This window comes from Paenibacillus sp. 8b26, from assembly GCF_050626875.1.
Taxonomy (GTDB): domain Bacteria; phylum Bacillota; class Bacilli; order Paenibacillales; family Paenibacillaceae; genus Paenibacillus.
This window is the reverse complement of sequence record NZ_CP192445.1, coordinates 1-57671: the sequence shown is the minus strand read 5'-3', so window position 1 is coordinate 57671 and position 57671 is coordinate 1. Positions and strand designations below refer to the sequence as shown.

Sequence of the window (57671 nt, the reverse complement as noted above, 5' to 3'; positions counted from 1 at the left end):
ACAATATCGGAGAAATATCATTGGACAACGGGCGCAATACAATGTGAGGTCCCCCCCTCCTGCATTGCGCTCGTCTCACCCAATGTTTATTTTACATTCAAGGCTCCAGACCCCATACGCGTTGGTCGTTCACATACAGAGGCGTTTTGTCCCAATCTGTATAAGACGTTTTGGTCGCATCATAGGAAAAATCATCACTTTCGTTATAATTGCTCCAGTCCGTTTTGTTCAAGCGAACCTGAATATCCCCCGTGTTGGCTCCTGCTGCCAGACTTCCCGCACCAGCTCCAAAGGAGATTTCCAGATAGTAATCTGCACCCGTCACCGCCTTATCCAGCTTCACAACACGTCCCTGAACGTTGCCGCTACCGAGCTGTGCATAGTCACAATGAAATTCCTGCGGCTTGTCGCCATCCACTGTATAATAATACCGGAGCTTGACAGTCTTCAGATCAACAGCCTCTTTCCCCTTGTTTACAACACGGAAAAGCGGACGGATCTGATTATCTCCCGGGTTCGTGTCGCCCACGTGGTATTGGGCAATCACATCTCCCGTAGCCGGAACGGATGCTGCTGTCGGCTTGGCGCTGACCTCGGCAGAATCCGGACTGGTTCCCAAGGAATTGGTCGCACTTGCTACATAATAATAGGTGGTTTCATTCACCACTCCTGTATCCTTGTAAGTGCTATCTGTTACCGTTGCTACCGTGGTATAAGGTCCTCCACTGGTTGTGGAGCGCTTGACGGTATAGTTGTCGGCCCCCGTCGCTTTGCTCCAGCTCAGTGTAACCTGAGCATCCCCGGCACTTGCTTTCACATTTGCCGGAGCTTTGGGAGCTGTCGGCTCGGTTGTTCCACCATTGTTGATGAGACGGTCATATTCGGCATAAGCTGTCGCCATATCGACTTGGGACCAAAAACGGTGATACGTAAATTCCGGAGCGCCTTTGTCCCATTTTTTCGTTTGATTATTCCATGAAGTTGTGTATTTGTCCTTGAGATAAGACCATTGCGGATCTTTGGTGATGTTAGGCCGGATATCGGTGTAGCTGGAATACGTACCATTACCACCCTTGGACGGATCAGATGCGGTAGCGCCTGCGCCAGGAATGGTGTTGCCTTGCCCCGTTTTACCACTCCATCCGTTCGGGATATACACTTCTTTCGTAAAATAACGATAATAATCCTCACGTGTTTCCTTCGTGGTAATGCCTACGCCGTCGTTGTAACCCCATGCAGCATCAAGCAATGCTTTGGACAGATCCTTGGCTTCCTTGCCTAATGCGGTGTAATCTCCTTTTTCGGCCTTCGTTCCGGCAGCAAAGAAAGTAAGCGCTTTAACATAACTGCCCAGCACTCCCGCATCTTGCCCTGGATTCTTCGTTACCACATGCAGATTGGCATTCCCCTTATGATTGGCAAATCCGGTCCAGGTTTCTGGCTTCCCACTCCATTCCAGATTGCCTGGCACCCAGAACTCGCCTTTAGCTGCTGTAGTGGCAACCTTCGGATTTTTACCACCGAGAATGCGCTTGCCTTGAGCGTCCAAATAATATCCCTGTGTATCCGTCACAGGACGTTCGTTGGCAAATACATAGCTCTTGGACCATGCAATCCAGTTTTCCGTCACTTGTTTAGCCATCTTAAACTGCTCGGAAGAAGTATCACCCTTCTTAGCTAAAATGTAGTACAGCTCAGCAACCCGTTCGACAGGCCAAGCCTGCATCCCGAACCAGTTGTTGGACGGTGGATCGTTATATACTGGAGCACCCGTGTAAGCCATGCCATAAAAGGTACTCGTGCCTGCCGGATACGCCTTATAGGCACCATCCCAGCTATTCGTTGCTCCACCTGCAATGGCTCCCTCATCGGATTGCAGCCACGTATAAAATTCCAGTTGGCGCTTCAACGAGGTAGCCCAATCCTGTCCCGCCGTTGGTGAATTTGGTATTAATCCGCCATCCTGATCGGATAACGCGTAAGCCGCAACGACATTTTGGTAGCCCTGATGCGCGTGGCTGGCGCCAATCCGCCAAGCCCAGTTGCCGCTTTGACCCAGTCCGCCACCCCATGACGTATACCATGCCATCAGATAATGGCTTGCATCCTTGCCGGTACCAGCTACCGGGGTTCCATTGGATGCGCTTCCGGTTTTCTGGAAGTATTTATCGTACATGCCGTACCGCAAGAAGTCCCCCATCTTTTTTGCTTTATCCAAATATACCGGGTTGTCATATCCCAGTTCTTTCGCCCAGTACATGGCTTGAACCGCCCGTGCGTCCGCATCGGTGGCATTCGTGTAGCGCCATTGCTGTGCAGGAGCATTATTTTCCTTGGTAAACAGGCTCATAAAGCCTTCATTTGTTTTACCAAATTTTTGATTATCCTGCGATGGATGCGGGACGGCTTCCCAAACCGATTCCTGCTCTCCGCGTTGGAAGGTGTTCACATAGGCCGCTGTATGAGACGGATTCAGCAGATTGCCAAAACCGTACCAATTATCCACGTCCAGCAGCCAATGCATCAGATAGGTCTGATTATTGCCGTAGGTTGCTTTCAACTCTGTATCCAGCGGGTCCTTGCCACCACTATACTGACCACTCAGACGGCTTGGATATTGATCCGGCTGCGGATACTCTGCTGCATAAGTCGCTGGGCTGTTGGGGTTGTAGTTACTCATCGTAGGCTGTTCTTCCTTGCCGTCCCCTTCATTAACAGGAATGATGTATTTCTCCATGTTGTCCCATGCCGATTCCAAATGTCCCCAATCCCCGGTATAATGGCCATACAGCACTTCCAGCCACATCCAGTAGCTATACGCTTCCGAGGTCGTTAAGTGTCCGTAGTCCGGAGCCTCGCTCATCAGGGTTTCAACCGAATGATAAGGAATACCCTCCTTGGAAAAATATCCACTGGCCGGGTCCTTCAGTTGTTTATACAATTGAAGGAAGCGTGTGGATTCCGGTGTTGCGGCTGATGCACGGTCGGGTTCGGCTTGAAATATGCCCAAAGTTAGCGGAAGTACCAAAATGGCTGACATGACCATAGAGACAGATTTCCTGAACACGGATTTTCTGCTGATCACTTTTGCATCCATCCTCTCCAATATCAATTTTGGCTTTACACAAGCTTTTATTCCGAAAAACGACAGCACAAAAAGACAGCACCATCACCTCACTTTCCCGTCAAAAAGGTGGAGGACACGCTGTCCATTAGCTCCAAATGCTTCACATTGGCCCTGGAAAAAATATACCATACCCACCGCCAAATGAGAGTCGAAAAAATCAATATGTTTAGAGTTTGTTAATAAAAATTGACGAAATCGCAGGAAATCGGTACGATTTTACAGGGAGGCGTTTTAATATGAAAATTTTACTAGTACTTGGTTGTATAATGATGTTTTTAGCTGTAGTTCTGGGAGCTTTCGGAGCACATGCTTTGAAAAAAAGACTTTCCGCAGATATGATGAGCATATTCCAGACAGGTATCCAATATCATATTGCTCATGGCTTGGGCTTGATTCTGCTCGGAGTAGTTGCAGGAAATTGGGTCCATTCTTCTCTGATTGTTACCGCAGGCTGGGTAATGCTAGCAGGTATTCTCCTGTTCTCCGGCAGTTTGTATGCCCTTAGCTTGTCCGGTGTGAAGAAGCTCGGAGCGATTACCCCGATTGGCGGGGTGGCTTTTTTAGCAAGTTGGGTACTTGTGATTGTGGCGGTAGTGCAGGATTAAACAAAGCTAAAGAAAAGAGACTTGGAAAAGTAGTCGCTTCCAAATCTCCTGAGAAATTCCCAAATATGAAAGAATAATATTATTTCGTCTGTATTTCTTGCGCCTTTTGAGCCGATAAGCGATGGCTCTCGATGTAGCGTTTGGATTCAGCCATCTGGTGCTCCTGCGCGGCCTCCATAATGATGTGAACCCCCGGCTTGTACTGTTCCAGTAGCTCCATGTATAGACCATAGTTCATGCCACCAAAGCCCGGCGGTACGGTCTCGATCTCACCTGTCGATGACAAACGCCGGTCTTTGGCATGCGCCGCGATAATCCGGGGTCCCAGCAGTTGAAACGCTTCACGGATGACTTCATCCTGTCGTGCCAGATTTTCCGTTTTCAGCAGATTGCCCGGATCTATCACTACGCCGATCTGGGATGACGGTACTTCCTCCAGCAAGGTAGCCAGCTCTACCGCCGTTCCGACCAAATGGTCGTTAGCGGCCTCCAATCCGACGAACACGCCCCATTTTCCCGCCTCGTCCGCTAATTCGCGCACAACTTCTTTTACAACCTTCCAGTCTCGTTCCGTATATGCGCTTCCATCCTCATTACGTCCGACTTCGGCAGCTACCATCGGTGCCCCTAACAGGCTTGCGTATCGGATCAGCTCTTTAAAGCGCTCTACATTTTCACGTAGAAGCTCCTCATCCTTTTCAAAAAAATGCAAATAGCAGCCAAGCACCGATATGGATACTCCATGCTGACGGAATGCCTCCGCGATAGACAGTGCCAATCCCGGACTGAACTTGCCCGGTTTATTAAAGTCCACATCACTGATCGCTCTCCATGGAGCCAGTTGAACATGAGTAAAGCCCGCCGCTCCTACCTTTGCAGCCAACTCGCGATAAGGCAACTTGCCAAATAAATGCGCCAATACGCCTACAGTCACTTCCAATCACCTCTTCTTTTTTAATGTTGCATCCTGTTTGTCACAGCACTTCGTTCCAAGGTTTCATTAATGATTTGCGTAATCCTCTCCACCTCGTCATGAATAAAAAAGTGCCCTCCATCAAAGGTGAAAATACGAAAATTCTGATCCGTATGCTGCCCCCACGCCTCCGCATCCTGCAAGGTCATTGTGTTATCGGTCAGCCCTGTCAAGGCTGTGACCGAACAATTCAAAGGTACGGCTGGGGTCATGTACTCATACGTCTCAACAGCTTTGAAGTCCGCTCTTAGCACCGGGATAAAATAGTCGTACAATTCGCGATTGTCAAAAATGGCCTCCGAAAGCTGACCATACCGCTGCAAATGCGTCCTGAACTGCTCTGCGGGAAGACCATGGGCCCACGGGAAATCTCTCGGGACATGCGGTGCCCGTCCACCAGATACGAACAGATGAGCAGGTTTCCCATAACCGCCAGCCACCAGCTTGTAATACAGCTCGAATGCGATCATCGTTCCCATACTGTGACCATAAATGGCATAAGGATCGCCGGGGGCTATTTCTTGACTGATCTTGAGCAATAAATCCTCGCTCATTTCCTCAATGCTGTCCTTTAACGGTTCACCGGAACGAATACCTCTGCCCGCCAGCTCCAGCGGAACAAGCTTAATCTGCGGCAGCAGCAGCTTTTTCCATTTGAAGCTGACCGATGCCGATCCGCCCGCATATGGAATGAAAAACAATGTGATGGGTGCCATCCTTGCAACCTCCTGCCATGCTGAGTCCTTACTCTTTCATTTTAGCATAAAAAGGTATATTTACCCATTTCAATTATTTTGCAAATTCAAGAAACAAGGTCGGGGAAATCAAGCATCTTTTGCATCAGGCAGGAAACCGATTCTTTTAGGAAGAACAGCTTCATTTTTGAATATAATAATGTGTTTGGCCTTATTTCTTTAAATTCGAGAGGAGTTCTGCGCCATGAAGTACGGTTTCTTCGATGATGCTAACCAAGAATATGTCATCCACACCCCTCAAACCCCATATCCCTGGATCAATTATTTAGGCAACGAACGATTTTTTGGACTGATCTCCAATACAGGCGGCGGCTATGCATTTTACCGGGATGCGCGCTTACGTCGCTTAACACGATACCGATACAACAATATTCCTGTCGATAACGGCGGTCGCTATTTTTATATTCATGATGACAGGGATTACTGGACACCGGGCTGGATGCCGGTTAAACGGGAGCTGGATCTGTATGAGTGCCGACATGGGCTTGGCTATACTTCAATTATGGGTGAACGTAACGGTATCCGGGCGACGCAGTTGGCTTTTGTACCGCTGTCCTTTGATGGAGAAGTACATCAGGTCAGGCTTCAGAACACCTCTGCACAGACTAAAAAGATCAAACTCTTTTCTTTCGTGGAATTTTGTCTGTGGAACGCCTATGACGATATGACCAATTTTCAACGCAACCTGAACACGGGCGAGGTCGAAATACAGGACTCCGTCATCTATCACAAAACGGAATATCGTGAGCGCCGCAACCACTATGCTTTCTTCTCTGTCAATCGTCCAATGGCAGGATTCGATACAGACCGTGAAGCTTTTCTGGGACTATACAACGGGCTGGATCAGCCGCAAACCGTCACCTCCGGGCAAGCCTCTAACTCTATTGCCAGCGGGTGGTCGCCTGTAGGATCGCATTGCATCGAAATCACATTGGAGCCAGGTGAAGAAACGAGTCTTAACTTTGTACTTGGTTATGTGGAAAATCCGGAGGATGAAAAATGGGAATCTCCTGGCGTGATTAACAAAAAGCAGGCTCATGCCATGATTGCTCAATTCGCGGATGAAGCCGATGTTGAACGAGCCTTGAGTGAGCTGCGGGCCTATTGGAACAACCTGCTCTCCAAGTACACCATTCAGAGCCACGACGACAAGCTGAACCGGATGGTGAATATATGGAACCCGTATCAATGTATGGTTACGTTCAATATGTCGCGTTCCGCTTCGTATTTTGAATCTGGCATCGGGCGTGGTATGGGCTTCCGGGATTCGAATCAGGATTTGCTCGGCTTCGTCCACCAGATACCGGAGCGAGCGCGGGAACGGATTATCGATATCGCTTCCACTCAATTTGATAACGGCGGGGCTTATCATCAGTACCAGCCTTTAACCAAAAAAGGAAACCACGAGGTCGGCGGCGGTTTCAACGATGATCCGCTATGGCTAATTGTTGGCACCGCTGCGTATATCAAAGAAACGGGAGACTTTTCCATATTGGACGAACAGGTGCCATTCGATGGGAATGAAGAGCATACCGCTACCCTGTTTGAGCATTTGAAGCGATCCTTTTATCATGTAGTTAACAATCTCGGCCCGCATGGTCTCCCACTGATTGGCCGGGCAGACTGGAACGACTGCTTGAACCTGAATTGCTTTTCTGCTACCCCGGATGAGTCCTATCAGACCACGCAAAATTTGGAGGGTCGCATAGCGGAATCGGTATTCATCGCCGGACTATTCGTATATACAGGGCCAGATTTTATTGAGCTGTGCAAGCGTAGAGGATTAGATGACGAAGCAGCCACGGCCCAGGCCCATGTGGATCAGATACGGACCGCCACGTTGGAGCATGGCTTTGATGGGGATTGGTTTCTGCGAGCCTACGACCACTATGGGAATAAAGTGGGTAGCAAGGATTGTGAGGAAGGCCAAATTTTCATTGAGCCTCAGGGTTTTTGCGTGATGGCCGGAATCGGCGTTGAGGAAGGTCAGGCTCAAAAAGCGCTCGACTCTACACGGGATCGGCTGGAGACTCCCTATGGCATTGTGCTGCAAAATCCGCCCTATTCCCGCTATTACATTAATCTGGGTGAAATATCCTCTTATCCTCCAGGGTACAAGGAAAATGCGGGCATCTTCTGTCACAATAACCCGTGGATTATGATGGCGGAGGCCGTGATTGGCCGTGGAGATCGCGCTTTTGAGCTGTATAGCAAAATTGCTCCTGCCTACCTGGAGGACATCAGCGACATCCACCGCACCGAGCCGTATGTATATGCACAAATGATTGCAGGCAAGGATGCCGTTCGTGAAGGCGAAGCCAAAAATTCATGGCTGACTGGCACAGCCGCGTGGAACTTTGTAGCCATTACCCAGTCTATTCTTGGTATCCAGCCCGAATGGGATGGTCTGCGTATTGACCCGTGCATTCCTGCAGCCTGGGACGAATTTACAATCACTCGCGTCTTTCGCGGCAATACCTACGTGATCCAAATCACGAATCCACAACATATATCCAAGGGTGTAGCTACAGTCACGATAGATGGGACTGTTCTCACGGACAATGTTCTGCCGGTTGCAGGAGATGGTGCTGTCCATCAGGTTAAAGTGTTACTGGGCTGACAAGTACATTGGCACCTAAATCGGCACCTAAAAAATTAGCTTCAACTTCATCACATAGTATCTTATAATACGAGAATGGCTAAAGATACATTAAGTGTGGTGACATCATGAATAAGACAACACGGCTTACTCAAACAACCGATTATAAGTTAAAGGAAGCTCGCTGGGTACGGAGGATGTTTTTATTATACTGGATGATTATAGCCGTACATTTTATTGCGCAGCTCGGTTGCTATTTATTTTTGAATTATGATGCTACACCATATGGATTTTACGTTGAAACTCTTATTGTTCCGACAATGATCATGTGTGGTTCCAACCTGCTTGCAGAGCTGGTTCATTATAAATACAACAGATATTCATTTGTAATCCTATTTATGGCAAGCACAGTCATTTGCTGGACCATCATTCGTTTAAACTACGATATTCGGATTATCCCGGCGTTGTGCTTGTTGCCTATTTTCTCATCCATCCTGTTCTTCAATCGTCGCCTAATATGGTTTTCCTTTGTTTTGCAAGTTGGAGTCTTTTTTCTTTTGCTGGCAGTGGATGATTCGTTCCGCACCTACTTGTCGGCCTTTGATATTGTATCGATTCCGATCTTTTTGATTATGTCCACTTTTATTGCCATTATTATTCAGGCAAGTGGCCGTGACCTGCTGCTGGATTTGTATAAAACACAGCGTGCCCACCAGGAATTAATGATTAGTAATGCGATTATAAGCAAAATGTCGATGACCGACGGATTAACCAAGCTCTATAATCATTTGTCCTTTCAGAACTTCTATGAAAAAGCACTCGAATATGCCGAGCAAGGCGCCATTATCCATCTCGCGTTATTGGATATTGACAATTTTAAGAAAATTAACGACACTTATGGGCACCAGTTCGGAGATAAAATTTTGGAGAGCATTTCGCTAATCATTACAGAACAGATTACAGCTAATGATATTGCGGCCCGCTATGGTGGTGAGGAATTCGCCATCCTGATGTTCGAGCATACCTTTGAAGAAGCTTATCAAATCGCCGAAAACATCCGGCACGAAGTGGAAAAGATGACTTTTTACGAAAAAAAGCAAAACATTTCCGTAACCGTAAGCATTGGGCTGAAAAGCTATACAGAAGAAATGAATAAAGATGCGTTTTTTCAGGAAGCGGACGACTATCTATATCAAGCCAAGCGTTCTGGCAAGAATAAGATAGTTTCGCTCAATCATATTGCCTAATTCGACAGAGAATACTCACAGGATGACTTCTCCGGCACTCGCTTGCCGGGGATTTATTTTTTAAAGACAAGCCATTTGACAAGAATATAAGCTGAAACTATAATAACTACAAGTAATAACGTAATTTACTTACATAAAATAAGTTAAAGGAGATGTTTTTCATATGTCAACACTTGTTATTGTAACCCACCCTAATCTTGCGGAGTCCCGCGTTAACAAAAGATGGGTCCAGGAGCTTAAAAAGCAATCGGGTATAACCGTTCATAACCTGTATGAAGTATACCCGGATGAGAAAATCAATGTAGCTCAAGAGCAGGAACTGGTGGAGCAGCATGACCGTATCGTACTGCAATTTCCTTTTTACTGGTATAGCACCCCTTCCCTGCTGAAAAAATGGCAAGATGTGGTTCTGACTTACGGTTGGGCTTATGGAAGCGAAGGTGGCAAATTGGAGGGCAAAGAGTTACTGATTGCTCTGTCTGCCGCTAGTGTAGAGGAAAACTATCAACATGACGGACGGAACAGATACACAATCGAAGAACTGTTGAGACCTCTCGAAGCTACAAGCCACTTGCTTGGTGCCAAATTGCTCCCTTATTTCGTGCAATATGGCGCTGGGGTTCTGACCGATGAGGAGCTTGAGCAATCCGCGCAAAGATACGTGCAAACCGTTACTTCTTAATTGTATTGGAAAATGCCCCTTGGTTGGAGCTACCACCTGCTGTGACGCAGAATGTGGCAGTCTACCGACCAGGGGGCTTTTTTTTGAGTTTAATTTTCAAATCAGGAATTATAACGAACTGCGTTCTGATTGCACGGAAACGACTTTCCCCCTGCTATTCAGCACGAAGCCTAATGCATAGACGACAGCCCCCAAGCTGTAAGCGGCGGCAAAGCCCCCCATATGCTCGATCATCCAGCCTGACAGCGCGGGACCCAGCATCTGCCCTACTGCATAAAATACAGAGACAAACCCGATGGCAGAGGGAACATATTTGGACGGAACCTGCTGTGAAGCTTTAACCTGGATCAAGGTGACTAGTCCTCCGATGCTCGAACCCCAAATGATGGATGAAATCGCAAAGCCCCACACGTTGTCCATAACGATGGGAACGAGATCCCCAAGCACAGCAAAAATCCACGCCAGCATAAATGTTCGTTGCACCCCAGCCTTGTCCGAGATACTTCCCCATACAGGGCCGCCTATAATGCTGAATACCCCTGCAAACGCATATATCAGCCCTGTCGTGCTGCTTGAAATACCTGCCTCCAGCATATAGCTGCTTTGATACAGATTAGGTATTAGATAGGCCATGCCAATCAGAAAATATAAAACAGCAATGCGGGTAAGCTCCTTATTTTTCAACCACTGGGGCTTATCCTCCTCGCTTACCGTTTGACGGGCAGATGCCGGATTTTTCAGAACAAATAGTGACAACACGAGCACCACTAACGAAATAATCCCGAAGCACAACCATACAGCACGCCAGCCGTCATGAGGAAATACCCGTATGATCACAGGGATCAGAAAACCGCTTAATAACATGCCGATACCGGCGCCACTCAACAGTATACCTAATACCTTCCCCCGCTGCTGCGGAAACCAGCCGATCATCAGGGACATCAGTGGAGTAAATACAAGTGAGCTGCCAGCCCCAATAACGAACATGAACAACCCGATAGCCCAAAATGAAGGCGACCATGCCAATCCGAGCATACTGACCACTACAGCCGCACTGCCCGTTATAAGCACCAATTTAGCTCCCCAGCGTACAGCCAGCACACCTGACAAGCCTACCGTGAGCAAATAACCCAGAAACATGATCGTTCCCAGTAATCCTGTCTGTGATATTGTCAGATGCAGCCCCTTCTGCATATACGGAAGCACAGCACCATAACCCATACGGGCCAAGCCTGTGGTTGTAATGACCAGTAAAGTTCCGCACAGGACGAGTGTCCAGAAATGTTTTGGGTTAGGTGCTTTTTGTACATGTGGTACGGAATTCATACCCTAGTTCCCCCTTCTTATGAATGAATAACAGGTACAGTAACCTTGCCATTCATCCTACACGGGGGTTCGGTTCTGATCTACCAGCTAACGGAATTCGTTGCTGGTTTGCGGGAATGGGTTTTTTAGCTGAATAAGCGATTTCGGACGAGCGTACCCGGGTTGCAGCCGTATTTTTTTCGGAATGCCTCTGCAAAGTAGCTTGGATTGGAATAACCCACCGCACAAGAAACTTCCGTTACACTATTTCCTCCGACTTGCAGCAAATGAAGAGCCTGATCCAGCCGTTGTTCACGCAGATCTCCAAAGACGGTTGTTCCGTACATTTCCTTGTAGCCCATTTTCAATTTGTAGTCATTCATGCCGATCATACGTGAAAGCTGCAAGAGAGACGGCGGCTCCGCCATGTGCTCCAGCATAATTTGACGCGCCCTCTTAATTTTGGCGATTTCGTCCCGGTTCAAGGAGACAGATGGATCATGCCCATCCTCGAAAAAGGTGCGTAAAGCGAGCATCCACAAATCCAATACGGCACATTCCATCTCAATATTGCGCATCGAACCGGATTGGATGCCCTGCATCAGCTGAGTCAACTTGAAGACGGCAACTGGATTCATGCGAGCCTGAAAAGCGCGAAACGAATGAGATCCGAGTAAATCCGCAAAATCAACACTCCTTCTCCCGTCCGCCTCTTCCATAAAATAATGAAATGTCGATACCGGAATGCCGATGCCTAGCATCGTAAATTGCTCGTTCGCCGTAAATTCAAAGCGGGCTTCGCCCGGCTTCAGAAGCTGTAACGAAAAATGCCCCGGCACAATTTCATGCCGCACTCCCGACGCCTGAACCTCACGGCTGCCGCGAAAACAGCAAGTAAGCTCGACCATAGGCACAGAAGCCACAAAATCAATCGTTCGGCGTTGATGAAAGGTATAGTCGGAAACCACAAGCTCCATATCCAGACGCGGGGAGCAGCGGCGAATAGTGCCCTTCCCCACGGTTTGTGTAAGTTCCATCGGAGCTTTATGACCTGTAACGTCAGCGTTCAGCTCCAGTTTTTCAAGGAATAAATTAAAATTATGATGAAAAGTAGCTTCCTGCATAGCGTTTCACTCCAGTATTGTTCATTGATAATTATTCTCATCATACCGGATTGTTGGTGGTTTGACAAAGAACCTCCTACCGCTAGAAAATAGCAGCGATGGAGGTTCCCGTCGATCTGTTAAAATATGAAGATTTACAAAGTAACCAGTGTGCTGGACACCTGAACCATGCATTCTTTAATGATGTTGCAGCCTTCACGCAGGTTTTCCAAGCTGATCGTCAGGGCAGGCATAATTTTAATCACCGTATCGTTACGTCCAGCCCGCTCAATGATGAGACCCTTACTAAAGCAGAGAGTAGCTACCTCCTTGGCGAACGCTTCTCCCAGGTGGGATACATCAATTCCCCAGATCAGACCCAAGCCGCGAATTTCAATGAGAGGATCGATTGTTTGAATATGTTCACGCAAAAATTGCTGGACAAAAGCCTCTTTTTCCTTCACCTGTGCTTCCAGCCCTACCGTATCCCTGAACTCCAGCGCTGCCTTTGCAGCGACAAAAGCAAGCTGATTTCCACGGAAGGTGCCATTATGCTCACCGGGACTCCAAATATCCAATTCCGGCTTGATCAGCAACAGGGACATCGGCAAACCATAGCCACTGATTGACTTGGACAAAACAACCATATCAGGAACGATACCCGCCCGCTCAAACGAGAAGAACGAACCAACTCGACCGCAGCCAACCTGTATATCGTCAATAATCAGCAAAATATCATGATCATCGCACAGCTGCCGCAAATCACGTAGCCATTCGGTATCTGCGATGTTAATACCGCCCTCAGCCTGTACTGTTTCCAGAATGATGGCTGCTGGCTTTTCCACCCCGGAATGGGTATCCGTTAAAAGCTGCTCCATATATAAAATGGTATCCAAGCCGTTAAATGTACTGTTATAAGGGATGAAGGTAACGTTATTCAACGATACACCGGCGCTCTCTCGCATGGAGTTGTTACTGGTAACAGACAAACCGCCTAGCGACATGCCATGAAACGCGCCCATAAAAGCAAAAATTCCATTTCTTTTCTTCACCTTGCGCGCAAGCTTCAATGCCGCCTCCACCGCATTAGTACCAGTTGGACCGCAAAATTGCAGCTTATAATTCAAGCCCTTGGGCTGGAGAATACGCTCGGAGAAAGATTCAATAAATTCCTGTTTGGCCGTCGTAAACATGTCCAAACCATGCATAATCCGGTCTGAGGTTAAATAATCCAAAAGCCGGTTTTTCATGAAATCATTATTGTGCCCGTAGTTCAAAGCCCCTGCTCCGGCAAAAAAGTCGATATATCCCTCTCCTGCCTCTGTGTACAGCACATCGTTCTTCGCTTTGTTGAAAACAACCGGAAAACTTCTGCAATAGGATCTTACATTGGACTCCAGTGCTTCGAATGTGTTCATAATCTCTCGTCCTCCCGCTGACCTGATTTGAAAAAATACAAGCATGGAAAGCAAAAAAATGTAAATATGTAATCTAAAATGAGAAGACAGCCTGAATCGCAAAGGGGTAGCCACACCAAAGAATCATGAGTACGATCACGGGAACGAATAGAGTACAGATAAATAAATGCAGAGTAGCCTATTGAGAGTAAATTAAACTCCAGAAGATTAAGTGGTGGGGGTTTCTAAGGGGTCTCTATCAGTGGATGTCACTCCTATGTAATAAAATACCATAATTATTTTTGAAGTCAATGCATGATTCTAATGTGTTTTGTTAAATTTTTGTAATTGAGTGTCGAGGGCTTGGTGTATTTTGTTAATTCTCCACGAAAAATGTCGGAATAGAGCTAAAAATCTTATAAATAGAGCATTTCCATATCAAAAAAGTATAAATCAGTTATGCCCGGCTATTGGTTTGCCCCGATCCCCCTGATCTTTTGACAGACTGTCCAAAGGGGGTTACTCTATCAAAAGAACTTGCCAAAAACTTTTTGAATGCATTGAACCTATCCTAACCATTTGGCTCGAATTTGATAGAAAGATAAGGAAATATCATCATGTCTAATGTTTTGATTATTGAAGATGACAATATGCTGGGAGATACCCTTTCCTTGTATTTGACTGGAGAAGGCTACAACGTTACCCGGGTGGAACAGGCGGCTGAGGGAATTGCCCGGCTGGGTATGGTGCAGCCTGATATTATTTTGCTAGATCTGCTGCTTCCAGATTTGGATGGTGTAAATCCCTGCCCACTGGTACGCAAGCATACGGATGTGCCAATCATCGTGATTTCTTCAGAAAACAATATCTCAGAGCGCATCCGTACACTTACGTTGGGAGCAGACGATTATATTTGCAAGCCTTTCAGTATGCAGGAGCTAAAGGCGCGAATCGAGGCTCTTTTCCGTCGTATTGAAATCACACGGTTACAGGCAAGAGGCCTTGCGCCTGAAGCCGAGCCTGAAATAGACATTGTTTTGGATCTGGCGCGAAGAATGATTACCGTTGATGGGCAGATTGTGGAGACGACATTTTCGGAATTTGAGCTTATGAAGCTTTTTTATTTGAACCGGGGAATTGTATTCAGCCGATATGCCTTGATTCAAGCTCTTCGTGGCACAGACTCCTTTATTAATGAGAGGGCTGTAGACGTACATATCAACCATTTGCGCAGGAAAATCGAAAAAGACCCTAAAAAGCCGAAATTAATCAGGACCATCTGGGGAATTGGTTATAAATTTGTGCAATAGCACGATCAGCTCCAGGGAACCGATGACTTGATTTGGTTAATCTCCTTTTGAACCAAGCTCAATTGCTCTCGCCAGTCTGGATACAGCTCCCCCGGTGAGGTTTCATGGCTACGTTTCAATCCCTTTTCCAGCTCTATGACCTTTGCCAGCAGCCCGGACGCAAACAGGTTTCCTGCCCCTCCCTTAAGCGAGTGGATTAATCGGAGAGCGGCAGATAACTGTCCGTTGTCCATTTTCCTCGTCAATCTTTTATCGAGATACTGGTATTCCTGAATCCATTTATAAAGGGCAAATTGGAAAATATATACCTTTCCATCCATGCCGGCTATCGCCTGTTCCGCGTGAACACCATTTAGTTCTTGCAACCATGCTAAATGAATCCAACTGTTTAACACTCTTACAGCGTTCAGTTCATGGACAGGCTTGAGCAGCACAGCATTAATGCCTGAAAGAAGGCAAACCTCCTGTTCATGCTGCGCAGCATCGGCCGTAAAGGCGATAATTGGAAGTCTGTTAAAAGCTTTCTTTCTGCGAATATGTCTGGCCGTCTCAAAGCCATCCATCTCTGGCATATGCAGATCAAGCATTACCATATCCCAGGAACGCAGTTCCAGTGACTCTAACAGTTCTCTTCCGTTTGCAGCCATGGTTACTTCAAAACCGCGCTCTGCCAGGAATTCGGTAATTACCACCTGGTTAATCTCATTGTCCTCCGCTATGAGAATTTGATACTTCTGTGTTGTAATCTCTCCTTCATAACGAGGGCTCATCATCGTATATGTAACCAGAGTATTAACATCTACAGACACTGTCTTTTCCTTTTCCAGCCTCCAGCGGATAACCTCCAATACAGCGTTTCGAGTCACGGGCTTGGACAAAAAGGCATCCACCCTGCTATCCTCGTCCCCAACTGCTATCCCTTCCATCTGGAACACTGTTGTAAGCCCAATGACCTGAGTCATCTGTCTATTTAGCAATTGAAGCCATTGTCTCCGTGTATCCAGCTCTCTAAAGCCATTCATCCCCATGTCGACCATAACCAAATCAAAATATTCGCCATTTTGAAAAGCTTCCACACATTCCTGAAAGGATGAAATGGTGTATGTTTCTAATCCTGTGCTTTGTAGTAATTCGTTCAGACTAAATCTCAACAGTTCATGCCGCACAACAATTAAGGCTTTGCCGCTTATTTGTTTTTCTATCTGTGCGCCTTCCGGATGTAGATCCCCGATATTCAGATCGACATTAAAGTAAAACCGACTGTATTCTCCCAATCGGCTTTCAACCTCTACATTCCCGCCCATGGCTTCAGCCAAATGCTTGCTAATGGCCAAACCCAGCCCGGAGCCCCCATATCGGCGGCTGGTTGATGTATTCGCTTGGGTAAAAGGGACAAACAGCTTGTTCACACCCACCTCGGAAATACCTATACCCGTATCCTCCACCATAAAGGACAACACTACCCGTCCGTTCTGCTGGCTTAGCATTTTCACCTCTAACAATACATGTCCATGATCCGTAAATTTGACGGCATTAGTCAGAAGGTTTAAAAGCACCTGTTCCATCCGCAATGGATCACCTTTAACACTTTTGGGTAATTTGGGGTCCGTTATAAAAATGATCTCTATTTCTTTGTGTTCCAGCAAAGTACCCACCGTATCTGCAAGATGCCGAAGCATTTTTTCCGGCTCAAACTCCAGCCTTTCCAGTTCCAAACTGCCTGCTTCCATTTTGGAAAAGTCCAATACGTTATTGAGCATGGATGAGAGGGTTCGTGAGGAGGCGAGCAGCTTGTCAAGGTAGTCTTTTTGGACAGCAGTCAGTTCTGTCTTGTTCAACAGCTTGGACAGACCGATAATACCATTCAGCGGCGTGCGAATTTCGTGGCTCATATGAGCCAAAAAAACGCTTTTGGCATGGTTAGCCTCGTCTACCTCCTTTCTTTTCTGCTCGGAAGCTTTATACTCCGTAATATCCATTACGTGACCGATGACATGCTTGGTGATCCCGTTCTCCCTGACCGGATGTAAGGTAATTAAAGCCGAGTATTCCCAAAACTCCAGCTCAAATACCGTCCGGTCACCGAACCATGCCTGTTTGTAATATTCACAAAGCTGCTCCAGCGTTTCAGAGGATAGCTCAAAAATGTCCCCGAGTCGCTCCACATGCTCCCTTCGATTATAGCTGACTTGCATATTCAGACCCATGCGCTCCAGCAAGCCTCCTTCGAGCAGCCTATAATAAAATTCGTCGCCGCTTTTCTCCAGCCTGAAGGTAAAGCCAGGTTGAACCCGAAGCACATTTAGGAGATCACGGTTTTGGTCCAGTAAACGTTGTTCATATGTATGTTTAATGATCCAAACGCGTACAAACAAAGCGATGAACATCAGACCAATCACTAGCTCCAGAACCCAAGTCATCAGAGCTCTATCACTTATGCCAAAATATAAAAACAGAATTCCTGTCATTCCATAAAAAACACGCGTGATCGTCTGCCGAATGAGCTGAGAAATCAGATTGCGGCGCGCAAATGTAATAGGTGGCTGAAAAGTCAAAACAATTAATAATATCACGATAACATAAAGCACCAAGTCTCGAACCAAGTGTTCTCCCTCCTGTAATCTCCCTACTTTGTAAGAATGAGAATATAAAAAAACTCAGGACAGATTCCTTATGCCATAAGGCTTAAAGAGCTGTCCCGAGCATTCATTGTACTATAGATTCCATAGGGTTCAAGTGCGTTTTAATATTTGAAACGACTGATCATCGACTTCAACTCAGCAGCCATTGTTGATAGCAGCTGAGCAGAGGCTGATATTTCCTCCATGGAAGCCAGCTGCTCTTGCGAGGAAGCGGCGACTTCCTCAGATGTAGCGGCATTACCGGTTGCAATTGTCGCCAGCTCGTTGGCTGTCGCTGCAATCTCTTGTACACTCGCTGATATCTGTTGTGCAATCGCAGCGACCTCCTCCACCTGAGGTGTGGTCTCCCGAATGCCTTCCATCGCGTCTCCCAGCTTGACAATGGTTTCTTTGGAAATCTGCAGCCCATCCTGAACCTCAGTCGTAACACGGTTCATCGTCTGAACCGTGGTTTCCGTTTCATGCTGAATTTCGGCAATCAATGTGGCAATCTGTGTTGCAGATGCCTGCGATTGCTCTGCCAGCTTGCGCACCTCATCTGCAACGATGGCAAAGCCCTTGCCATGATCACCTGCTCTAGCCGCCTCAATCGCTGCATTCAAGGCCAGTAGGTTCGTCTGATTGGATAGTTCACCAATAACCTTGGTAATTTCACCGATTTCCTGAGAGCGGGCTTGCAAGGTTTGAATCATTCGGTTAGATTGCTCTACCGAATGGTGAATCGAATTCATTTGTTCGCCTGTTTGCTCAACGGATTTCCGTCCTTCCTCTGCTTGTAAAGAGGATCTTCTGGCCAAATCGGCTACCGAGATGGAGCGTTCCGCAATTTGTGTGACTCCCTGTGCAATTTCATCAAGGGCTACTGAGTTATTTTCCAGGCCTGTAGTCTGCTTCTCTGCTCCACTGGCAATTTCCTGAACAGCCTGTGATACCTGCTCACTTGCAGCACTGGTTTGTTCTGCGCTTACCGTTAGCTCGTTCGAGGATCTAGCGACATGATCTGCACTTTCCCCTACGTTCTGAATGACAGATCGCAAGTTATCCTGCATGTTTCGGAAAGCCAGTCCCAATTGTCCAATCTCATCTTCACTCTTCACTTGAATGTCCTGCGTCAGATCCCCTGCGCTCACATTAACCGCTTGTTCCTTCAATTTTAAAATAGGTTTGATGATGGAACGAATCAGGAAATAGACAATGATTATCCCCACCACAAGACACCCGACGACCGTAAGCAAAGTGCTGATCAAAATCGGTTGTGCTGCTTCATCCACTTCAGATAAATACAGCGTTCCGCCTATTTTCCAGCCTGTCAGCTTGTTGGTCGCATAGTTCATGTATTTGGGCTGGCCTTCATACTGATACTCGTATTCACCCGCGTCGCTCTCATACATGCGTGATTCAATATCTGCAATTTTGGTGCCTGGTGCCTTCGTCGGATGAACAATGTAAGTACGATTGCTGTCCAGCAATATGGCATAACCCTCATGGCCTACTTTAATATTGTTCAAAGTCTCTTTAATACCGCTTACCTTCAGATCAATGCCAATAACACCCGAACCGTCCGCCGTGGCTCTGGACACCGTAACTGTCATTTGCTTGGAGGAAGAGGAGAGATAGGGCGAACTAATCACTGTTTTGGCTTGTTCCTTTGTGGCATCCTCATACCATGATCTAACTCGAGGGTCATAGTTATCGGGTAATTGCTTTTGTGGATAGGTTATAAATTTACCATCCTTCGAACCATAATAAATGGCTTCTGCTTCAGGATGGATTGTAATATATTGCTTAAAAAATTCCTCCAGATCGGCTGCCTTTTCCTCCGTCTCTACTCGATTGCCCTTTAGCTTCTCAGCAAAATATTCTGCGTCGTATATCTTAGGTGAAATAGCACTGTCAATAACATAATTAGTGCGGACAATGGCCTGCTCGGCGCTATATTCAATCTGGTTTCGAATTTCCTGGCTGGCGCTCAAAAATGATAAAGCCCCAACAATCATAGATGGTATGATCAAAAAAGCAATAAAAGCGACCATCAACTTCGTTTTAAAATTATTGCTGAGCATCCTTCTTACGTCCCATGGTTTTCCTGCAAACTTCTTCATCAGTCAACATCTCCATTTCATCACCTGGATTATTTGCATATTGTGAACCGCTTCGCTTTGCTGATGGTTATTCACTCGACAAATTCACTTCCCCTTTTCTGTTCTTCATCATCTCCCTCTAAAACGCTTCGACACAAAAAAAGATATAAACACGACAACAAATAGGTATATGTACTTAGTTTTGAATACAGCAAGGCTCCTTGGAACCGATTCCTTAATATAATATACCTAAAAAATATTAAAAAAAATGCACTGAACATGTTAAGGAAATGTTAGTTTTAACTCACTATACCTACCTCTAAACATGAAATAATCCCCTTGAGGTTGGCATACATAAGGTCATTTTTCGAAAATCACCATATGCTTGTTACCCCAAGGGGATCAAATTTGTTTTTATTTTAGGTTAATCAATTCAGTAAAGTCTTCAGATCATCGAGACGGGTGACAGGTGCCTGGCAGGCGAAATGCTCGCACACATATACGGCTGGTTTGCCATCCACAAGAGCGTAATCACGGATATAAGGAACCGTCTCTGTAATCTCCGGCTGTCCTTCATCCTTCAAAATAATCACTGTATGGGGTCTGAATCCTGCTCGAACCGCCTGAATGAACTGTACGGTCTGCGGATCACCCCTATGGCCCACAATAACAATCTCCTTCGTCGTTCCAGTTGCATACAACAACGAACTGAGCAACGCCGAATAGCCTGACGGGTAATGAGCAACCATGCCGCCAAAAGCCTTAAACTGCTTGGCTGCATAGTCCTCCAATCGAGATTCACCCGTTAGCCGCGCAAGCCTTACAAAATTATGGGCCGCGATACTGTTACCCGACGGAATGGCTCCGTCATAAATTTCTTTAGGCTTGGCAATTAGCTGCTCACTATCTGACCCGTAAAAGAATAATCCGTCCCGTTCCTCATCCCAAAACAAGTCGATCATATTTTGATTGAGCGTCAACGCCCGTTGCAGATATTGTACATCGAAGGTCGCCTGGTATAGCTCGATCAAGCCCCACACATAAAAAGCATAGTCATCTACATAGCCGAGATAAGCTGCTTCTCCGTCCCGATAACGTGCCAACAGCCGTCCGTCCTCCCGTCTCAGTTGGTTCCATAGGAACGACTCTGCCTTCTGGGCCTGCTCTGTATATCTGGTATCTCCAAAAGCCTGTCCCGCCTTCGCTAAAGCAGCGATCATCAACCCGTTCCACGAGGTCAAAATCTTGTCATCCTTGTGAGGGTGAACCCGTTGTTCCCTGGCAGCAAACAGCTTGCCGCGTAGCTCATTGACCCGATGTTCCAGTTCCTGTTCAGTCAAGTCATGCTTGATCCCGTAGGCTTCCAGATTAATATCAATCAGGTTCGGAATATTATGGCCTTCAAAATTCCCGTAAGGAGTAATCCCATACAAATCGTTAAAAAAGGCGGCATCCTTATCGCCGAGTACAGCCCTTACCTCAGATTCGTCCCAGACATAGAATTTGCCCTCTTCTCCTTCGGAATCCGCATCCTCCGCCGAATAAAAACCCCCTCCTGCATCTGTCATGTCCCTTGTGATATATGTAAAGATTTGTTCCGTAATACGCCGGTACAGCTCCTTGCCCGTCACCTGCCAAGCCTCTGTATACGCAATGGCCAGCAGAGCGTTGTCATACAGCATTTTTTCAAAATGCGGCACCAGCCACTTCTCATCCACTGAGTACCGTGAAAATCCCATACCTACATGGTCGTAGATTCCGCCCCGGGACATCGCATCCAGCGTCTTCTCTGCCATTTCCAGCGCCTGTTGATTCCCCGTATGCTGTGCATATCGCAGCAAAAAAGACAGGTTATGCGGAGAAGGAAACTTGGGAGCTTCCCCGAAGCCGCCATATTCCTTATCGAAGGTGTGGCTGTATTCATGGAAAGCTTTATTCAGGCTCTGTTCATCCAGTTCACCGCGATAACCTGCAAGTAAGTCCTGTCGCTCATGCTCGGTAAGCACCTGCTCACTCAGCTCCACCAGCTCTTCGGGCTGCTCCTTCCACCGGGTTCCCACCTTCTCCAGCAGCTCCAATAGACCGACACGGCCGAATTTTTGCTCTTTGGGCAAATACGTACCTGCAAAAAAAGGCTTCTGATCCGGCGTCATCAGAATCGTCAGCGGCCAACCCCCATGCCCCGTCATCGTCTGACAGATGGACATATAAATATGATCCACATCCGGACGTTCCTCCCGATCCACCTTAATGGATACATAGTCCCGGTTTAATATCTCCGCAACCTCTTCATCCTCGAAGGATTCTTTTTCCATTACATGACACCAATGACAAGTGGAATAGCCGACAGATAAGAAAATGGGCTTATTCTCGCGTTTGGCGATTTCAAAAGCCTCATCTGACCAAGGGAACCAGTTAACTGGGTTGTGTGCGTGTTGCAGCAGATAAGGCGACTTTTCCTTGGCTAATCTATTCGGTTTGCTGCTCGTTGACATGGGACATCACCACTTCCGTAGTTGGATTTTATGCTTGGTATTATTTTACCCTAAATGGGTGGTAAAAGTCGGAAGGGATGAAAAAAGATAATATCAGATTAGAATTAATACATTGTTAAAAAGTATCAAGTACATCAGGTAGTACACCATTATCCATCCCCCTCACCGACTCATCCAGCACGATCAACTTGGGTTTTAACGCAATCGCCTTGGCGACATTGACACGCTGAGGCTGGCCACAGCTAAACTGATGACTCTCAACCGAATCTAACAATAAATTGTTTATTCAGATCATAAGTAGGTATGAAAAAGCACTGATGGATATTCTCCATCAGTGCTTTATTTACTGCATTCGGATCTTATTAGCGTTTAGCATTATACTCAGAATTTATATCAAATATCTCCAGAGCTTTCAGTAAGGCGTATTCACTTGTTCTGGCCCCTTCTTTTGAAAAATGCGCATCCGGAAACGCGGGAGATATATGATGATATCCGGGATAGACATGTAATTCCACTAAGACACCATCAAAGGCCAATTGTTTTGCAAAAAACAAGGCTTCATCAATGAATAAATCAATGGTACCTATATTTATATAAGTCGGTGGTAACCCGGCCAATGACTTAGCACGGGCCGGCACATAATACTCACTTACCTCCTCCTGACCCGGTTCATCCCCCAATACAGATTTCCAGCCAAAATAATTACTTTGTTTTGTCCAAATAAACTCTCCTGCGTATGGATGCTCTGGTGCGGTACTTGTGCGATCATCTAGCATTGGTCTCATTAATCTTAGATGATGGATTTCGAATTCCTTCTGATCACGAATGTATAAGGCTAGGCCAGCCGCCAAACCGCCGCCAGCGCTGCTGCCCCCTACGGCAACTTTCTGAGTATCTATCCCTAACTCTTCCGCATGTTCAATACACCATTTTAGGCCCGAATAACAATCCTGTAACTGACTTGGCTGTACATGCTCTGGTGCTAGGCGATAGTACACAGATACACAACAGAAACCATGTTGTGCAGCAAGAGATGCATTAGCAGGACGATCCACGACTGGACTTCCTAAGACCATCCCGCCTCCGTGTATCGAATAATATAGAGGCATCTTATGATGCTTGGATTGTTTGGGCTTAATGATTTCTATTTGAATATCTGGACCACTAAAATAACTTGGCACAACCTTTTTTTCTAATGTAATAGGGAACATCTGCGTTACATCTATTTGTTGCATCATTTGAGATTGATTTTTACGTGCTTCCATTAGTGTAGATTCGGTAAGATCGGTTGTTGGTATTAAATCAACTGCACTAATAATTTCTGGATCAATCAGATGTCTACTTCTACTTTTTTGCTCCCCCATAGTAATCGTTTCCTCACTTTCTTGTTTTAAAGACAATGAATCAATACATATCTCCCTTCAATTGTTGCTGTCGTTTATATTCATATTTTAAAGATTAAAATAAGCTTTATAAATGAAAACAACGAGTTAGAATCATTTTTGACATAAAAACAATAATGAAAAAATGAAGTACAGCCTTTGAAATAGAAAATGAAATGCCATAAAAGTATTTGGGAATCTGGATGTGGGAGGTAATACGAGACTTGAAACGATAACCACCGATAGAGTGAACGAAGGCTGTACCTATCGGCGGTGGAATCAAATCTTTTGCCAAACAAAAAGACGTGACCGGATTGGTTTTTCACCGCGATCATCCGGTCACGCCCTAAGCTCACCATGTTATGAGGCCAAAATTAAATTCATTGACGCGAGTATAGCACCACGCCACTTTGCAAATTAGGTATTTTTTATGTTATGTCCACTTAATGGGATATCAATCAATATTCGCTAGTGTATCCCCCTACTTTTTATGTGAATACACAATTTTCTTAATGGTTTCGGTAGAGAGGAAAAACTCCTTAGCTAATTGCTCGATACTGCTGCTATTTTGAAAAGCATTTCTGATTGCGGCATTTCGCTGTTCAAGCAACCTTCTCCCGCCACTCAAACTGCCCCAATCCATATATTCCATTTTTGGCTTAGGAATATACAGAGTCTCTCCTTGAACATATTTTTGAATTTCCATTATTAGTTTTTGAGGTAAAACTTTTGTAGCATTCGTATATCTCAATTTTGCTCGCCCCTTATTTTGATTCTTTAAAATAAGGTGCAAAGCCAAAAATATTAAAAAAGCTTGTTCAGCGTTAAAAATTGTTTCGCCCCATACAAAGTAACGCTTTCCTAATAATTGGCTTTGCATGAGTGTAAGAAGTCACAGACAATCCCAATAGATTCTCCATCAGTAGGCACCCCCTTTTACTTCGCAAGTATAGCATAACTTCTGCTCACCTGGGACCAGCTAAATGATATCAGTACAATCAAACCATTAAAATTGAGCTGATATATAACTGATCTTCATATCGTTTATGAGGTGTTGCCGGGACTTTTGTTTGCCCGACTCTTGTTATTCGCAAGCCAATGTTTTATATTGACATAAGAGTAGGTCAAAAATAAAAGAGGTGAACGAACGAGATGTCTCCACGCACGAAGGAACAAAACGAAGAGATCCGGCTGCGGCGTCTGGCGCAAATCCGGAAAGCCGCTGCCGATGTGTTTTTGAATAAAGGGCCTTTACTGGAAATCCGCGATGTGGCCGTGCAGGCGGGACTCGGCTATGGCACGGTATACCATTATTACAGCAATAAGGGCAATTTGCTCCACGATCTGCTATGGGACGCGTTGGAGCGGGCCGGGGGATGGCTGGAGGCCCCGCAAGAGACTCCGCCAAAGGTCCCGCTGGAGGCTCAACTGAAGGCCCCGCGCGCTTCGGCTTCGGGGGAGGCGCCGGCCGGCGGGCATTTCGGCTTGGCTGCTGCGGCGGACACCGGGAACTCGGCTGCCGCGGATTCCCAAAGCGGAAGCCGCGAAACGGCCGCTGCCGCAGAGCTTGGCCCCGCCGCCGCCGGCATTCGGCTGCTGCAGCTTTGGGCGGAGGACCACGCCCTGTACCTGCTGCATAAGCTGGCCGGTGAGGGCTTTGCCTCGCTGCCTGAAGCGCGCTCGGCCCCGCTCTCGGCCGCCTTTCGCCGGGAGGTGCTCGCGCCGCTTGCCGTGCTGCTGGAAACCAGTCGTGCGGTAGATGGGGCTACCGCTTCCGGCGGAAACGCGGCGGAGCCACCGTATCAGCTACAGCGCGCGGAAATGCTGCTAGCCGCCTTGGTCGGCTGCGCCTCGCTTTCGCTTCGCCGCGGAAAGCTGCACGAGGAGGCCTGGGATATCGCCCGGTTTTTAAAATTATAGAAGTGATAAGGAGCGAATAGACAAAGATGATCATTTTAAAATCACCTAGGGAAATCGAAGAGATGAAGCCGGCGAGCCAAATCGTTGCGGACTGCTACCGCGAGGTGGCCAAACTGATTGAGCCTGGGATCACCACCCGGGAAATCAATGACTTTGTTGCCAGACACATCACCAAGTTGGGCGGCAAGCAGTTTACGAAAGGATACAACGGTTTCCCCGCCGAAACCTGCATTTCGGTCAACGATGTGGTGGCCCACGGCATTCCTTCGAACCAGGCACTTATGGACGGCGACTTGCTGAAGCTCGACATCGTCGCGGAATACGGCGGATGGTTCGGCGATTCGTGCTGGTGCTATGCGGTGGGCAATATCCGGCCGGAAGCGCAAAAATTAATGAAGGTGACAAAGGAATGCTTGGATCTGGGGATCGCCCGGGCACTCCCGGGGGGCCGGCTCGGCGACATAACGTCGGCGATTCAACAGCATGCGGAAGCGAACGGGTTTTCGGTCGTACGCGATCTGCTGGCGCACGGGATCGGGCAGAGCCTGCACGAGGAGCCGAGCTACGAGCATATCGGCGTAGCCGGCAAAGGCATTCGGTTAAAGGAAGGCATGGTGTTTACGATTGAACCGATGGTCAACGAAGGTACGTTCCGTATCACAATCGACGACGATCAGTGGACGGCGAGAACGGCCGACGGCAAGTTGTCGGCGCAATATGAGCATACGATCGCAATTACGCCGGACGGACCGCTGATTTTAACGGCCCAGTAAGAATAAAGGCGAACGGACGGCAATGCGTCATTTTAGGAAATAAGTCGCCAACCCGGCCTGCTTGACCTGACGAAAGTTCGTAATCCAAACCGCGAAAAAGCGCTGGTTCCAGCCTGGGACCAGCGCTTTTTCGCGGTTTGTAACTTTACCGATTTACGAAAAAACACGTTGTTATGCGGTTTTTATTATGACTTTGGTATCAATTTTGTAACCTTTATGGGAAATAGTGTAAAATTATAACTTACCCGGGGAGACGGTTTTTCGGCACCGGATCCGGCTTGAAGCATTTCACGATCCGCATCCGCTAAATGCAGTTTTCTTTTTTGGACTTGAAAGGTATGGTATCTCTCCGTTCCAAGTGTTCTATGAAGAGTACACCATAAAAAACTGGAATATAGTTACACTATTTTTAATCAATCTACTAGGTGTTAAGGAATTACACTCTCTCTTGGCTAGCCTGTCTTGCGTGTATTTTTTTCATTGCAAATCTTGCTATTGGCTGAGCAACCAATAGCTCAATCCAAAATGCTACACCAAAATTTCTAAACCAACTGTGAAAGAAGTTCTGAAAAGGTTCTAGGCTTATTTGTTTCGTACCAACCCAAGTTCCTATAATGGTTAGAAGAATAGATAAGACCGTAACATTCAATAAAGTATTCAATAAAACTCTAGCATTAAATCCATCTGTTTGCCCTACGAATTTGGGTATCACTTTACCCACTAATGGTCCCGCAACCAATCTTACTAATAAAACAACGATAATCCACATAAACGGAATAATCTTTAGCGTTTCTAAATAATTTTCTTTACTAAAGCCGCGTTCCAACCCCATAATAATTGGGGCGATCGTGTTTACTGAAATAATTGAAATAATCAATAAAAATAATATACCTTCTTTTGCGTTTTGAGGCAGTCTTTCTTCCTTATACATATTGTTTCCCTCCGAAATAAAAATTTCAGATGGTAGACGTATCACAAACATGAAAGCCCAAGACCTGTGCAACAGCAAGGAAGATTAAAATTATTATAGATGGGGATTTTGCGAATATCAATATGGCGATACAACACACTTGAATCATATTAGCAAATTTCTGTATACAACCGAAAATGTGTTTGACTATAAAGATGAAAATGATAAAAATTATGTCCAAGGTAGTTAAGGAAACAGACGATGTACTTTTTAATCAATTCGGCCAATCCAAAGAAGATATTATTTTTTTCGTGTCCATGACGGATGATGATATGGCCAAGGAACTGGAAAATCAGTCCGTAATTCAGATGACAAACGCCAAATTAGTTGATGGCTTCTTGCATCGTTATCAATAGAATTACAGTTTGAAATATTACACTCATTCGTTCAGGTACATTGCTTTACTAGACAAATTCGCAATGTGCTTGTCCAATGCACCGATAGTATCCTCTTGAACTACGCGGGGTAGTACTAGCGAAGCTGACACTACCCCAATATAAGAAAAGCTTTTTCAACGATGATGCCATTAATTGCCTGCACCACTATAAATCCTGAAATGCATAGATGTAATATGTATTCAACTTTAAAATCTACATATCAATTCATTTTAAATGGGACCTCTATATCCTCGCCTATCTCGTTAATTGTCTCCTCGATGATTTCTCGGACTTCTTCATTTAGATCTCTTTCTAAAGAGTCTTTCATTAAGTTGTAACTCATTTTTAAATTTAGATTAACAACAACGGATGAATAAACATCGACTATCTCCGAAGATGTATCATTCCATAATTTAAGTACAAAACGATCTACTCTTTTTCTGAACGAATCACTTAACAATTCATAGGTGTTAGCTCTCCTATCAGCAAATTCTGAAAAACATTCTAACATTTCAAGCGTATTAACCTTCTCTACATTTTCAATCGAATCCAAATAATGAATAAGATGGGATTCTAATTGTTCTTTAGACATATTATCTGGCAACTGTTTAATTTCATTTAAATTCATTTTTCACCTCCCAAAATCAACTGATATATGAGTTGAAAATTTACCCGCTTAGCTTGTATTAGTCAGAAAACGTGCTGATCGTCATGCGCAATGTTTGTTGGCAGGTCTAACTTTTTCGCTGCATCAAGCAAAGGCTATCCTATAAAAACACTGCTCCTTCACGATAAAAAGGGTTAGCTCTCAGGGTTCACTTTCTAATATAAAAAATTAAATATTATTTCTGAATGATATCCCCGATATTTTTCCGCACAGCCACCATGGACTCTTTGCCATCATTGGCTGTGCGCTGCCTCTGTTACTGCCCCGCATGATTTTTGCCCTGCTGCCTGTAATCCCAACAATCTGTTCGTAAATTGGAATGACCGGGAGCTTGTTTCATCAGAAACAACCACTATGATCAGCTTGCATTTCTCTTCGCAAACTACGCCGCTATCATACTCATGGTATGGGAATCCGTTTGTTTTACTGAAGCGAGACTCCGGTGCAGCTTATTATTAACGATTCCGATCACCACGTCCGGCTCCATTACATCCTGATGGGAGAGCATAACCATTGCTGCAATATCTCCCATCTGATATGCCGCCGTCAACGCCCTTAGAAAAGTCTTCGAGTTTTCACTTTCCGGTAAGGATAACTCTCCTTTGAGAAGATCCTCCTTGACTGCTCCAAGCGATTTTCGTGCCCGGTGGAGTGCAACTTTTACCGCTCCCTCCGTTGTTTCGAGCATGTCGGATGTCTCATTAATCGAATAACCAAATACATCTCGCAGCAAAAATACAGTTCTCTGAAGCGGAGATAAATGATTCATTAAGGACTGCAAAGCTATCTCGATTTCAAAAGATCCATTATCCGGTACGGTTACTTTCGCTTGTTCCCTATTCAATATTCGAGTATAGACTGCTTTTCTCCGTATATCATCAATCCAGGTGTTCTTAGCAATCCGCAGCAAAAGCGCTTTGGGATTTGTATGATCGAAGCTATTTAGCTTTCCTAATGCTTTTACCCAAGTGTCCTGAGCCAATTCTTCCGCATCCCAATTTGATTTCGTAAGCGACAGACAGTAACGTTTCAGGACTGCCTGTAATTCCTCTAAGTTCTCGATGTTCATTATATTGTCTGTCATTTGTATAGAATTATCTATCTTCATAGGCCTTCTCCTCCACGGTCTTATTCTGCCCTTTCCTAAAGCAAAGCCATTTGCTACCTCCAATGTAAACGAACAAGTGGTTGTAAAAGTTACACCAATTAGGTAAATTGTTTTCCCATTGAAACCTCCGTATCTTTTTACGGTCTCGGTTCGTTTACAAGGAGAAATCAACTGAACCAGGAAATTGGGGGTATAAAAAATGAATGTTTATGTTCCTTATGTTGTCGAGCAAACCGCTCAAGGTGAAAGATCGTACGATATCTATTCCAGACTATTAAAGGATCGTATTGTGTTTGTAGGGGCAGCCATCGACGATCATTTGGCTAACGGTATTATTGCTCAATTATTGTTCCTAGCGGCAGAAGATCCGGAAAAAGAAATTTACATGTATATCAACAGCCCGGGTGGCTCTACTTCCGCAGGATTTGCCATTTATGATACGATGCAGTACATCAAACCCGATGTACATACGATATGTACGGGATTTGCTGCTTCGTTTGGCGCGATCCTGTTGCTGGCCGGCACCAAAGGGAAACGTTCGGCGCTGCCGAACAGTGAGATTATGATCCATCAGCCGCACGGTGGCGCTCAAGGGCAGGCCAGCGATATTGCGATCAGCGCAAAACGAATTTTATGGACTCGTGAAAAGGCAACCCGTATTACAGCTGAGCGGACCGGGCAATCTTTTGAAAAAGTCGAAAAAGATATGGACCGGGATTTTTACATGTCCGCTCAGGAGGCACTGGATTATGGTGTTATTGATCAAGTGATAACTTCTTTATAGAGTATGCTCAAAACCTAATGATCTGCAAGAAACTTCAAGAAATAATACGAGGTGATATCATGTTAGCAAGCTTACAAGGCAAGAAAGTAACTATTCATTTTATAGATGGGACAAATGTATGCGACGGGGTACTGGATCAGATTGACGACAAGTTCGTTAAATACCTTACGCAGTATCAGACTCTTGTTATTCCTATTACATCCATTCGCACCGTATCCATTGACATTAAGGAACGGCAACGCCACAGAGTTGGATTCGCCCCGTAAACCTATTTTAGCATTACTGGCACTCGCTGACTCGCTGATCTAACAAGTAAAGCGATTTTCGTGACTTGTTAAATCGGTGAGCTGCATGGGTGGCAATTTCATTTTACGGAGGCCCGATATTATGGAAATTTCACAGGGAGTAGAAATGCTTCAGCTAGATTTTCATGGGAATATAATTCACCCCATTCTATTGTGGGATCGAGAAATGGCTGTTTTAATAGACACAGGATTCCCCGGACAAATGGAAGATTTACGCGTGGCTATGGAAAAGGTTGGCGTGTCGTTCGACCAACTAAAAGCTGTGATTTTGACGCATCAGGATGTGGATCACATAGGAAGTCTTCCTGAGATTTTGCAGGAGTGTGGCGATCATATTAAAGTCTATGCACACGAACTGGATAAGCCGTATATTCAGGGGGAGATCCCTCTTTTAAAAGATAGTCACCTTGAGAATCCCCCGAAGGGCAAAGTGGACGATACCTTAATAGATGGTCAGGAACTGCCATTTTGCGGCAGAATTCGCGTCATCCATACGCCTGGGCATACCCCTGGTCATATCAGCCTTTATTTAATGCAAAGTAAGACTCTTATTGCCGGGGATTTGATGTACAGTGTAAACGGAATTCTCAGGGGAATTCATATCCCGACCACACCGGATATGGATGCAGCTCATCTCTCATTGAAAAAGTATTTAGATCTCGACATTGCATCCGTAGTTTGTTATCACGGGGGATTAAGTAATGTACATGTTAATGATCAGTGAGCGTCAAATAGGCCCCACCTAGAAGTCAGATGGAAGCCCGCGTATGATGGATGAGAGTATTAAGGCATGCGACAGGTATCTGGTAATGAAGAGGACCAGGGCATATGCGGTTTAAGCGTTTCCGAAGCTTGGAGATAAGGGAGCTGCGGTAATTGCTCAAATAGCGACAGCTTGCGTCGGTTAGGTTTTTCCATTCCGGGAGATTTGGGGATTATGGGTTTTGATAATACGGAAGTCGCTCACTTGCTTGATTTGACAACGATTGACTATCCTGTTGTTCAGCAAGCTGAGAATGCATTTTCCATTTTGCAAAATAGGTGGAATAACACGAACAATGGACTAAATACTTTATCATACAAGTTAGTTGAGCGAAAATCGACTTAACGCAATATCTTTACTGGCTGCTTTGTTACTGGTGCTGTCTTACGTAGTGTCCTGTAATCTAAATAAAAAGAACACCTCGTCCAAATCCATGGACGAGGTGTCTTTTTTCGGTACTCATTGATATCTTTTATTTTATTTCATTCATAAATCTCCTGTAATTTTCCACGATTTCTTTGGATCGGGTATAGTGCAAATAGTGCTCTCCTTCAAATGTCATCACTTTTCCATGTACAGAGTTTTTTATTTGCTCCTCATGAAGAGGTATCCAACCTTCCGTTTCGGTATCATTCGCTTGTAAGAAGAAAATCAACGGAAGATCTTTGGGGAAAGACAAGTTCTCAGCGACTTTGAAATTAGGACCAAAGTTTTCGCCTTCATTCAGGTTGTTCGGATTAAACGTATTTTTGAGTGAAAGTATTCTAATTTGCTCTCTGGTTTCATCATCAACATCAGGTGCAATCAGTTGATCAGGGGCCAGTTTCATTAACATTCGGTAGAATCCTGATTTTTTAAGCAGTTTGTACGTTTCGGTTGGGAATGGATCATCGTTACCTCCCTGCGTTGGGACACTGCTTTCAATGCCGACAAAGGAAGTTACTTCGTTTGGATATTTGTTCACATAATCCAGGCCGTATATCCCTGAAATGGAGTGAGCCATGAGCGTGTAACGATGAATACCAAGTTGCTGTAACGCTTCATGAATTTCACTAACCATATTTTCCGTGGTACGCTCTTTTTCAGTAATGTCACTTAATCCATAACCGAAAGGCTCAATGACAACGACTTTGTAAAATGGAGATAGCTCATCGATGAGCGGTTTGAAATCAAGGGCTGGGGCGGGTGTTCCATACCCAGGAAGCAATACCACCGTTTCTTTGCCTTTTCCTTGAATCAACACATTCATGTTTTTGCCGTCAACCGCTACAAACTGGCCATAAGGTTTTATTTTCCCTTCCTCCGATTTGTTGCTAACTACATTAACAATAAAGACAGTCGCAATAAATAATGCAAAAGCGATAACGATCGCACCAAATATTTTGAGCAAAATAATTAATATTTTTTTCATCATGATGGTTCTCTCCTGTTGAATTCGTTTATTGTACAACCGTTTGAAACTCTACTCCTTTTACTTTTTTAATGAAATTTGAAATTGGGAACCAGCCTCACCTGCAAATACAATACGGCCGTTCTCTGGTAAAACAACAACATTCTTACCGCTGACCACGCTGTGATTAATACAAATTCCGTTCTGATCATAGATAGCAAAGGCTCCATTTGCAGGTAACTTCACTGTCATGACTTTTCCTTTCGCAGTAGCGGGTACCGAAAACCATTTGGCATGTCCATCTGCTTGAATGGTTGTTGCGGATTGTTTACCCGAATAGATTGGTTTCACCATTTCCTCACTGGCGAATACATAACCTGAAAATGTAAGATACTCTCCTCCGTTCTTTTTGGAGAAATGAATGTCCATCGTATCTCGTCCGGCAGTACCCGGAATCTGCAATTGATTGGCTGCTTCGTTGGCTCCAATAATTTTATTATTGGACATATACCCTGGATTCTCTTTATTCATATGAATAGGCAGGATCGATGTAGCATTAAGATAGAGCATTGATGTGTATTTCTCATTCACCAGATAATATTTTTTACCATCGCGCTTTGCCCATGCAGCGTTAATCTCCTTGGGTAATGTATTGGCTTTGAGCTTCTCCGCATTATATTCTGAGAAAGCCACCTGTCCGAGTCCTGGAACGGAGATATAAGATCGAGACCACAGGTAGGTATTCCCATTTTTCTCCACAACGAATTTCAACTTTTCTGTACCATCATCACTCACAAAAGTACCATCTGATGTATAGGTGTATTCTTGAACCGGATTACTTGGAGCCGTGAGAGAGGAGACCGTCATTTGTCCAGCCTTATTTATTTTGATCTTCGTAACTGAATTATTGCTACCATATATCCCTGCAAACTTGGAGATTTCTTTAGGCATATCAGCCTTCACAGGTACACCAAATGATTTTTCCGGTTTCCGTTCTTTAATAATGCCCTTTTCTTCAAGTGCGCTAAGTAATAACTCACTCGCAATGAATTGATTGGTTATGCTTGCTCCGCCTGAAGAGATCACGGCTGCAGCCATGTTGTATTCCGGAAGTACGACGAGTGAAGAATGATAAGATAACGTATCTCCACCTTTCGTTAGAGCCTTGATGCCGTATTCGTTGAATGGGAACAAACCCACACTATCCCAGCCTAGCCCGTATGCGATGGAGGACGGAGCAGATTCCTTCGGCCACATGCCCCTCTTATACTCTTCTTGTGCCATAGCTTCCACCGACTTCGTAGAAAGAATACCACCGACCTGTCCCGTGAAAATTTGTGAGAATTTAGCGAGATCTTCAGCTGTGGAGTAAATGCCTCCAGATGCAATGGTATTATAATTCTCTTGTGGAAGTTGTCCCTCATATACCGGAGAATAGATGCCCGCCATTTTCGCTGGATCCACAACATCCTTCGGTGTTTTTGTATCGTTCATTTCTAGGGGCTCTGTCAAATACTTGTGTATAAATGCGGTAAAGCTCATGCCACTAACTCTCTCTACCAGAATCTCAGATAACGTAAAACCATCGTTACAATATACCGAGAACGCTCCGGGATCTGCCTTTAAGTTTTGAGTCGCCAATTGATCGAGAAACGTATCATGTGAATACGTGTCATTATCTCCGTACAATGTGACACTGCTGGTTGAGGCGCCCAGAAGACCAGAGGAATGATTCAGCAACATACGGGGTGTAATCTGTTTGTATCGGTTATCTTTCATTGTAAAATCAGGCATATAGTTCACTACAGGCACATCCAAATCGATCTTGCCTTCGTCAACCAGCTTCATTACAGCGGCTGTAAGCATCATTTTACTGGTTGAACCAATGCCATAGATCGTGTTCGAAGTAAGAGGTACCTTGTCTTTTATATCGTTCTTGCCCGTTTGACCGGACACCACAATCTCTCCACCATCAATGAGCGCATATTGCAGACTCGTCGTACCGTACGTCTCAGTCAGTAATTTGGCTTTTTCGATTACGGTTTTCTTTGTTGTCTCATACGTAAGGTTACTGTTGTTATTCATGGCAGTCGGTGCGGCCATTGCAGACATTGGAGCAAGTATCGTCAGCATGAGAGTCACAGCAGCTATAGTATTTCTTTTTCTTGCTGTCCTCACACTCATCTTCAATTTTTTTACCTCTCTTGGTTTCACTCTTGCATCTACTCCTGTCTTCATCATTGTGTTAGGCCACCTTAACGTGGGCGCTAAAGACAGTATAACTAACCAAGATGTCCCCCTAATGACTACAGTATGAACGGAGGATGAACAGGCCAAAAAAGTTTGCATCATCACATGCAAGAAGGTTTATACATGGTGTCATAGCCTAGAGAAGGCATGAAATCCAATCACCCTGCTGGTGTTGTGATTGGCAAGATGACTATGAAGGTCGTTCCTCGTCCGTATTCGCTCTCCACCCGGATGTCCCCTTGATGAAGCGATACGATCTGCTTTACAATAGCCAGTCCCATACCGCTGCCTTCATATTTCTGGCTGTGGGAACGATCAGCTTTAAAGAATCGGTCAAATATACGCTTTTGGTCTTCCGGGAGAATACCAATACCCGAATCCGATATACGGACCGTCACGTTCTTGATACTCTGTTTGATCCTGACGCTAATTCGGGCACCATCTTTGGAAAATTTGATGCCATTGCCGAGGATATTGATCCACACCTGATTTAACTGGTCATGATCGGCCGTGATTTTGGTGGGCTGCAAATCAAGATCGAACTGAATGTTGCGGGCTGACCATTGGGGTTGAATAGCGACGATTACTCGTCTGATCTGTTCATCCAGACTGAGCGTGGCGAGCCGCATTTGCAATGACTGAGATTCAAGCAAACTCAGCTTTAGCAGACTATCACTTATTTTGGACATTCGTGCAGTTTCAGTGATGATAATATCAAGATAACAGCTTCGTTCGTCATCCGGGAGGTCTACCTGCTTGAGCGCTATAGCAAAACCGGAAATGGAAGTGAGCGGAGACTGAACTTCATGGGATACGTTTGTCACGAATTCCCTGCGCATCTGCTCAAGCTGGTGTAGATCGTGCATCATTTCTTCAAAGCTGCGAGCCAAAGTACCTATCTCACCCTTTTGTTTAATATTAAGCTTGACGTTGAAATCTCCAGCAGCTATAAGCCGGGTAGCTTCTGTCAACTTTTTGATCGGTCTCACCAGAAACATAGCCGCAATTAGTATCAATAGGCTGCCTGCTATTAACGAACAAATCAAAAAAGTTACAACAAACTTGATGAGAAATGAGGTGGAAGAGGAAGTGAGGGGTTCTACAAACATTGCTTTGCTTCCCATTTCAGTTTTTATCGGCAATCCCAAGAAGATCGTATCGATCCCATTGACTTGGACCCTTCCCCCATCCAGCACTTTCTTCACTTGTTCCGTAGTCACTGGGAAAGGATGTTGTCCTCTAAGTTCTCCGTAGGATTGGAATTGATCCGTTGCTTTATAGATTCGAATGTGGTAGGAATTGAGTTGCTTCATTTCACTTATAAACATTTCTGCTTCATGTAACGGCAATGTCTCGTAGATGCGGACGATATCCTGGCCAAAGTCAAGCAAGGTGATTTGCAGGTTTTCGTTTAATTTATCTTGAAATATCCAGGTTGCAGCAAAAAAAGCAATGATTGTGCCCCCGATCACGGAGACCAGAAAGGTCAGGACTACGCGTGTATATAAGGAACCGATCACTCCTGCACCTCAAGCCGGTAGCCAAGTCCGCGTACCGTTTCGATACGAAAATCGGAGATAGCCGCGAAACGTTCGCGTAGGCGTTTAATATGTACGTCTATCGTTCGATCATCGCCAGTATAATTAATCCCCCAAACTTGATCGATTAATTGCTCCCGCGTATAGACTTGTCCCGGTAATCCAGCAAGTTTATACAATAATTCGAACTCCTTAAGCGGCAAGGTGAACGACTCTGTACCTCTCATGACCTTATAAGTCTGCCGGTTCAGAATGACGTTGCCTAACTGGATCGTCTGCGTTAAACCTATACGGTATCTTTTCAACAGTGCCTTAACGCGAGCCATCAACTCAAGCGGATCGAATGGCTTCGTCAAATAGTCATCTGTCCCGAGCTGGAATGCTTGTACTTTCTCCCAGGTTTCGCTTCTAGCCGTCAACATTAATAACGGAAGATCAGGATTGGCTCTTCGAAGTTCCTCGCATAATGCCCAACCGTCCATGACCGGCATCATAATATCAAGAATGACCAAATCGACTGGCGTGGAGGTATAGATGGCCAGTGCTTCCTTTCCGTCTGCAGCGTTGATAGTTGCAAATCCGTCGTTGCGCAAAAATAAACAGACAAGTTTGCGAATGTTCGCATCGTCGTCAGCGACCAATATCGTAGGCATCGTTTCCACTCTCCTAAAAAAGAATATTTCTTCGGTAGTGCAAGAACGAAGAATGTCTAAATTATGCTACCTCATTGGCTGAAATCATGCAACAGTGTTTATGTGAGAAATGATCCCATTAAGTTGTTTTTGGCCTGCCCGGTCGCAGCCCAGATCGCATCCACGGCAGTGTGTCGGTCACTTACATGAAACCAGAAGCCCCTAAAGACAATTAAAAGCTACTCAATGCCATGCTTTGAGTAGCTCGTACAGATTCACCGTGGCGTGATTTGCCAGAATATTACGATATCTGATCTTCGGTGCCGTCCTCTTAACTTATTTCGTGTCATCTTCTACAAGTTCTTTAGCGCTTACTTCTATGGGATTCAATATATAAAAAATCGTCCACAAGTCATTCTTATGGACGATACTGCTTTTTTTTGGAACATTAAATTTTTGTATAGCGGAGTGTTCAAACTTGATTGTAGTTGAGTCCAAAGCCGAGGGAAAAGCAGGATTAGATACATGGAATTCTTCGGCATAGAGGTGAACTTTGTGTGCGGAGTTACAGACTTAAATTGTTAGGTGCAAGTTACGTGAGCGTCAAATAGGCCCCACCTAGAAGTCAGATGGAAGCCCGCGTATGATGGATGAGAGTATTAAGGCATGCGACAGGTATCTGGTAATGAAGAGGACCAGGGCATATGCGGTTTAAGCGTTTCCGAAGCTTGGAGATAAGGGAGCTGCGGTAATTGCTCAAATAGGTACTTGAGGTACCGGAACGGATGCAGTCCGTTCTCTTTCGCTGTTTCAATCACGCTGTATACTGCTGCACTAGCTTTTGCGCCCCGAGGTGTATTCGCAAAAAGCCAGTTCTTTCGCCCGATCACAAACGGTTTGATCGACCTCTCACTCCGGTTGTTGTCGATCTCCAGCCTACCGTCTTTCAGAAACGCTGTCAGCTTATCCCATTGGTTTATGGCCCAGCAGACTTTTAGGCATCGTCCGAGATTTCTGCTGACGCAGCCACACATGGTACGCTTCCTATCCCTTGAACCCCGTTAAGAAGTCTCGCGGATGCTCACCACCGCGTGTCCGCTGGTAGTCATAGAGCATGGCAGGCGGTACGCCGCGACCCGTTCGATACAACCACAGATAGGAGGTCGCCTCGGCCGATTTCCCCGGCTCTCGCAATACTTGCAAAGTGGTCTCAACCGCATGCAGCGCTTCCTGCTGAAGGAGATGTTTCTTCATTTCTGCAATCACCGGCAACAGCCACTGCTCCGCGCCGTAGATTATCCAGTTCGCCATCGTTTGCAGAGATAACGTATAGCCCATACGGGCAAACTGCTGCTCCTGTCGGTATAATGGCTGGCTATCCACATACTTTTGGCACATCACATGCGCCATCGCCGAAGGCGAAGCCAGGCTGCCCGGGTACACCGGTTTAGGCATGGGCGCCATCACAATGGGCGTTTGTAGGCCATGCCGCTCGCAGTGACGGCAGGCATACACCTGCCGCACATGCCGAATGACCTTTACTTGCGGTGGCAACACGGCAATTTCACTACGCGTTTCAGTCGTCATCTCATGCAGTGATCCGCTGCAGCATGTACAGATCTGTTCGCCTTCTTCCAATGTGTACGTCACCGTCTCGACAGGCAACTTAGACAGGTCTTCCTCGCGCTTTCCCGTGGTTTTTCGGCGTTCATAGGTGACCTTCTCCATCTCGGGAGCTTGCCCTTCCGGCGTAGCCAGCACTTCTGCCTCATTGAACAGGTTCAACTCGAGCTGATCGGGATGTGTCTTCTCGCTGGAAGCGCCGAAGCGCTTCTGCTGTCCCAGACGAAACTGCTCCTCGTACCATTTGAGCTTAGCCGAAAGTTCGGTATTTTGTTGCTCCAGCTTTTCATTTTGCTGCTGGAGTTGTGCCAGGGTGAGGGATTCCGTTTCGTTCTTCATCTGTTTTTCTTTCGACAAGCCAAGGGGATTTCCTGCCAAACGGAGAAAGGTTTTTCAAATGGCGACTTCGGGCGATATCGCCGGGTGGGCCTGCCTTTGCTCGGGTGACAGACCATCAAGTAGCCATCGCAATTCTCGCTGCGTCAGGCTCAGTGGGGAACTGCCGCCGGCAGGCCAAAACGACGGTAGTAAAGCCAAAAGCCAGCGTGATCCCAATGCAAGATCTTGAGCTTATCCCGTCTGCGATTACAAAAGACAAACCATGCTGTGGAGAAGGGACTCAGCGCAAACTGTTCCTGAACAATGGCCGCCAAGCCGTCAATGGATTTACGCATGTCTGTGGAGCCACAGGCCAAATAGACCTGTGAAGCTGATGCGAAATTCAGCATAGGAGATCGAGCGCAGCGACCACATCGCGAAGCAACTGTGGTTCAAAGCCTGGAAGGACAACAATTCGTGCAGCACCAACTTGCACCCATAAAGGCTCATGCTGCGAATGTTGGACGGCCACAGCACGGAAGGTCGTAGAAGTTTCCGTTAATTTCACTTTTGGAGATTTATACAGCCAATATTTCAACTGATGCACTTTCAGATTTTCTTGGGCACACCAGGCCTGCATCGTTTGCCCACTTTTCTGGAAGGCTGCAATGTGTCTTGCCCATATTTCCTGTCCCGTCTCTTTCATGAATGGTCCATCCTCTCGATCTATGATGGACTCATTGTGACAGCCTTTACTTCCTTTGAACAGGTGGGTCAGATTTGACGCTTACAATGATCAGATATTAGGACTTAGCAAAGAATTATAAAGTTAAAGTTCAGCAAGCTGCCTTTTGGTGAAACAATGTTGTGAACGAGAAGTATTTAAAAAAACACTTTGTTAATTCGTGATTGAACTTTAACAAAGTGTTATTTTACATTTCACAAAATAGTTCATAAAAACATCACCCCACGCGTGCTAACTTGTATATAGATCAGACTTTAACTGGTTAAAAATATATTCTTGCATTTGATCTAAAAGAAGAATGATGTTAGCATCTTTGCCATTTTTCAAAACCCACTGAATAGACGTCATTGAGTTAGCAGCATATAGTTCTGCTAAATACTCCAATGCGATCGAAGTTGAAGAAATCTGTTGCTTTAAATAATCTAAGCAAGTCCTAAACAAAATCTGTTCAAATTCTTTACGTAAATCAGCTGATACTTCATGAACAGTTAACAATGTTGAAATTCCGAGCTTATTTTTAATCATATTATCAGTTACAAGTTCTATGGCATTTGCCACCTTGCCATCTTCCATTGCAACAAAACGATGTTCAACCTCAACTTTAAAATCAGAAGCATACTGTTTAACTATTTTTTCTAGCAAGTCGTACTTATCCAAATAATGACTATAAAAAGTAGAACGTCCGATAAGAGATTGATCACAAATTTTTTTGATCGTAATATCTTTAAAATCATGTTGTTGGAGTAATTCAATTAAAGCTCGCTCAATAGCTATTTTTGTTTTATAAATTCTGATATCTTCATTCATTTAACCACTTGCTCCTTATGTGTAAGTTTTCGAACACTTCATATATAACATGTAAGATATCTTACAGATTATGCGATACTAATTATTTTTTATGTAGTAACTATACTCTATAGTAAGCACATACCCAAATTAAAGGAGGAAAATATATGTTTAAATCATATGTCCATAACGAACAATTCAATCTTCAAATTAATCGTTTTATCAATGATTATTATCAAGAAGATGATCGAGCACAAGCTGACTTGGGAAAAATGATTCCGAAATTAAAAGACACCCATAGCTGGTATGAAGCTTGGCTCCATTTTGCAAAGAAACGTGAAGATAGCAAGGACTATGACTTAGCCTCAGTCTACTATCAAGCCGCAGAATTTTATCTTGCAACCACAGACCCTAATAAAGAAAAAATGTATCAAAAATATAGAGAAACCTTCTATAAAGGCTTTCATGATTTTGATTATGAATCCTACAAGATTCCCTATGAAGATTCCTATCTTCCTGCTGTAAAATTGTTGGCGCCTGGAGCTAAGAAGACATTACTTGTCTTTGGTGGGTATGATTCTTACATGGAAGAGATGCTTAAAATGATGAAATTCATGAAGGGAATTCATTACAATATTATTGTATTTGATGGTCCAGGCCAAGGAACTGCATTAAAAAACGGCCTAAAATTCATTCACAACTGGGAAAAGCCCATATCAGCGGTGATTGATTATTTCAAATTAGATCGTGTTAGTCTCGTAGGTGCTTCTTGGGGAGGGTATTTAGCTATGCGTGCGGCAGCCTTCGAAAAGAGAATCGATAAAGTAGTTGCTTTTAACATTTTCTATTGTGGTTTAGATGCCTTAAAAATGGGGATGCCAGAAGAAATTTACCAGAGCATAGTGCAGCTAGTCGATCATAATGAAGTAGATCAAGTGAATTCATTATTCGAACAGATGATGACTCACAATATTGATTTACATTGGAAGATTACAAAGGGAATGGAAAACACCGGTAAAGCAACACCTTTTGATCTCATTAAAAATTTTGAAAAGCACACGATGCGCGGAATTGGTCCCTTCATTAATCAAGATGTCCTTCTATTAGCTGGAGAAGATGATCAATACGTACCTATTAGCCGACTCGCACAAATCCAACAAGAATTAATCAATGCGGCGTCCATTACAACCAAAGTATTTACTAAAGAAACGGGGGGTGAGCAACACTGCCAAGCAGGTCACAGGGAGTTAGCATTTAATGAAATGAAGAAGTTCCTATAACAAAGAGGTATAAACACTACAATTTCTCACATAAAAAAATTAAGAGTATGGTTAATGCGGATATTTCGTAAATATTTAGAAGAATTATGTATAGCGTATGGTTTCCCCAAAAGGGGAAACCGTCTTTTTAACGTAAGTATTGGCCTAAACATGCCTAGTCTTAATTTACCCAATGGAGAGATATCAATTTGTTACTTCTCCTTGTACCTTTTATATATTTATCTATGGTTTTTCTCTTTTAATTTCATTTACAATCACTTTCTATATAAACCGCAATTAAGATTATAACCTGACAAGCAGGCGATCTATCGTTTCCATCGGATGCTTATTGATTCGCTTCATAAATTGGCTGATATGAAGCTTAATTTTATAGAATTTCTCAAAAAAGACGTTGTTGACTACATCGGCTTTGAACCACAGCCCTAATCCTTCGACCGGATTGAGGTTGGGGCTGTAAGTCGGCAGAAAGACCAGTGAATATCTTGCAAAAATCGGATAAAGGACGCCACAACGGCTTTTTCTTCTTCTCGATGATGCACTTGTCCCGTTTCATAGTTTATCGCTCCGAACAACTTCGCTCCTTCGTGTTTGCTGTACGTCGGCACTTGGCGTTGTCTGCCGCGCGGAAACCCGTTGTATTGCAACGCCTGATAGGAGCGAATCATCGATTCGTCTTCAAAGTCGATCTCTTTCGCTTCAACCTGCTTCTTGAGCTTGGCAAATGTGTGTTTGTGAAAAAACTCTTGGGCGTCCTCGTCGGCTTTGGCTAATGTATAGGTTGCTTTGGTAAAGCTGAAGTTCATCCGTTTGAGCATCGCGCTAATCCCGCGCACGCTCATGGTGATGCCAAACTCCCGCTTGATCCATTCTGCTACCAGCGGGAGTGTCCAGGTGTAGCGAGCTTCAAAGCCCACATCCGCCGGTTGCTGCTGTTCGAGCATCGTGGCTAACTGACCTTCTCTTAAATTTTATATGATTTAATGTTCTGCCTTGTTTCCCATTGGTCCGTATTAGGAATGATTAAATTCCCCCGTAGTGACCTGTTGGGTTCGTAATTAGACCCATTTTAGGGTCTCAAAACCAAAATGTGTGGTTGACAAAAATGACAGCAGAAAGTGGGCTACGCTTTGGAGGATATTACCCTCTTTTGTTTATCAATAACAAAACAAAAGTGATGAAACGGAATGCATATGGCTTTTTACGTTTCAATCACTTTCGAGCAAAAATCTTATTTAATTTAAAGTATAAAGATATCGGGATTCATCTGGGTTAAGGTGCTGAAAACCTACAGCACCCCAACATTTGACTTAGAACATTTTTAGATAACTTTATTGTAAATCAGACAAAATTGTGTCATAGGGCCAAACCGTTAGTCTGACTCCAACGACTACGATGTATCACATACTGTCAATTCCATGTGCGAAGCACTCATGTGGATGGATGTCCATAAAAACACCATTACTTTCTGTATTTTTACGCCAAAAGGAAAGGAGAATCAAATGTCAAAAAGAAATGACCTCGCCATCTTCAGGAACCCAAACAGAATCCTCCAGATGTTGTTCCTTCAGAAACTTGGTAAGCTGATTACGACTCATTTTACAATGATTGATGGTATCCAAATGAACAGCGAGGAGCTTGGTCCTCGGCGACAATCGGGCAATGCGAGCGATGTCTTCACTTGTCATGGTAATAACGGTTCCCCATATCATCTCTGCCTCCGATGCATTCAGAATGGCCACATCAGGCATTAATTCACGAAAAGCCTCTTCAATAGCGGGCGTATAAATACAATCACTAACTATATAAATGGAACCTTCTGTCATTGTATTCAAGAAAAAACCTGAAACCAATCCTAGTAACTTGCCAGTAAGGCCAGGAGCATGTGGTCCTTCAATTCGTTTCATCTGAATCCCTTCCCACTCATAACAATCATTAACTGGTATTACTCTCTTGAAACCAACAGACTGTACAGATGCTCGATCTTTCGGCTGACAAAATACAGGGATACTTTTGTTAAGGATGGAAATAGCCTTTTTATCCCAGTGATCAAAGTGACGATGTGTTAAAAGTATGGCATCTACTTTCTCGAAAATATGAAGTGAAACAGGTAATGGGGTCGATGGGTTTCTTTTATAATTTCGAGTGAAAGGCACAGGTGCAATTTTGCCGACACCACTCAACATTGGATCAATTAGTATACGTTTTCCATTTAAGGTTAGAATGGATGTAGCGTGTCGAATATGTTGAATTGAAATGGGCATAAAAGGAAACTCCTTTAATTTTAATGATGACCAGTCTTTTTTTAATAAGTACCTCTATATTAGCGAAAATAAATGATAATCTATTTTGAAGAAAAGATTGTTCTCTGATGACTGGACTTCTAATTGATAATATATAGAAGCGAAGCAATATTGAATGAACACTATCATCTTCTGGTTTTACTATTTTTTATTACTAAATCAGCTGTTTCACTGGGATGGCTAAGACGGGAATGATGACCATATGGAACAAAATCAACCTTACCAAGATCCAATGGAGCAAAATAGTTTTTATCATGATCCCCCCAAATAATATGAGGATTATACTTTGGTACTTTATTAAAATCAACCTGATAGTCTTTCATTAGTAAACGATTAAGCTGAATAGTTGTATTTAAAATTCTTGGCGAAGTAAAGCTATTTCTTACTTTAGCAAGATAATTTTCTATCTAATACATAACGTTCTATCAAATTAGCAGTTGCAAATTTCAACGCCCATTTGTTCATAAATTGAGGAGCATTAAACGATTTAGAATTTCTTTTCGCAACAGGTGGCTGAAGTAAAGTAATAGTATTCTTCGTATCTATGTACTCTTGTACTAATGCTTCTAGAAGAATGACCGCACCGAAGGAATGGCCAATCCAATGCGCACCATTAGTAGCTTCCCTCAATAACTTTTTCAGTATATTCAAATACAGATTGAGAAGATTTTCCTCTCGTTTAAATGGGGAACGTCCTAATCCTGGAAGATCCAGGATCCATACAGGTTGACCAGTTTTTTCATAAAGCTCTTGTCCGAAAGGAAACAAACCCTCTCCATCACTCAACAAACCATGTAATAAAATAAACGGCTTCCCTTCTCCTTATAATTGATAAATGGTAGTGCTATCGATTAATGTTCGTTCAAATATATGATTATGTTGGTCATTTTGATACATCATGCGATAATCCAGATCCGCTACTACGGCTGGGAAAAATTTCATTACACTCGTCTCCTTAAACCAATCTTCTCCCATAATTTTTTTTGATGAAATATTTGAAAACTTTCGATTTGCAATAAAGTTCAGTCCATCAGAAGGAATTTGTGTAATTTTACTTACTCCACTATTCATAAGTGCTCTCGCATCAAAGATATGTATGAAGAAGGTGATTACGACAAAGAAGAATACTTGGACAGACTAAATAAAAGAAAAGCAGATATCAATAAGCTAGAAGCGGAAATTGTTGATTATCAATTATTACTTCGAAAACAATCCGATCTTACTAATGACCAAAAAGCAAAAAAGTTTGAGGATGTAATATCTATACTTGATAGCACTTCTATTGAGACAGAAACCAAAAATGGTCTGCTAAAAGAAATCATTGAGAAGGTTATATATATTAAGAATAACAATTGTCAAAAGAAAATAAAGTATTAGACTGAGAAAATAAAGTGTTAGACTGACGATGCTTCATTAAGCTAACTGGTAGATTAGTTACATAGACGTCAGAATTTTGCATAGGAGTGTAGTCCACCATCCAATACTAATTGTATGGAAAAGAGTCTAGATAAACAGTATACTAGCTATAATTGTTTTTTTGTTGAGGTGAATATCAAATGGATGAAATCGATGAATCAAAACAAATTGTATTACAAATCGGCAGTGTCTTGAAAAAGTACAGAAAAGAAAAAAACATGAGCTTAGACGACTTAGCGGAATTAACGGGTGTAAGCAAACTTACTCTGGGGAATATCGAACGTGGCGATACAAATCCAACTTTGGCGATTATATGGAAAATTTCAAAAGGCATATCTTTACCGCTATTGGCTTTGTTGAAATCAGAAGACCCTGTTAGTTTGTATCGAGCAGGCGAAGGACTGCGGTTTTCTAATGATCAAAAAAATTGGATCATTGAACCAGTCTTTAAAAACGCAAGCAACGATATTGAAATGTGTCGGGCTTACTTACAGCCGAATAGCTCGTATCACCCTGAAGGTCATCATGTGAATACAACTGAAATTGCGACAGTAATGACTGGTTCCATTGAAATTCAAGTCAATGGAGAGATTTACACATTGAAACAATATGATACGATCAGTTTTCGTGCAGATTTTCCTCACTCTTATACCAATCATACGAATAGCGAAACAGTGCTCCATATATCCTTAAAGTATAGTTTCTAAAAGTCGAAAATTCCACTTATTAAATACAACTCCGAATTCCAAGACGGGAATTCAGAGTTGTATTTTTGTTTTCAGATGAGTTCAGGTGTGTTATAAAATACTTCTTGTTAAAAATAATATACTATACTATACTTTTATTGTTCGCGCGGATGTTATTTCATAGTTTTTCAATCAGCAGGAAACAAATTATACGTATGAATTCAGGAAGGAAAAATGAAGAATGTCGAACAAACAACATAAAAAAGCCGTACCATCCTCTATAGGACTGATAATTCTCGGCATTATTATTATTGCAGCTAATTTACGTGCTCCCTTAACCTCAGTCGGTCCTTTAGTGAGTCTCATAAGGGATGACGTTCGTATTTCAAATACATTAGCAGGCCTGATAACAACGGTACCTTTGCTTGCCTTTGCTTTATTATCGCCTCTAGTACCAAAATTAGGACGAAGGTATGGGGTTGAACGTATCATTTTGATTGCCCTAATCTTTCTGACTGTTGGCATTGTGATACGTTCTTTATCTGGCGCAGCTAATCTGTATATTGGGACAGCAATTCTTGGATTCGCAATTGCCGTATGTAATGTATTATTGCCAAGTTTAATCAAAAGGGATTTCCCAAATAAAATTGGCTCCATGACAGGTGTTTACTCAATTTCAATGAGTTTATTTGGAGCAATCGCATCGGGAATCAGTGTACCGCTAGCCGTGAACGCAGGTCTAAAATGGCAGGGAGCATTGGGAATATGGGGGATTCTAAGCTTTGTATCGATTCTCTGTTGGTTACCCCAATTAAGAAATCAAACGAAGCAAACAACCACGACGAGCCAACAGATGGCCAGCAACGATGTGAATGTTTGGCGATCCCCTCTTGCCTGGCAAGTAACCTTGTTTATGGGTATACAGTCCATGGTTTTCTATGTGTTGATCGCATGGTTGCCTGAAATTTTAAAGCAGCAAGGAATTGACTCAAACCAATCAGGATGGTACCTCTCGATAATGCAGTTAGCTCTGCTTCCATTTACCTTTATTGTCCCCGTTATTGCTGGGCGCATGTCTAGCCAACGTTTGTTAGTGGTCATCACAATCATTTTGCTTTTGACGGGAACGCTCGGACTTTTATACGGAAGCTCCAATATCATTCTGTTGTGGATTATAATACTCGGAATTGGTGGAGGCTGCGCCTTTAGTTTGTCCATGATGTTTTTCGGTTTACGTACTGAAAATGCGCATCAAGCAGCGGAACTGTCTGGCATGGCGCAATCGATCGGATATCTTCTTGCCGCAATCGGTCCTGCCCTTATAGGATTTCTGCATGATGCGACAAATAGTTGGAATCTGCCACTTTTCATTCTGCTTGGCGCTTCGGTCTTACTCTTTTTAGTCGGTATAGGAGCAGCAAGAAGCCGTTTTGTAGGTAGCCGAAATAGTTACGAGCTGCCACGGAAAGGACGATAAATATGTTTGACAAAATTATTGTGGCAATTGATAAAGCTGAAATAACGAACAAACTCCTTGATGCAACCGTTGAAATAGCCCGAAACAAACAAACTCAAGTTACCTTGGTTAATGTCAGCCAGGAATATGTATCGAATGGCATGACATATTTACCAAAGAATTTCTTGGAAGAAATATTGAACGAAATGGAGAAAGCGAGTTTGGAACAGTTACAACAAGCCAAATCCAAATTAGAATCTGCGGGGATTAACCCGGAAACACTTCATCTTAAGGGAGATCCTGCACATGAAATATTAAACTATGCAAGAGATTCCGAGCAGCAACTCATTATTATTGGAAGCCGTGGGCTAAGTGGCATAAAAGAAATGATGCTTGGAAGTGTCAGCCACAAGGTTTCACAGCTATCAAGTTGCCCAGTCCTCATTGTGCATTAACTCCTTCGGGAACTGCAGAGATGATGCATTGTTATACTAACGGAGAACTTTAGTTCAATAAAACAGCGACAGTCTAGGACTTTATTTTCTCGTCCACGGCTGCCGCTGTTTTTATAGCTGGGGCCAGTCTAATACTTTATTTTCTTTCTACAACAATGGCGATGTTCCGCAAGTAGAAGCCTTGTTTAAGTAGCTGTATTTTGGGGACATGACACCAATGACAAGTGGAATAGCCAAGGTTTGGCTTACGCTCCTCTTTTATCTCCACAATGTATACCCATCCGATAGAAAAAAGACACTAACGAAGTGTCAGTGCCTTTCGGTATTCTATTTCACGTTGTGGTCGATCCAAGAATGAATCGATTCCCCATCGGATTCCAGCCAAGCAGATTCCGTACATGAACAGCGCGAACCCGACTATTGGTAGCGAGCGCAAAACGAGCGCCACCTCCAAATTCTGCAATGGCTTCATCAAAGGGCCAGCTCACAATTTGCCCTTCATAAATAAATATGGCTCACAGAACCATTTTTATTTCTTTGGCAAGTTCGGACAGCTTTTGATTTTTAAGATGCTCATCCATTTTGTTCTCCGCTGAAACCATTACTTTTTGAATTAAGCACTCTGCTTCATGGTTCATGCAACAATCGAACAAAGAAGTTGTGCCTTCAATCGCATGAATGACATCTAGAAACGAAATATCCTCCCAGTTCCGTTTCAATCTATAACCGCCATTGGCACCTGAAGTGGATTCAATCATTCCCGCCTTGACCAGCTTGGTCAGTATTTTAGACAAGTAAGTAGGTGAAACCCCTTGTCGATCCGCTAACTGTTGTACACCAACAGGCTTATTATTAGGAGTTAATACTACTAAAAAGAGCATGGTGTGAAGGGCATAGTTCGTCGCTTTAGAATACTTCATCCTCGGTGGTTCACCTCAATTCAGGATTTAATCTATATATAATATCCTTTATAATGCGGCATCGTCAAGTTTCGAATGCTCCGACAGATACAAGGAAAAGACAAAACCAATCCCTGAAATGAAGGTTAATATTCCAAAAGAAGCACGAATACCTTCAAGCATGCTGCCGGAAGAAGAAACTGAGCTAGTTGCTGTCATGATCGTTACAAGCAAGGCACCTCCCATTGAACTGCTTAACATGCGTAGGGTAATTGTCATAGGCGAAGCATGCCTAATGATATCATGAGGGACACTCATCATTGCATAGGCGGTAATCGGTGTCAGCATAAAGCCTATCCCCAGCAGCAGGAGCGCGTAAGCAACAACTAATAGAATGTAAGAAGTATGGAAAGATATTGTGACAGTTAAAAGAAGTGCAATAACCGTAATAAAAAAGAAGCCTCCCTGGAGCAGCATACGGATACCAAAACGATCATACAGCCTTCCCGAGATTAAAGCAGCTCCCGCTAAAAGCAACGCTCCCGGAAAAAGCATAATTCCCGACTCTCTGGGTGTCAGTCCCCTGGACGGTACTCTGTGTAATGTGATAGCTCCCATTATTATTTTTTGTTATCGTCCTATCCTTTGTAGATAGGGCCTTTTTGCAGTTTCCTAATATGATACAAGCATATGGAAATGGTGATTTTTTATTTATTCAAATGCTTTTCCGACTCCAAAAATGATCATGAATATAATTGGCATTTGCCAGCAACTAAAAAAACAAGCCTGTGCACAAAATCATTTGTGCTCAGGCTTTTTTAATTCAGGTGGTACGGAATACATGGTCTACTTTTTTTAGCCATTTCTCAAAAGAGAAGAGATACAATGAAATAATATTTTATGCATTTAATTTCTTTAGAAAATCCTCCAGCATCTTCTTAGAGACAATACCGGCTTTTGGAAGCAAATCATTTACACGATTCAATATGGAGGGATTGTCTAGTATCATTTTTTTGCTTTCTTGAGTTGTAAAGCTTCTTAGAGTATCTATACATATCTCGAATAGCTCCTCATCTTCAGTACTAAGTAATGACAATAGAATTTCCAATTCATACATGTTACAAGAAGTGTCCAAACAATAAGCAAGTTTTTTCTGCCATTCTAACGGTCTATTATGCACAATACTTGCTAGTTCCTGCCAATCTTCTGAACCAAACTTAGATAGCTTTTCATATGCCATAACACACCCTACATCATACCAAAAATCAGCAGTATGCTGGTATTCTGTTATAAATTCATCTAAATCTTTATACAATTTAGCTTCCTCCATTAAATCAATTAGTGAACACTGAATAGCCATACTATTTAGTTAAAGCCTGGTGTGTGAACACCACCTGTAGAGAACCCTGAGATCACTTTATTTCCATCCTTCATTACCTCTATTTCGACCCCATTTATTGTATTTCTATGAAGAGTTATCCCATCTCGTGTTCCTATACTTGGGGTATCTCCAACTTTTTTATAGCATTCATTATAGCATCATCAGACCATGTATTTGGAAATAATGTGCTTGTTTTAATTTTAGACAGGTTTTAAATCAGTCTTAGAAATTCTATTTGATCCAGACTTGATCTTAAAACCTTTATTGATTTTGACACGACCACCACTAAGACTTCTAATCCCCACAAAACTAGAAAACACACTGCTGGCAATAAGAGATTTTGCGTGCCATTCAGATAATTTTTCTCCCGTCCAAGGATTATAGCCTTCCTTGAATGCTTCTATTTGTAACAAGTTGATATCCACATATTCCCTACAAGTTTTTTGTCATATTCATCATAATCATAAGCTGGCTTATCTTGTTCTACTCCCTTCATATTCATCATTACCATAGACGCCGCAAGTGCAGGAAAACTACCGGTAACTCCGATCATATTTCCCTGTTCAGCATCTACCAATCTAAATTTATCCGCATGATGACGAAGTTCTTTTGCAATGGAGTCTGTAAGTGTAATAAATTCTTCCATATTCTTCTGTGAAATGTGAAAGCTGTAGTAGAATTGCTCCTTCGTTATGCCATCCAAAAATCGTTCCATAGACGAAATTTACCGTAATAACTGACCATTCATTTGAATAGCTATTTGCTGCGGAATTTCAAATTGCTTAGATACGGATAACAGTTGTTCAGGTATCACTTTAATTGTTGTCATAATTTACCTCGGGTTAGGTTCGTTAAGACATAATAACATTATTCAAATTTATGGAAAACGATCTCTACTCCTAATTGTTATAAGAATAAGAAGACTTAATCCCTATTACCTATGACTTATATATATTAAATACAGCTCCCTCTTAATTATAAAAAAGTACCTCTATCAATAATTTTTCCCATCAAATATTTCTAACATCATCAAAACTCCCGTTTTGTACCCAGAAATATAATCCGAAGCAGACAATATAGAAATTAGGACATCATTTAAATCGGATAGTTCTTCAATTAACTTATAATCTTGTTCTGGCAATCTTGCTTTTAGAGTTTCCATAGAAGCGGATATTTTCTGATGGGTTAGTTCAAGTTCAGGGTTCTTCGATTTGATTCGTTCACTTGGATACCATTTGCCGTAATATAAATCCTCCAAGATACTCATTTCATCTTCTCCTTCTTGGTATAGACTTTGCGTGGATTCCGGATTCGTAGATGCATTTTTTTCCCCAAAAATAAGAATATCTTATTGGAAATATCAATATTGAATTTTAGCGAATATTTCACTAGAAAATAATTGAAGGACTAATGGCCAATTTCCACCAAACAAGCACAGACTATTTATTATATAGAACAAACCAAAAAAAACCCTACCCCTCAGGATAGAGTTCTAAAATCATCATGACATCTCACATATGATCATTTTCCGCTACAAAATTATCTGATCCTATTGTTCGGTCGGCATCTTCCGTTCAACCAACAATTTCATCTTGATTCCAATGGGTAAATTCATAAACTAACGACTTAATCTGCAATGAAACGGTTAAAAGAGCCAATTTAATTAATCTAAAGTAGGCTTTAAAGAATAAGGGAACCTCCATAAATGGGGCTCCCTTATTTTCAGTAAAAATCAACAGTATTATATATAGCTTAGTTATTAAGCAATTTTTTTGTTACCCAAGTTATAGCTGCATTATTGACATCTTCACCCTGGCCACCGTGGGGAGCTTTAGAGTTAGACATAAAAATATTTTCTACTCCAGCATGATTAAGAGCATCTCTAAGTCTCCAACTTTGTTGAATAGATACTAAACTGTCACGTCCTCCATGTGCAATAAACATTGCTGGATCATCTGAAGATACATAATTTATAGGACTTGCCAATTCTGCCAACTTTACTTTTTCCCAATAAGGAGAATTGGTTTGTTTTTTATCCCGAATATCTCTCAGGACTGCCACACCTTGTCCTTCTTTATCAAATCCAAGAAGCTTGGCTTCAGCTGCTCGTGGAGAGTCATGTGTTTCGGCTGCCTCCTCAGGAGATTGCAGGGTTTGGTCCATCTCAGGGCCCATGGTAAACATATCTGTTGGACCGTAAAAATCAACTGCAGCCATTACTTTGCTTGAATACTCAAGATTGCCCCCAACATCACCTTCAAGCTCTTTTATATCACTAGTAACAGCGAGTTCGGTAGCCAGATGTCCACCTGCAGAATTTCCTGCAACTGCAATTTTTTCTGGATCAATACCGTATTCCTTGGCATGTGCACGCAGATATCTGATACTGCCCTTAACATCATAAATTGGAGCCGGGAAAATAGCTTCGCCACTTAGCCGATAATCTATGGAAACGAAAGTAATTTTATCCCCTAATACTTTTTTGAAAACTTGGTATGCTGAATCTGTAGCCACTTGATCTGTGGCTCTACCTGTCATTTGTGCTGGTCGATTTGGTGGTGCGGCTGTTTCCTTTTTTGCATCTTTAGGAGCATCATCGCCCTGATAGTCCCCTATAAGCCATCCTCCTCCATGAACATACACCAAGACAGGAGTTGCTTCGGTTACACCCTCCGGCTTGAAGATGTTCATTTTTAACTTTTTTTTCTTTCCATCGTCATTAGTTACGGTTGCATACACCACATCTTTATAGGTAGGAGCCATACTAATAACATCTGTAGGAGGACTTTCAGCTGCTGCGAAACTTTCCTTTTGTGTGGCAAAAACCAATGTTGCTAAAAGTGCGAAGGATACAATTCTTAGTTTTTTATTCATACTCTCTCTCCTTGATTCTCACTTTTTTTCATTCTCGCATTCTATCAGGTTATCTAAAGTTCTTATTAAGAAACTTTGATACAATGCTATTTCATCCTCGCTAAATCCCTTGTAAAAAATCTCTCCGACTTCATCAATAATCTTTTTGTTCAATTCCACTAGATTTTCATTTCTATTCACTACTTTAACTATTGTTTTCCGTTTGTCTGTTTGGCAAGGCATAAAACTGATATGTCCTGCTTTTTCCAACTTAGTTAATATACTCGTTAAAGTTGACTTTTGAAGATTGGTAATCCTTGAGATTTCATGTATAGGTATTTCGTCTTTTGTCCAAAGATAAAACAAAATCCTTGCTTGTGTTGCTGTTAAAGTATCAACCTCAGATTCCCTGTGTTTTCTTGAAACTATTCTAGCCAGCAATGCATCTATTGATGCTGATAAAAAAACAGATCTTCCTTTTATAATTCCCATTTGCACCTCCATTATCTCGAAAAAAGTACCATATCGTACTAATATTATAGTACGATATGGTACTTTTTTCAATATGTATTTTTGAAAGCTTGTATTCATTATCTCTTGCGACCTGTAGCTCGCCCCAATTAATAGTAGTAAGTACGGCTCAACAGACATTAGGCATTCAATACAGCGAGAAAGCTGTTTTATTGGGATGCATGGATGGTTAAAATTTGAACAGAGATCTTAATTAAATACTCTTCATAACCTCTAACTGAAAGATCATCTAACAAAACATCCTCATAAAAAAATCCCTGTAGTTCTATACTCTTATCATTAGCATAATTTATTATTCGATCATAAGTGTCACATACACTCGAGTATCCCTCTGTATGGTACGCGATTAAATATGTTCCTTTTCCTCGCTTAAAATTTGAATAATTCGATTTTTTACTAACCCTAGTAAAAAGATAATCATAATTGAATGTTTCATTTGCTAAAACTCTTTTAGCTTCTCTCATCCAGCCTACTGTATGGGAAGCATCAATACTATAAATGTTCAAGTACTTTTCGTGTTTTATCATAGAATCGTATATGCTTTTATCATTTGTGTAAGGATCAGCCTCTGTTACTACCAAAAACTCCTCGTTTTTTTCCTCAATATAATATCAGTTGAAATGATCTCAGTCGCTGCTTGGGTAATTCGTTTCTTCTCTGATATTATACTTTTCATTTTTTGCAGTTGTTTAATTTTTGAATTCAGCATTGCCTCTTCTTTATCAAGTAGGATAATGAGCTCATGAGGTGACCTTTTATTTAAAAATTCTTTTATCTCTTTTAATGGCATTTCTAATTCTTTAAGTATTGAAATCACTTTAAAAACATCAATTTGATTAATTGAATAATATCTATATCCATTTTCAGCTTTAAATTCAGGAGAAAGAATTCCAAGTCGATCATAGTGAAATAAAGTATCCTTGCTAATACCCATCACTTTTGCAAATTGTCCTGAAGTTAAATGAGTTTGAACATTATTCTCCATGAAATCCCTCCTTGACTATGGTGTTACACCACACTTTATTATAACCAAGTAACCTTCAAATAGCAGTAGATCATGAGGAGCATCTAATCGAATTGCAGTGGATATTACGAAGAAGGCTACTTGGCAATTTAGTAATGCCTAAATAATTAATCTTGGGAGGAATAAGGAATGAAAGTTCTAGTTACAGGAGCAACAGGAAGTGTAGGAAGTTATATTGTTGAACAACTACTTGCAAAAGATATAGAAGTAAAAGCATTGTCAAGGAAGGAAGGCAACTTGCCTAAAGGAGCACAAGTAGTTCTAGGTGATCTTGATATTCCCGAAACTATAAAAGCACATCTCCATACTATAGATGGCTTGTTTCTGATCACTCAGAGTGAACAATCGGACGAAAAATTTATAAAAAACAAAAGAATTATTCAGATGGCAAAACAAGCTAATGTTGCAAGAATTGTAGCTCTGATAGATTTTGAAGGGAACCCAATTGAGGACGTTATTAAAAATAGCGGAATGGACTTTATTAAAGCCAGTGGAATTTATGAAAAATGCACTCTACAGTGGTTGGTCAGAATCAATCCAAAAAGAAGGAATGATTCGTACAGCTTTCCCCGATAGTTTAAGCGCTAGAATTCATGAAGCTGATATCGCTGATGTCGCAGTAAAGGCACTGACAGAAGAAGGCCATGATAAACGAACATATGATTTGACAGGACCAGAAGCATTGTCTCCAAGAAGTATGGTTAAACAAATTTCTGCAGTTATAGATAAATACATTGATCTTGTTGAAATTAACTCTCTCTTAGTTCCTCTGATCCTAATCGCATTGGCAATGGTTCTTTCTATTTGGCCAAATATGCAATTTTTAATCAAGTTTTTTTCAGTATGGCCTTTTTATGCCATGATTTTCGGTATCTTGTTTCCTATTGTACTATGGCTGGTAGGTAAGGTAGGCGGCTCGTTGAAATTACGTAAAAATTATCACTAAATTCCCACCGTAGATTCCGCCTCTGGCTGTTTGGGATTATTGGATGGTTTAGTCGTTGATCCGTTAACTGGCTTCTATTCAGACTTATTTGTCTGGTTTACCGCCTTAGAAGAAGGCCGTGGCGTTTGTGGCTTCTGCTGCAAAGGAAGAGCCAGCAGATACCGCAAAGAAGATTACAGAAGCGATCGCTATACTAGAGACAAAACGCTTTTCCACATACCTACTTTCCTGAAAATAATAAGGGTCTTCTCATGTACTTGAAGCCTTTATAACTGTTTACAATGACACCCGTCCCTCCGTGACAATGTACATAGATTTACTGTCTCTGCCGATGAAAATACCAATATGATTCACACCGCCCTGCCCTGGTATGTTCTTAAACACCAAATCTCCGGGGATTAGCTAGCTTTCCTTGATCGCATAGGTTTGACCCCATAGATAAGATGTACCGCCATCAGAGAATGAGTTGCCAAGACCAGCTGAAGATATGGTGGTTCCTCCCAAACTGTTTGTTAGCATCATCAGGAAAAAGATTACCGCAGCAACAGCAGCTTCTACAATCCAAAGGACATGGAAGACGCCTATTGGGCTAGAGGACTTGCTTGAGGTTCAAACTCTTCATCCACTTCATGCAGTTTTTTGGTTGTCCAAATAAACTTTTGTTGTAATCATTATTGCAATTTAGCAAGAAGTAACTCCAGTTCCTCCCTCTCAAGATGTCTCCATTGCCCACGTTCCAGATGATCCAATGTAATATTCATAATTCGAACACGCTCCAGCTTTAGTACCCTGTAACCCAAGGCCTTGCACATTCTGCGAATTTGCAAGTTCAGACCCTGCGTCAAAATAATGCGGAACTCGTATTCGCTCGTACGATCAACCTTGCACGGTTTGGTAATGACGTTCAATATTTCAACGCCGCGAGACATAGCTCCCGTGAAATCGTCTGTAACAGGCTTATCTACGGTCACTACATATTCCTTCTCATGACCATGCTCGGAACGCATCATTTGATTGACAATGCTTCCATCGTTCGTTAATAAGATTAGCCCCTCTGACGCTTTATCCAGCCTGCCAATGGCAAAAATACGTGAAGGATAATTGACATAACTAATAATATTGCCAGCCACCTGCTCCGCTGCCGTACACACAATGCCGACAGGCTTATTTAGAGCCAAGTATACAGGTTCACTGGAATTAAGCGGAATAACTTCTCCATCAATCAGCACGATATCCTGTGTCTCTACTTCCGCGCCCGCTTCACAAACATTTCCATTAATTGTAATTCTCCCTGTTGCAATCAGCCTATTGGTTTCCCGACGTGAGCAAAATCCTGTCTCACTTATGTACTTGTTAATTCTCACGATTCACCTGCTTCTGATTGTAATATGCGAGTTTAAGTAAAATAATTAAAAAACACCTGATTGTTCTTGCTTAATCAGATGTTCGCCGTTTACGACAACTTATACTTTCCCGGCTTATTTGCTACTGTTGCCGCCGCTTTTATTCCTTGTTGGTTTGGCAGTGCCGTCTTTTGTGCCACCTGCCGCTTTGCTTCCCGGTGCACTTGTAGAAGCACTTTTTGTCCTTACTGGCTTCGCAGTTTTGTTCCAGCGTGTCCAGCCCTTACTACCTGTACCTCTGCCGGTCCCGCCGCCCTTGCTTTTTCCACCCATATGATCACTCCATTACTAGTCGTTCAGATTTAACTAAGCTATCATACCATTACTTTGATCATAATGCCCATTTGTTTTAAAAATTGAACATGCTAAGCCGCAAATACTTTCGCAAA

The 57671-nt window shown here is 43.2% G+C and carries 53 protein-coding genes and 6 pseudogenes; 20 read left to right on the top strand and 39 right to left on the bottom strand.

Features of this window, described 5'->3' with window-relative positions:
• Positions 1 to 97: 97 nt before the first annotated feature.
• A complete protein-coding gene (locus tag ACQ4MX_RS00295) occupies positions 98 to 3046 on the bottom strand; it encodes a glycoside hydrolase family 48 protein (RefSeq protein WP_431091439.1) in 2949 nt (982 codons plus the stop codon).
• A 317-nt stretch (positions 3047 to 3363) separates the two neighbouring features.
• Between ACQ4MX_RS00295 and ACQ4MX_RS00290 the strand changes: the two genes are divergently transcribed.
• On the top strand, positions 3364 to 3732 hold the full coding sequence (locus ACQ4MX_RS00290; RefSeq protein WP_431088693.1) for a DUF423 domain-containing protein: 369 nt from the start codon (positions 3364 to 3366) through the stop codon (positions 3730 to 3732).
• 79 nt (positions 3733 to 3811) lie between these two features.
• Here the strand turns inward: ACQ4MX_RS00290 and ACQ4MX_RS00285 are convergent, their stop codons facing one another.
• Positions 3812 to 4666 carry a sugar phosphate isomerase/epimerase family protein gene (locus ACQ4MX_RS00285; RefSeq protein WP_431088692.1) on the bottom strand — a complete coding sequence of 285 codons (855 nt, stop codon included), beginning with the start codon at positions 4664 to 4666 and terminating at the stop codon, positions 3812 to 3814.
• A gap of 20 nt (positions 4667 to 4686) precedes the next feature.
• Positions 4687 to 5421 carry a thioesterase II family protein gene (locus tag ACQ4MX_RS00280; RefSeq protein WP_431088690.1) on the bottom strand — a complete coding sequence of 245 codons (735 nt, stop codon included), beginning with the start codon at positions 5419 to 5421 and terminating at the stop codon, positions 4687 to 4689.
• Between the two features lie 223 nt (positions 5422 to 5644).
• Between ACQ4MX_RS00280 and ACQ4MX_RS00275 the strand changes: the two genes are divergently transcribed.
• The 3 genes from ACQ4MX_RS00275 (at position 5645) to ACQ4MX_RS00265 (ending at position 9988) form a co-directional block, all read left to right on the top strand.
• Positions 5645 to 8080 (top strand): GH36-type glycosyl hydrolase domain-containing protein, encoded by a 2436-nt coding sequence (locus tag ACQ4MX_RS00275; RefSeq protein WP_431088688.1) that lies wholly within the window; start codon positions 5645 to 5647, stop codon positions 8078 to 8080.
• Between the two features lie 107 nt (positions 8081 to 8187).
• A complete protein-coding gene (locus tag ACQ4MX_RS00270) occupies positions 8188 to 9306 on the top strand; it encodes a GGDEF domain-containing protein (protein WP_431088687.1) in 1119 nt (372 codons plus the stop codon).
• A gap of 163 nt (positions 9307 to 9469) precedes the next feature.
• Entirely contained in the window at positions 9470 to 9988 is a 519-nt protein-coding gene (locus ACQ4MX_RS00265) for an NAD(P)H-dependent oxidoreductase (RefSeq protein WP_431088685.1), read from the top strand.
• A gap of 108 nt (positions 9989 to 10096) precedes the next feature.
• Here the strand turns inward: ACQ4MX_RS00265 and ACQ4MX_RS00260 are convergent, their stop codons facing one another.
• The 3 genes from ACQ4MX_RS00260 to ectB all read right to left on the bottom strand — a co-directional run bounded on the left by ACQ4MX_RS00260 (position 10097) and on the right by ectB (position 13814).
• Positions 10097 to 11314: an MFS transporter gene (locus ACQ4MX_RS00260; protein ID WP_431088683.1), complete on the bottom strand. Its 1218-nt coding sequence runs from the start codon at positions 11312 to 11314 to the stop codon at positions 10097 to 10099.
• A 125-nt stretch (positions 11315 to 11439) separates the two neighbouring features.
• Positions 11440 to 12417: a helix-turn-helix transcriptional regulator gene (locus ACQ4MX_RS00255; RefSeq protein WP_431088681.1), complete on the bottom strand. Its 978-nt coding sequence runs from the start codon at positions 12415 to 12417 to the stop codon at positions 11440 to 11442.
• Between the two features lie 134 nt (positions 12418 to 12551).
• Positions 12552 to 13814: a diaminobutyrate--2-oxoglutarate transaminase gene (gene ectB / locus ACQ4MX_RS00250; protein WP_431088680.1), complete on the bottom strand. Its 1263-nt coding sequence runs from the start codon at positions 13812 to 13814 to the stop codon at positions 12552 to 12554.
• Positions 13815 to 14410: 596 nt separating this feature from the next.
• Here ectB and ACQ4MX_RS00245 point away from each other — a divergent pair.
• Entirely contained in the window at positions 14411 to 15103 is a 693-nt protein-coding gene (locus tag ACQ4MX_RS00245) for a response regulator transcription factor (RefSeq protein ID WP_431088678.1), read from the top strand.
• Between the two features lie 5 nt (positions 15104 to 15108).
• Here the strand turns inward: ACQ4MX_RS00245 and ACQ4MX_RS00240 are convergent, their stop codons facing one another.
• The 6 genes and pseudogenes from ACQ4MX_RS00240 to ACQ4MX_RS00215 form a co-directional block, all read right to left on the bottom strand.
• Entirely contained in the window at positions 15109 to 17706 is a 2598-nt protein-coding gene (locus ACQ4MX_RS00240) for a response regulator (RefSeq protein WP_431088677.1), read from the bottom strand.
• Between the two features lie 140 nt (positions 17707 to 17846).
• Complete coding sequence (locus tag ACQ4MX_RS00235; protein WP_431088676.1) at positions 17847 to 19847, bottom strand: methyl-accepting chemotaxis protein; 2001 nt, start codon at positions 19845 to 19847, stop codon at positions 17847 to 17849.
• Between the two features lie 407 nt (positions 19848 to 20254).
• Positions 20255 to 22321, bottom strand: coding sequence for a thioredoxin domain-containing protein (locus ACQ4MX_RS00230; RefSeq protein ID WP_431088675.1), 2067 nt, complete (start codon positions 22319 to 22321; stop codon positions 20255 to 20257).
• A gap of 151 nt (positions 22322 to 22472) precedes the next feature.
• Positions 22473 to 22574 (bottom strand): annotated as a pseudogene (locus tag ACQ4MX_RS00225) (ATP-binding cassette domain-containing protein); the annotation flags it as partial.
• Positions 22575 to 22683: 109 nt separating this feature from the next.
• Positions 22684 to 23685 (bottom strand): alpha/beta hydrolase fold domain-containing protein, encoded by a 1002-nt coding sequence (locus ACQ4MX_RS00220; RefSeq protein WP_431091438.1) that lies wholly within the window; start codon positions 23683 to 23685, stop codon positions 22684 to 22686.
• Between the two features lie 499 nt (positions 23686 to 24184).
• Complete coding sequence (locus tag ACQ4MX_RS00215; RefSeq protein ID WP_431091437.1) at positions 24185 to 24454, bottom strand: CD3324 family protein; 270 nt, start codon at positions 24452 to 24454, stop codon at positions 24185 to 24187.
• A 401-nt stretch (positions 24455 to 24855) separates the two neighbouring features.
• Between ACQ4MX_RS00215 and ACQ4MX_RS00210 the strand changes: the two genes are divergently transcribed.
• Positions 24856 to 25623: a TetR/AcrR family transcriptional regulator gene (locus ACQ4MX_RS00210; RefSeq protein WP_431088674.1), complete on the top strand. Its 768-nt coding sequence runs from the start codon at positions 24856 to 24858 to the stop codon at positions 25621 to 25623.
• Positions 25624 to 25649: 26 nt separating this feature from the next.
• A complete protein-coding gene (gene map / locus ACQ4MX_RS00205; RefSeq protein WP_431088673.1) occupies positions 25650 to 26396 on the top strand; it encodes a type I methionyl aminopeptidase in 747 nt (248 codons plus the stop codon).
• 436 nt (positions 26397 to 26832) lie between these two features.
• On the opposite strand, the gene ACQ4MX_RS00200 is transcribed toward map, so the two are convergent.
• Entirely contained in the window at positions 26833 to 27327 is a 495-nt protein-coding gene (locus tag ACQ4MX_RS00200) for a hypothetical protein (RefSeq protein WP_431088671.1), read from the bottom strand.
• Positions 27328 to 27539: 212 nt separating this feature from the next.
• On the opposite strand from ACQ4MX_RS00200, the gene ACQ4MX_RS00195 reads away from it, so the two are divergent.
• Entirely contained in the window at positions 27540 to 27722 is a 183-nt protein-coding gene (locus tag ACQ4MX_RS00195) for a DUF4303 domain-containing protein (protein ID WP_431088670.1), read from the top strand.
• Between the two features lie 241 nt (positions 27723 to 27963).
• Here ACQ4MX_RS00195 and ACQ4MX_RS00190 read toward each other — a convergent pair whose 3' ends face one another.
• Together ACQ4MX_RS00190 and ACQ4MX_RS00185 are read right to left on the bottom strand one after the other, a co-directional pair.
• A complete protein-coding gene (locus tag ACQ4MX_RS00190) occupies positions 27964 to 28371 on the bottom strand; it encodes a hypothetical protein (protein WP_431088669.1) in 408 nt (135 codons plus the stop codon).
• A 421-nt stretch (positions 28372 to 28792) separates the two neighbouring features.
• Entirely contained in the window at positions 28793 to 29518 is a 726-nt protein-coding gene (locus tag ACQ4MX_RS00185; protein WP_431088668.1) for an RNA polymerase sigma factor, read from the bottom strand.
• A gap of 199 nt (positions 29519 to 29717) precedes the next feature.
• On the opposite strand from ACQ4MX_RS00185, the gene clpP reads away from it, so the two are divergent.
• From clpP to ACQ4MX_RS00165, 4 genes are all read left to right on the top strand, one after another.
• Complete coding sequence (gene clpP / locus ACQ4MX_RS00180; RefSeq protein ID WP_431088667.1) at positions 29718 to 30302, top strand: ATP-dependent Clp endopeptidase proteolytic subunit ClpP; 585 nt, start codon at positions 29718 to 29720, stop codon at positions 30300 to 30302.
• 59 nt (positions 30303 to 30361) lie between these two features.
• Positions 30362 to 30568, top strand: coding sequence for a hypothetical protein (locus ACQ4MX_RS00175; RefSeq protein ID WP_431088666.1), 207 nt, complete (start codon positions 30362 to 30364; stop codon positions 30566 to 30568).
• A 121-nt stretch (positions 30569 to 30689) separates the two neighbouring features.
• A complete protein-coding gene (locus ACQ4MX_RS00170; protein WP_431088664.1) occupies positions 30690 to 31331 on the top strand; it encodes an MBL fold metallo-hydrolase in 642 nt (213 codons plus the stop codon).
• A 171-nt stretch (positions 31332 to 31502) separates the two neighbouring features.
• Complete coding sequence (locus ACQ4MX_RS00165; protein ID WP_431088663.1) at positions 31503 to 31715, top strand: substrate-binding domain-containing protein; 213 nt, start codon at positions 31503 to 31505, stop codon at positions 31713 to 31715.
• A 127-nt stretch (positions 31716 to 31842) separates the two neighbouring features.
• Here the strand turns inward: ACQ4MX_RS00165 and ACQ4MX_RS00160 are convergent, their stop codons facing one another.
• The 8 genes and pseudogenes from ACQ4MX_RS00160 to ACQ4MX_RS00125 form a co-directional block, all read right to left on the bottom strand.
• Positions 31843 to 32784, bottom strand: a complete 942-nt coding sequence (locus ACQ4MX_RS00160; protein WP_431088662.1) for an alpha/beta fold hydrolase — start codon at positions 32782 to 32784, stop codon at positions 31843 to 31845.
• Between the two features lie 57 nt (positions 32785 to 32841).
• The gene (locus ACQ4MX_RS00155) at positions 32842 to 34944 is read right to left on the bottom strand and encodes a serine hydrolase domain-containing protein (protein ID WP_431091436.1); all 2103 of its coding nucleotides are present in this window, start codon (positions 34942 to 34944) and stop codon (positions 32842 to 32844) included.
• A 224-nt stretch (positions 34945 to 35168) separates the two neighbouring features.
• The gene (locus ACQ4MX_RS00150; RefSeq protein ID WP_431088660.1) at positions 35169 to 36530 is read right to left on the bottom strand and encodes a sensor histidine kinase; all 1362 of its coding nucleotides are present in this window, start codon (positions 36528 to 36530) and stop codon (positions 35169 to 35171) included.
• Positions 36527 to 37201 (bottom strand): response regulator transcription factor, encoded by a 675-nt coding sequence (locus ACQ4MX_RS00145; protein ID WP_014281217.1) that lies wholly within the window; start codon positions 37199 to 37201, stop codon positions 36527 to 36529. The genes ACQ4MX_RS00150 and ACQ4MX_RS00145 overlap by 4 nt, the downstream gene beginning before the upstream one ends.
• Positions 37202 to 37839: 638 nt before the next feature.
• Positions 37840 to 39142, bottom strand: a pseudogene (tnpC, locus tag ACQ4MX_RS00140) (IS66 family transposase).
• 149 nt (positions 39143 to 39291) lie between these two features.
• The gene (gene tnpB, locus ACQ4MX_RS00135) at positions 39292 to 39531 is read right to left on the bottom strand and encodes an IS66 family insertion sequence element accessory protein TnpB (protein ID WP_431088659.1); all 240 of its coding nucleotides are present in this window, start codon (positions 39529 to 39531) and stop codon (positions 39292 to 39294) included.
• On the bottom strand, positions 39525 to 39827 hold the full coding sequence (gene tnpA, locus ACQ4MX_RS00130) for an IS66 family insertion sequence element accessory protein TnpA (RefSeq protein WP_014281220.1): 303 nt from the start codon (positions 39825 to 39827) through the stop codon (positions 39525 to 39527). Before tnpA ends, tnpB begins: the two co-directional genes overlap by 7 nt.
• Positions 39828 to 40097: 270 nt before the next feature.
• Complete coding sequence (locus ACQ4MX_RS00125) at positions 40098 to 40673, bottom strand: TetR/AcrR family transcriptional regulator (RefSeq protein ID WP_431088658.1); 576 nt, start codon at positions 40671 to 40673, stop codon at positions 40098 to 40100.
• 146 nt (positions 40674 to 40819) lie between these two features.
• Between ACQ4MX_RS00125 and ACQ4MX_RS00120 the strand changes: the two genes are divergently transcribed.
• Complete coding sequence (locus ACQ4MX_RS00120; RefSeq protein ID WP_431088656.1) at positions 40820 to 41932, top strand: alpha/beta fold hydrolase; 1113 nt, start codon at positions 40820 to 40822, stop codon at positions 41930 to 41932.
• A 282-nt stretch (positions 41933 to 42214) separates the two neighbouring features.
• Here the strand turns inward: ACQ4MX_RS00120 and ACQ4MX_RS00115 are convergent.
• Positions 42215 to 42771: pseudogene (locus tag ACQ4MX_RS00115) on the bottom strand (transposase).
• A gap of 314 nt (positions 42772 to 43085) precedes the next feature.
• Here ACQ4MX_RS00115 and ACQ4MX_RS00110 point away from each other — a divergent pair.
• Positions 43086 to 43205: pseudogene (locus ACQ4MX_RS00110) on the top strand (transposase); the annotation flags it as partial.
• Positions 43206 to 43434: 229 nt separating this feature from the next.
• On the opposite strand, the gene ACQ4MX_RS00105 reads toward ACQ4MX_RS00110, so the two are convergent.
• Both ACQ4MX_RS00105 and ACQ4MX_RS00100 read right to left on the bottom strand, forming a co-directional pair.
• On the bottom strand, positions 43435 to 44193 hold the full coding sequence (locus tag ACQ4MX_RS00105; RefSeq protein WP_431088655.1) for an MBL fold metallo-hydrolase: 759 nt from the start codon (positions 44191 to 44193) through the stop codon (positions 43435 to 43437).
• Between the two features lie 164 nt (positions 44194 to 44357).
• Positions 44358 to 45312: pseudogene (locus ACQ4MX_RS00100) on the bottom strand (alpha/beta hydrolase); the annotation flags it as partial.
• Positions 45313 to 45324: 12 nt separating this feature from the next.
• On the opposite strand from ACQ4MX_RS00100, the gene ACQ4MX_RS00095 reads away from it, so the two are divergent.
• From ACQ4MX_RS00095 to ACQ4MX_RS00080, 4 genes are all read left to right on the top strand, one after another.
• Entirely contained in the window at positions 45325 to 45609 is a 285-nt protein-coding gene (locus ACQ4MX_RS00095) for a hypothetical protein (RefSeq protein WP_431088654.1), read from the top strand.
• Between the two features lie 179 nt (positions 45610 to 45788).
• The gene (locus ACQ4MX_RS00090) at positions 45789 to 46355 is read left to right on the top strand and encodes a helix-turn-helix domain-containing protein (protein WP_431088653.1); all 567 of its coding nucleotides are present in this window, start codon (positions 45789 to 45791) and stop codon (positions 46353 to 46355) included.
• Positions 46356 to 46575: 220 nt separating this feature from the next.
• Complete coding sequence (locus tag ACQ4MX_RS00085) at positions 46576 to 47811, top strand: CynX/NimT family MFS transporter (protein WP_431088652.1); 1236 nt, start codon at positions 46576 to 46578, stop codon at positions 47809 to 47811.
• 2 nt (positions 47812 to 47813) lie between these two features.
• A complete protein-coding gene (locus ACQ4MX_RS00080; protein ID WP_025682729.1) occupies positions 47814 to 48245 on the top strand; it encodes a universal stress protein in 432 nt (143 codons plus the stop codon).
• Positions 48246 to 48577: 332 nt separating this feature from the next.
• On the opposite strand, the gene ACQ4MX_RS00075 is transcribed toward ACQ4MX_RS00080, so the two are convergent.
• The 11 genes and pseudogenes from ACQ4MX_RS00075 to ACQ4MX_RS00025 form a co-directional block, all read right to left on the bottom strand.
• Positions 48578 to 48733, bottom strand: coding sequence for a hypothetical protein (locus ACQ4MX_RS00075; protein ID WP_431088651.1), 156 nt, complete (start codon positions 48731 to 48733; stop codon positions 48578 to 48580).
• 27 nt (positions 48734 to 48760) lie between these two features.
• On the bottom strand, positions 48761 to 49165 hold the full coding sequence (locus ACQ4MX_RS00070) for an Rrf2 family transcriptional regulator (protein WP_134914820.1): 405 nt from the start codon (positions 49163 to 49165) through the stop codon (positions 48761 to 48763).
• A gap of 48 nt (positions 49166 to 49213) precedes the next feature.
• Entirely contained in the window at positions 49214 to 49699 is a 486-nt protein-coding gene (locus ACQ4MX_RS00065; protein ID WP_431088650.1) for a hypothetical protein, read from the bottom strand.
• 343 nt (positions 49700 to 50042) lie between these two features.
• A complete protein-coding gene (locus ACQ4MX_RS00060; protein WP_431088649.1) occupies positions 50043 to 50459 on the bottom strand; it encodes a hypothetical protein in 417 nt (138 codons plus the stop codon).
• A gap of 266 nt (positions 50460 to 50725) precedes the next feature.
• The gene (locus ACQ4MX_RS00055) at positions 50726 to 50938 is read right to left on the bottom strand and encodes a hypothetical protein (protein ID WP_431088648.1); all 213 of its coding nucleotides are present in this window, start codon (positions 50936 to 50938) and stop codon (positions 50726 to 50728) included.
• A 137-nt stretch (positions 50939 to 51075) separates the two neighbouring features.
• Positions 51076 to 51354, bottom strand: a pseudogene (locus ACQ4MX_RS00050) (WXG100 family type VII secretion target); the annotation flags it as partial.
• 165 nt (positions 51355 to 51519) lie between these two features.
• A complete protein-coding gene (locus tag ACQ4MX_RS00045; protein ID WP_431088647.1) occupies positions 51520 to 51792 on the bottom strand; it encodes a DUF6809 family protein in 273 nt (90 codons plus the stop codon).
• A 485-nt stretch (positions 51793 to 52277) separates the two neighbouring features.
• Positions 52278 to 53399, bottom strand: coding sequence for an alpha/beta hydrolase fold domain-containing protein (locus ACQ4MX_RS00040; RefSeq protein ID WP_431088646.1), 1122 nt, complete (start codon positions 53397 to 53399; stop codon positions 52278 to 52280).
• A gap of 18 nt (positions 53400 to 53417) precedes the next feature.
• Positions 53418 to 53870, bottom strand: a complete 453-nt coding sequence (locus ACQ4MX_RS00035) for a MarR family winged helix-turn-helix transcriptional regulator (protein WP_013310254.1) — start codon at positions 53868 to 53870, stop codon at positions 53418 to 53420.
• A 188-nt stretch (positions 53871 to 54058) separates the two neighbouring features.
• Positions 54059 to 54490: a MerR family transcriptional regulator gene (locus ACQ4MX_RS00030; protein WP_431088645.1), complete on the bottom strand. Its 432-nt coding sequence runs from the start codon at positions 54488 to 54490 to the stop codon at positions 54059 to 54061.
• Positions 54484 to 54894, bottom strand: a complete 411-nt coding sequence (locus tag ACQ4MX_RS00025; protein WP_431088644.1) for a MerR family transcriptional regulator — start codon at positions 54892 to 54894, stop codon at positions 54484 to 54486. The genes ACQ4MX_RS00030 and ACQ4MX_RS00025 overlap by 7 nt, the downstream gene beginning before the upstream one ends.
• Before the next feature lie 168 nt (positions 54895 to 55062).
• On the opposite strand from ACQ4MX_RS00025, the gene ACQ4MX_RS00020 reads away from it, so the two are divergent.
• Together ACQ4MX_RS00020 and ACQ4MX_RS00015 are read left to right on the top strand one after the other, a co-directional pair.
• Complete coding sequence (locus ACQ4MX_RS00020; RefSeq protein WP_431088643.1) at positions 55063 to 55509, top strand: SDR family oxidoreductase; 447 nt, start codon at positions 55063 to 55065, stop codon at positions 55507 to 55509.
• Positions 55484 to 55879: an SDR family oxidoreductase gene (locus tag ACQ4MX_RS00015; protein WP_431088642.1), complete on the top strand. Its 396-nt coding sequence runs from the start codon at positions 55484 to 55486 to the stop codon at positions 55877 to 55879. The genes ACQ4MX_RS00020 and ACQ4MX_RS00015 overlap by 26 nt, the downstream gene beginning before the upstream one ends.
• Before the next feature lie 671 nt (positions 55880 to 56550).
• Here ACQ4MX_RS00015 and ACQ4MX_RS00010 read toward each other — a convergent pair.
• Positions 56551 to 57243 (bottom strand): pseudouridine synthase, encoded by a 693-nt coding sequence (locus ACQ4MX_RS00010; RefSeq protein WP_431088641.1) that lies wholly within the window; start codon positions 57241 to 57243, stop codon positions 56551 to 56553.
• Between the two features lie 114 nt (positions 57244 to 57357).
• A complete protein-coding gene (locus tag ACQ4MX_RS00005; protein WP_431088640.1) occupies positions 57358 to 57555 on the bottom strand; it encodes a DUF3934 family protein in 198 nt (65 codons plus the stop codon).
• Positions 57556 to 57671 lie beyond the last annotated feature (116 nt).

What these genes read in the sequence shown, in the direction of transcription:
- ACQ4MX_RS00265 (WP_431088685.1), top strand. Translation starts at nt 9,470, where the DNA reads ATGTCAACACTTGTTATTGTAACCCACCCTAATCTTGCGGAGTCCCGC.
- ACQ4MX_RS00040 (WP_431088646.1), bottom strand. Translation starts at nt 53,399, where the DNA reads ATGAATAAAAAACTAAGAATTGTATCCTTCGCACTTTTAGCAACATTG.
- ACQ4MX_RS00105 (WP_431088655.1), bottom strand. Translation starts at nt 44,193, where the DNA reads ATGCCCATTTCAATTCAACATATTCGACACGCTACATCCATTCTAACC.
- ACQ4MX_RS00160 (WP_431088662.1), bottom strand. Translation starts at nt 32,784, where the DNA reads ATGATGAAAAAAATATTAATTATTTTGCTCAAAATATTTGGTGCGATC.
- tnpA (WP_014281220.1), bottom strand. Translation starts at nt 39,827, where the DNA reads ATGAAAGAGACGGGACAGGAAATATGGGCAAGACACATTGCAGCCTTC.
- map (WP_431088673.1), top strand. Translation starts at nt 25,650, where the DNA reads ATGATCATTTTAAAATCACCTAGGGAAATCGAAGAGATGAAGCCGGCG.
- ACQ4MX_RS00210 (WP_431088674.1), top strand. Translation starts at nt 24,856, where the DNA reads ATGTCTCCACGCACGAAGGAACAAAACGAAGAGATCCGGCTGCGGCGT.
- ACQ4MX_RS00280 (WP_431088690.1), bottom strand. Translation starts at nt 5,421, where the DNA reads ATGGCACCCATCACATTGTTTTTCATTCCATATGCGGGCGGATCGGCA.
- ACQ4MX_RS00070 (WP_134914820.1), bottom strand. Translation starts at nt 49,165, where the DNA reads ATGAAGTATTCTAAAGCGACGAACTATGCCCTTCACACCATGCTCTTT.
- ACQ4MX_RS00260 (WP_431088683.1), bottom strand. Translation starts at nt 11,314, where the DNA reads ATGAATTCCGTACCACATGTACAAAAAGCACCTAACCCAAAACATTTC.
- ACQ4MX_RS00005 (WP_431088640.1), bottom strand. Translation starts at nt 57,555, where the DNA reads ATGGGTGGAAAAAGCAAGGGCGGCGGGACCGGCAGAGGTACAGGTAGT.
- ACQ4MX_RS00045 (WP_431088647.1), bottom strand. Translation starts at nt 51,792, where the DNA reads ATGAGTATCTTGGAGGATTTATATTACGGCAAATGGTATCCAAGTGAA.
- ACQ4MX_RS00035 (WP_013310254.1), bottom strand. Translation starts at nt 53,870, where the DNA reads ATGGGAATTATAAAAGGAAGATCTGTTTTTTTATCAGCATCAATAGAT.
- ACQ4MX_RS00080 (WP_025682729.1), top strand. Translation starts at nt 47,814, where the DNA reads ATGTTTGACAAAATTATTGTGGCAATTGATAAAGCTGAAATAACGAAC.
- ectB (WP_431088680.1), bottom strand. Translation starts at nt 13,814, where the DNA reads ATGAACACATTCGAAGCACTGGAGTCCAATGTAAGATCCTATTGCAGA.
- ACQ4MX_RS00125 (WP_431088658.1), bottom strand. Translation starts at nt 40,673, where the DNA reads ATGAATGAAGATATCAGAATTTATAAAACAAAAATAGCTATTGAGCGA.
- ACQ4MX_RS00085 (WP_431088652.1), top strand. Translation starts at nt 46,576, where the DNA reads ATGTCGAACAAACAACATAAAAAAGCCGTACCATCCTCTATAGGACTG.
- ACQ4MX_RS00095 (WP_431088654.1), top strand. Translation starts at nt 45,325, where the DNA reads ATGTATGAAGAAGGTGATTACGACAAAGAAGAATACTTGGACAGACTA.
- ACQ4MX_RS00120 (WP_431088656.1), top strand. Translation starts at nt 40,820, where the DNA reads ATGTTTAAATCATATGTCCATAACGAACAATTCAATCTTCAAATTAAT.
- ACQ4MX_RS00200 (WP_431088671.1), bottom strand. Translation starts at nt 27,327, where the DNA reads ATGTATAAGGAAGAAAGACTGCCTCAAAACGCAAAAGAAGGTATATTA.
- ACQ4MX_RS00025 (WP_431088644.1), bottom strand. Translation starts at nt 54,894, where the DNA reads ATGGAGAATAATGTTCAAACTCATTTAACTTCAGGACAATTTGCAAAA.
- ACQ4MX_RS00175 (WP_431088666.1), top strand. Translation starts at nt 30,362, where the DNA reads ATGTTAGCAAGCTTACAAGGCAAGAAAGTAACTATTCATTTTATAGAT.
- tnpB (WP_431088659.1), bottom strand. Translation starts at nt 39,531, where the DNA reads ATGCTGAATTTCGCATCAGCTTCACAGGTCTATTTGGCCTGTGGCTCC.
- ACQ4MX_RS00235 (WP_431088676.1), bottom strand. Translation starts at nt 19,847, where the DNA reads ATGAAGAAGTTTGCAGGAAAACCATGGGACGTAAGAAGGATGCTCAGC.
- ACQ4MX_RS00255 (WP_431088681.1), bottom strand. Translation starts at nt 12,417, where the DNA reads ATGCAGGAAGCTACTTTTCATCATAATTTTAATTTATTCCTTGAAAAA.
- ACQ4MX_RS00220 (WP_431091438.1), bottom strand. Translation starts at nt 23,685, where the DNA reads ATGGGGGAGCAAAAAAGTAGAAGTAGACATCTGATTGATCCAGAAATT.
- ACQ4MX_RS00190 (WP_431088669.1), bottom strand. Translation starts at nt 28,371, where the DNA reads ATGAATTTAAATGAAATTAAACAGTTGCCAGATAATATGTCTAAAGAA.
- ACQ4MX_RS00270 (WP_431088687.1), top strand. Translation starts at nt 8,188, where the DNA reads ATGAATAAGACAACACGGCTTACTCAAACAACCGATTATAAGTTAAAG.
- ACQ4MX_RS00155 (WP_431091436.1), bottom strand. Translation starts at nt 34,944, where the DNA reads ATGAGTGTGAGGACAGCAAGAAAAAGAAATACTATAGCTGCTGTGACT.
- ACQ4MX_RS00290 (WP_431088693.1), top strand. Translation starts at nt 3,364, where the DNA reads ATGAAAATTTTACTAGTACTTGGTTGTATAATGATGTTTTTAGCTGTA.
- ACQ4MX_RS00145 (WP_014281217.1), bottom strand. Translation starts at nt 37,201, where the DNA reads ATGCCTACGATATTGGTCGCTGACGACGATGCGAACATTCGCAAACTT.
- ACQ4MX_RS00015 (WP_431088642.1), top strand. Translation starts at nt 55,484, where the DNA reads ATGATTCGTACAGCTTTCCCCGATAGTTTAAGCGCTAGAATTCATGAA.
- ACQ4MX_RS00090 (WP_431088653.1), top strand. Translation starts at nt 45,789, where the DNA reads ATGGATGAAATCGATGAATCAAAACAAATTGTATTACAAATCGGCAGT.
- ACQ4MX_RS00295 (WP_431091439.1), bottom strand. Translation starts at nt 3,046, where the DNA reads ATGGTCATGTCAGCCATTTTGGTACTTCCGCTAACTTTGGGCATATTT.
- ACQ4MX_RS00065 (WP_431088650.1), bottom strand. Translation starts at nt 49,699, where the DNA reads ATGCTTTTTCCGGGAGCGTTGCTTTTAGCGGGAGCTGCTTTAATCTCG.
- ACQ4MX_RS00185 (WP_431088668.1), bottom strand. Translation starts at nt 29,518, where the DNA reads ATGAAGATAGATAATTCTATACAAATGACAGACAATATAATGAACATC.
- ACQ4MX_RS00195 (WP_431088670.1), top strand. Translation starts at nt 27,540, where the DNA reads ATGTCCAAGGTAGTTAAGGAAACAGACGATGTACTTTTTAATCAATTC.
- clpP (WP_431088667.1), top strand. Translation starts at nt 29,718, where the DNA reads ATGAATGTTTATGTTCCTTATGTTGTCGAGCAAACCGCTCAAGGTGAA.
- ACQ4MX_RS00170 (WP_431088664.1), top strand. Translation starts at nt 30,690, where the DNA reads ATGGAAATTTCACAGGGAGTAGAAATGCTTCAGCTAGATTTTCATGGG.
- ACQ4MX_RS00245 (WP_431088678.1), top strand. Translation starts at nt 14,411, where the DNA reads ATGTCTAATGTTTTGATTATTGAAGATGACAATATGCTGGGAGATACC.
- ACQ4MX_RS00230 (WP_431088675.1), bottom strand. Translation starts at nt 22,321, where the DNA reads ATGTCAACGAGCAGCAAACCGAATAGATTAGCCAAGGAAAAGTCGCCT.
- ACQ4MX_RS00275 (WP_431088688.1), top strand. Translation starts at nt 5,645, where the DNA reads ATGAAGTACGGTTTCTTCGATGATGCTAACCAAGAATATGTCATCCAC.
- ACQ4MX_RS00020 (WP_431088643.1), top strand. Translation starts at nt 55,063, where the DNA reads ATGAAAGTTCTAGTTACAGGAGCAACAGGAAGTGTAGGAAGTTATATT.